The sequence below is a fragment of the Psychrobacter sp. M13 genome (genome assembly GCF_030718935.1).
GTDB lineage: Bacteria > Pseudomonadota > Gammaproteobacteria > Pseudomonadales > Moraxellaceae > Psychrobacter > Psychrobacter immobilis_G.
Genome location: NZ_CP132194.1, coordinates 1498531 through 1556201, shown reverse-complemented (window position 1 = coordinate 1556201; position 57671 = coordinate 1498531). Strand labels below are relative to the sequence as shown.

At 42.2% G+C, this 57671-nt stretch carries 40 protein-coding genes (2 of these 40 only partly in view); 27 read left to right on the top strand and 13 right to left on the bottom strand.

The window, feature by feature from the left end; all coding sequences use genetic code 11:
- Window positions 1–1052, bottom strand: partial view of a WG repeat-containing protein gene (locus tag Q9G97_RS06555; protein ID WP_305900215.1) — the 5' portion only. Its footprint begins 187 nt before the window's first position; the window shows 1052 of its 1239 coding nt (coding positions 1–1052); the start codon lies at window positions 1050–1052; the stop codon falls past the left edge of the window.
- 212 nt (window positions 1053–1264) lie between these two features.
- Here Q9G97_RS06555 and Q9G97_RS06550 point away from each other — a divergent pair, with 212 nt between their 5' ends.
- From Q9G97_RS06550 to Q9G97_RS06525, 6 genes are all read left to right on the top strand, one after another.
- Window positions 1265–2557, top strand: coding sequence for an iron-containing alcohol dehydrogenase (locus Q9G97_RS06550; protein ID WP_305900214.1), 1293 nt, complete (start codon window positions 1265–1267; stop codon window positions 2555–2557).
- A gap of 258 nt (window positions 2558–2815) precedes the next feature.
- Window positions 2816–4492 carry a uroporphyrinogen-III C-methyltransferase gene (gene cobA, locus Q9G97_RS06545; RefSeq protein ID WP_305900213.1) on the top strand — a complete coding sequence of 559 codons (1677 nt, stop codon included), beginning with the start codon at window positions 2816–2818 and terminating at the stop codon, window positions 4490–4492.
- A gap of 109 nt (window positions 4493–4601) precedes the next feature.
- The gene (locus tag Q9G97_RS06540; RefSeq protein ID WP_305900212.1) at window positions 4602–6197 is read left to right on the top strand and encodes an exonuclease SbcCD subunit D C-terminal domain-containing protein; all 1596 of its coding nucleotides are present in this window, start codon (window positions 4602–4604) and stop codon (window positions 6195–6197) included.
- 2 nt (window positions 6198–6199) lie between these two features.
- Window positions 6200–6607 (top strand): leucine-rich repeat domain-containing protein, encoded by a 408-nt coding sequence (locus Q9G97_RS06535; protein WP_305900211.1) that lies wholly within the window; start codon window positions 6200–6202, stop codon window positions 6605–6607.
- The gene (locus Q9G97_RS06530) at window positions 6582–7403 is read left to right on the top strand and encodes a leucine-rich repeat domain-containing protein (RefSeq protein WP_305900210.1); all 822 of its coding nucleotides are present in this window, start codon (window positions 6582–6584) and stop codon (window positions 7401–7403) included. Before Q9G97_RS06535 ends, Q9G97_RS06530 begins: the two co-directional genes overlap by 26 nt.
- Window positions 7404–7423: 20 nt before the next feature.
- Window positions 7424–11368 (top strand): SbcC/MukB-like Walker B domain-containing protein, encoded by a 3945-nt coding sequence (locus tag Q9G97_RS06525; RefSeq protein ID WP_305900209.1) that lies wholly within the window; start codon window positions 7424–7426, stop codon window positions 11366–11368.
- 304 nt (window positions 11369–11672) lie between these two features.
- On the opposite strand, the gene Q9G97_RS06520 is transcribed toward Q9G97_RS06525, so the two are convergent.
- The gene (locus Q9G97_RS06520; protein WP_305900208.1) at window positions 11673–16532 is read right to left on the bottom strand and encodes an NAD-glutamate dehydrogenase; all 4860 of its coding nucleotides are present in this window, start codon (window positions 16530–16532) and stop codon (window positions 11673–11675) included.
- A 469-nt stretch (window positions 16533–17001) separates the two neighbouring features.
- Between Q9G97_RS06520 and purD the strand changes: the two genes are divergently transcribed.
- Window positions 17002–18360 carry a phosphoribosylamine--glycine ligase gene (gene purD, locus Q9G97_RS06515; RefSeq protein WP_305900291.1) on the top strand — a complete coding sequence of 453 codons (1359 nt, stop codon included), beginning with the start codon at window positions 17002–17004 and terminating at the stop codon, window positions 18358–18360.
- Window positions 18361–18598: 238 nt separating this feature from the next.
- A complete protein-coding gene (locus Q9G97_RS06510) occupies window positions 18599–19990 on the top strand; it encodes an AarF/ABC1/UbiB kinase family protein (RefSeq protein WP_305900207.1) in 1392 nt (463 codons plus the stop codon).
- Window positions 19991–20177: 187 nt separating this feature from the next.
- Here the strand turns inward: Q9G97_RS06510 and Q9G97_RS06505 are convergent, their stop codons facing one another.
- Window positions 20178–20849: a DUF938 domain-containing protein gene (locus Q9G97_RS06505; protein WP_305900206.1), complete on the bottom strand. Its 672-nt coding sequence runs from the start codon at window positions 20847–20849 to the stop codon at window positions 20178–20180.
- Window positions 20850–21126: 277 nt separating this feature from the next.
- Between Q9G97_RS06505 and Q9G97_RS06500 the strand changes: the two genes are divergently transcribed.
- Window positions 21127–21321 carry a DNA gyrase inhibitor YacG gene (locus tag Q9G97_RS06500; RefSeq protein ID WP_201573345.1) on the top strand — a complete coding sequence of 65 codons (195 nt, stop codon included), beginning with the start codon at window positions 21127–21129 and terminating at the stop codon, window positions 21319–21321.
- 82 nt (window positions 21322–21403) lie between these two features.
- Complete coding sequence (locus tag Q9G97_RS06495; protein ID WP_305900205.1) at window positions 21404–22585, top strand: aspartate aminotransferase family protein; 1182 nt, start codon at window positions 21404–21406, stop codon at window positions 22583–22585.
- A 115-nt stretch (window positions 22586–22700) separates the two neighbouring features.
- On the opposite strand, the gene Q9G97_RS06490 is transcribed toward Q9G97_RS06495, so the two are convergent.
- The 5 genes from Q9G97_RS06490 to Q9G97_RS06470 form a co-directional block, all read right to left on the bottom strand.
- Entirely contained in the window at window positions 22701–23600 is a 900-nt protein-coding gene (locus Q9G97_RS06490) for a LysR family transcriptional regulator (RefSeq protein ID WP_305900204.1), read from the bottom strand.
- Window positions 23601–23833: 233 nt separating this feature from the next.
- A complete protein-coding gene (gene dnaX / locus Q9G97_RS06485; RefSeq protein ID WP_305900203.1) occupies window positions 23834–26143 on the bottom strand; it encodes a DNA polymerase III subunit gamma/tau in 2310 nt (769 codons plus the stop codon).
- Between the two features lie 166 nt (window positions 26144–26309).
- A complete protein-coding gene (gene lysS / locus Q9G97_RS06480) occupies window positions 26310–27848 on the bottom strand; it encodes a lysine--tRNA ligase (protein ID WP_305900202.1) in 1539 nt (512 codons plus the stop codon).
- Window positions 27849–27933: 85 nt separating this feature from the next.
- Window positions 27934–29022, bottom strand: coding sequence for a peptide chain release factor 1 (prfA, locus tag Q9G97_RS06475; RefSeq protein ID WP_201573340.1), 1089 nt, complete (start codon window positions 29020–29022; stop codon window positions 27934–27936).
- 223 nt (window positions 29023–29245) lie between these two features.
- Window positions 29246–30391: a beta-ketoacyl-ACP synthase III gene (locus Q9G97_RS06470; protein WP_201573339.1), complete on the bottom strand. Its 1146-nt coding sequence runs from the start codon at window positions 30389–30391 to the stop codon at window positions 29246–29248.
- Between the two features lie 282 nt (window positions 30392–30673).
- Between Q9G97_RS06470 and pnuC the strand changes: the two genes are divergently transcribed.
- The 7 genes from pnuC (at window position 30674) to Q9G97_RS06435 (ending at window position 36678) form a co-directional block, all read left to right on the top strand.
- Window positions 30674–31363, top strand: coding sequence for a nicotinamide riboside transporter PnuC (gene pnuC, locus Q9G97_RS06465; protein ID WP_305900201.1), 690 nt, complete (start codon window positions 30674–30676; stop codon window positions 31361–31363).
- Window positions 31314–31901 carry an ATP-binding protein gene (locus Q9G97_RS06460; protein WP_305900200.1) on the top strand — a complete coding sequence of 196 codons (588 nt, stop codon included), beginning with the start codon at window positions 31314–31316 and terminating at the stop codon, window positions 31899–31901. Before pnuC ends, Q9G97_RS06460 begins: the two co-directional genes overlap by 50 nt.
- A gap of 38 nt (window positions 31902–31939) precedes the next feature.
- On the top strand, window positions 31940–32551 hold the full coding sequence (locus tag Q9G97_RS06455; RefSeq protein WP_305900199.1) for a hypothetical protein: 612 nt from the start codon (window positions 31940–31942) through the stop codon (window positions 32549–32551).
- Between the two features lies 1 nt (window position 32552).
- Window positions 32553–33149, top strand: a complete 597-nt coding sequence (locus Q9G97_RS06450; protein WP_305900198.1) for a hypothetical protein — start codon at window positions 32553–32555, stop codon at window positions 33147–33149.
- A gap of 218 nt (window positions 33150–33367) precedes the next feature.
- Window positions 33368–34945 (top strand): cell envelope integrity protein CreD, encoded by a 1578-nt coding sequence (gene creD / locus Q9G97_RS06445; protein ID WP_305900197.1) that lies wholly within the window; start codon window positions 33368–33370, stop codon window positions 34943–34945.
- Between the two features lie 174 nt (window positions 34946–35119).
- The gene (locus Q9G97_RS06440) at window positions 35120–36034 is read left to right on the top strand and encodes a DMT family transporter (protein WP_305900196.1); all 915 of its coding nucleotides are present in this window, start codon (window positions 35120–35122) and stop codon (window positions 36032–36034) included.
- 146 nt (window positions 36035–36180) lie between these two features.
- Window positions 36181–36678, top strand: coding sequence for a DUF302 domain-containing protein (locus Q9G97_RS06435; RefSeq protein ID WP_305900195.1), 498 nt, complete (start codon window positions 36181–36183; stop codon window positions 36676–36678).
- Between the two features lie 121 nt (window positions 36679–36799).
- Here the strand turns inward: Q9G97_RS06435 and Q9G97_RS06430 are convergent, their stop codons facing one another.
- A complete protein-coding gene (locus tag Q9G97_RS06430) occupies window positions 36800–37399 on the bottom strand; it encodes a bifunctional 2-polyprenyl-6-hydroxyphenol methylase/3-demethylubiquinol 3-O-methyltransferase UbiG (protein WP_305900194.1) in 600 nt (199 codons plus the stop codon).
- Between the two features lie 69 nt (window positions 37400–37468).
- Window positions 37469–38329 (bottom strand): universal stress protein, encoded by an 861-nt coding sequence (locus Q9G97_RS06425; RefSeq protein ID WP_305900193.1) that lies wholly within the window; start codon window positions 38327–38329, stop codon window positions 37469–37471.
- Between the two features lie 473 nt (window positions 38330–38802).
- Between Q9G97_RS06425 and Q9G97_RS06420 the strand changes: the two genes are divergently transcribed.
- Window positions 38803–39456 carry a hypothetical protein gene (locus Q9G97_RS06420; RefSeq protein ID WP_305900192.1) on the top strand — a complete coding sequence of 218 codons (654 nt, stop codon included), beginning with the start codon at window positions 38803–38805 and terminating at the stop codon, window positions 39454–39456.
- Between the two features lie 65 nt (window positions 39457–39521).
- Here Q9G97_RS06420 and Q9G97_RS06415 read toward each other — a convergent pair whose 3' ends face one another.
- Together Q9G97_RS06415 and Q9G97_RS06410 are read right to left on the bottom strand one after the other, a co-directional pair.
- Entirely contained in the window at window positions 39522–41420 is a 1899-nt protein-coding gene (locus Q9G97_RS06415) for a hypothetical protein (RefSeq protein ID WP_305900191.1), read from the bottom strand.
- A 58-nt stretch (window positions 41421–41478) separates the two neighbouring features.
- Complete coding sequence (locus Q9G97_RS06410) at window positions 41479–43491, bottom strand: hypothetical protein (protein ID WP_305900190.1); 2013 nt, start codon at window positions 43489–43491, stop codon at window positions 41479–41481.
- 380 nt (window positions 43492–43871) lie between these two features.
- Here Q9G97_RS06410 and ggt point away from each other — a divergent pair, with 380 nt between their 5' ends.
- The gene (gene ggt, locus Q9G97_RS06405) at window positions 43872–45788 is read left to right on the top strand and encodes a gamma-glutamyltransferase (RefSeq protein ID WP_305900189.1); all 1917 of its coding nucleotides are present in this window, start codon (window positions 43872–43874) and stop codon (window positions 45786–45788) included.
- A 194-nt stretch (window positions 45789–45982) separates the two neighbouring features.
- Here ggt and Q9G97_RS06400 read toward each other — a convergent pair whose 3' ends face one another.
- Window positions 45983–46798, bottom strand: coding sequence for an AraC family transcriptional regulator (locus tag Q9G97_RS06400; RefSeq protein ID WP_305900188.1), 816 nt, complete (start codon window positions 46796–46798; stop codon window positions 45983–45985).
- A gap of 344 nt (window positions 46799–47142) precedes the next feature.
- On the opposite strand from Q9G97_RS06400, the gene Q9G97_RS06395 reads away from it, so the two are divergent.
- The 8 genes from Q9G97_RS06395 to dnaE all read left to right on the top strand — a co-directional run.
- Window positions 47143–48129, top strand: a complete 987-nt coding sequence (locus tag Q9G97_RS06395; protein WP_305900187.1) for a proline racemase family protein — start codon at window positions 47143–47145, stop codon at window positions 48127–48129.
- 67 nt (window positions 48130–48196) lie between these two features.
- Entirely contained in the window at window positions 48197–49444 is a 1248-nt protein-coding gene (locus Q9G97_RS06390) for an FAD-binding oxidoreductase (protein WP_305900186.1), read from the top strand.
- Between the two features lie 92 nt (window positions 49445–49536).
- Window positions 49537–50418 (top strand): 4-hydroxy-tetrahydrodipicolinate synthase, encoded by an 882-nt coding sequence (gene dapA, locus Q9G97_RS06385; RefSeq protein WP_305900185.1) that lies wholly within the window; start codon window positions 49537–49539, stop codon window positions 50416–50418.
- A 99-nt stretch (window positions 50419–50517) separates the two neighbouring features.
- Complete coding sequence (locus Q9G97_RS06380) at window positions 50518–52017, top strand: aldehyde dehydrogenase (RefSeq protein WP_305900184.1); 1500 nt, start codon at window positions 50518–50520, stop codon at window positions 52015–52017.
- Window positions 52018–52123: 106 nt separating this feature from the next.
- Window positions 52124–53572 (top strand): sodium:alanine symporter family protein, encoded by a 1449-nt coding sequence (locus tag Q9G97_RS06375; RefSeq protein WP_305900183.1) that lies wholly within the window; start codon window positions 52124–52126, stop codon window positions 53570–53572.
- 335 nt (window positions 53573–53907) lie between these two features.
- Window positions 53908–54213, top strand: coding sequence for an FAD-dependent oxidoreductase (locus Q9G97_RS06370; protein ID WP_305900182.1), 306 nt, complete (start codon window positions 53908–53910; stop codon window positions 54211–54213).
- Complete coding sequence (locus Q9G97_RS06365; RefSeq protein WP_305900290.1) at window positions 54203–55165, top strand: FAD-binding oxidoreductase; 963 nt, start codon at window positions 54203–54205, stop codon at window positions 55163–55165. Before Q9G97_RS06370 ends, Q9G97_RS06365 begins: the two co-directional genes overlap by 11 nt.
- A 483-nt stretch (window positions 55166–55648) precedes the next feature.
- A protein-coding gene (gene dnaE, locus Q9G97_RS06360) for a DNA polymerase III subunit alpha (protein WP_305900181.1) crosses the window boundary here: on the top strand, window positions 55649–57671 show its 5' portion. It continues 1649 nt past the right edge of the window; only the first 2023 of its 3672 coding nucleotides appear in the window; the start codon lies at window positions 55649–55651; its stop codon lies off the right edge, out of view.

Below are 57671 nucleotides of genomic sequence, written 5' to 3'. Positions count from 1 at the left end.
TTAACAAAAGGGAAAGCCATTCCGTAATCAAGATTTAATACAATTTTATTCTCTTTATTTATAAAATAAAAATTTCCATCACCCTTTTGTTTTGTAATTAGAAACGGATTGTCATCTCCTTCTTTATCTACTAATGATAATCCATTAGAAAAAGATTGTGCTTTATTATATTTGATAGGAATAACAACATTGTTCAACGCATCAATGAATCCGTAATAATCATCTTTTTTCACAAGAGCAAGTCCTTCAGAAAAATCAAATGCCTTATCATAAGTATAGGGAATTACCAGCTCATTTCTCTTGTTAATATAACCGTATTTGCTCCCCTTTTTTACGACAGAAAAGCCTTCAGAAAAACCTGACAAATCCTCGTACTGAAAAGGAATAACAATCTTACCCTCATTATCAATGACACCTTTATTGTTAGACTTAGAAACTACAGCTAAGCCATCTTTAAAAGCAGATAAATGAGGTTGAAATTCTGATTGAATATAGGCATCAAACTTAAGAGGAATAACTATTTTTCCATTGACATTCACGTACCCTGAATGACTTCCTTTGATTACCATAGCTAGCTTTTCATGAAATAAATCTACATTATCATAGTTAAATGGAACGACTACTTCATTGTTAAAGTTTATAACACCATACTGATCATTCTTTCTAGCTTTGATAAATTTATTATCATATATAGCAATATATTGATAATTTATAGGTATAACGATTTCATTGTCTTTATTTATAATACCGTCTTTGTAATCTTTAGTGACTATCGACATACCATCTTCAAAGGCAGAAACACTGTCATATTCGAAAGGAATAATAATTTGACCTGTTCTATTTATAGCTCCCCACATATTGTTTTTATCAAAAGCATTTGCTAAACCTTCTATAAAACGACAGCCTGCATCAAAATTGATCCCCTCTGGCAACTCATAACCCTCTTCTAATTGACATTCTGCTAGTGCTTGCCCACTTAACAGCAAACCACACGCCACTCCAAAAATAGCGCCTAACTTCTTTAATGTTTTAAAATGGTTGCTTAGTTTCATAGATACTGTCTTATGATTGCTATTTTTAATTCAGACTAGAATTATGTCTTATTTCAAGCCATACCGCATCAGCTATTTGTTTAGAGCTTATAACTATATTTATAAGAACACATCAGTATGCATTAATATCAGCTTTACGAATGTATAAATGGCACAATAAGGAATAAGTAAAACTAACCGTTATTCATCGTTTAATTAACAAGGATGCCTCTATGCCAAGCCAAAGCCCTATCGCCAAAATTATGCATAATGACACTTTGCAGCACGCCAGCTACTTAGCCGTTGCTAAAACGCGAGCCAAAGTACTCAAAGTATTTTCAATGGTAATTCCTATGCCACGACCGCTACTATTCGTCGGTGAGCAGTCCTGTCATGAGCTGTGCGACATGATGATTAATGAAGGCGCGAGCAAAGTATTTATCGTCACCGATGAAGTGCTCAATAAATTGGGCATACCTGCCAAAGTCACCGACTATCTAGCAGCGAATAATATTGACTATCATATCTATGATGGTATCACCCCTGATCCAACTTTTACGGTAGTAGAAGAAGGGTTGCGCCAGTCTAAAGACGCTAATTGCGATGCGGTACTGGCTATCGGTGGCGGCTCGGTGATTGATGCCGCGAAGATGATCGCTATGAGCCAAGGTAACAACACCACTCCGCAAAAACTGATTGGACTGTTCAAAGCTCGCAAGCTAGGCACACCGCTATACTGTATTCCAACGACGGCTGGTACTGGTTCAGAGGCGACTATTGGCGCAGTAGTATCAAATGATAAAACCCATCAAAAAGAGATCGCTATTGATCCCAAAATGGTCTCATTAGCTGCGGCTATCGACCCCACTATTATGCAAGGTATGCCACCTCATATCACCGCAGATACTGGTATCGATGTGTTGACTCATGCGCTTGAGGCTTGGATGAGTGTTAACGCTGGCGCGGAGACCGACTACTATGCCGCTTCTGCCACTAAAGGCGTCATGGAGAATTTACCGACCGCGTTTAAGGATGGTAAAGATATCAAAGCCCGTGAGCAAATGGGTATCGCAGCGCACTATGGCGGCATTGCTTTTAATAAAGCAGGTTTAGGCTACGTTCATGCTATCGCCCATCAATTAGGCGCTTATTATCATATTCCTCACGGTCGTGCCAACGCTATCGTCTTGCCTTATGTGTTAGATTTGAATCGTAAATCTAGTGAAAAAAGACTGGCTAAATTAGCTAAAAAGATTGGTCTGGTAGAAAAAGGTCAAGTCAATAATAGCGATGGCGAAATAGCCGATCATCTCATCGCTAAGGTACGTGAGCTACTCACTACGGTCAATATTGATCCTACCGTTAAAGGTATGCAAGAGAGTGATTTTGATGCTATCGCCAAAGCGGCTGCCAAAGAAGTTAGCGATACTTATGCCGTGCCAACTTATATGCCAGCGTCAGGTATTAAAGAGATCTTAACTAAGATTAAGGCTGCTAGTGACGAAAAAGCAGCTAGTGCAGCTTAAGTTTATCTAGATTTTTTACAATAATTTTAAGTTAAAAAATAAAAAGAGCATATTACCACTCGCGTAATATGCTCTTTTTTATACACCCTATTTAATAATAGGAGATACTTACTTTAAACCTTACCTATTCTCTTTTTATTCAAAAACCATCTTTGTTATCTCAAAAGCGACTATGCTAATGCCAATTCATTAGGTGAGCCTATGCTTAGGATGTTCCATAATAGCGCCATAAATTAAATTGATTAGATTACAAATACTATGAATACTTTTCCCTTATTTTTTAAATTAGAAGGCCGCAAAGTGCTTATCGTTGGTGGCGGCGATGTGGCATTACGCAAAGCCGATTTGCTCAGCCGTGCTGGCGCGAGTATTACTGTCGTGGCGCCACATATTTTCGATGAGCTGCAAGCTTTATTGCAAGATGACAAGCATCAGCTTATCTATGAGCAATATAATAAAAAGTATATGGCAGGCGCGCGCATTATCATTGCTGGCACCGATGATGAGGCACTTAATCATCAAGTGCATGCTGATGCTACTGAATTAAATATTCCTGTGAATGTGGTTGATACTCCGCCGCTATGTGACTTTATTTTCCCTGCTATCGTTGATCGCAATCCTATCGTTATTGGTATCTCATCCAACGGCAAAGCGCCAGTGCTGGCTCGGCTTTTACGAGCAAGATTAGAGACCTTGATTCCGCAAGGCTATGGCAAGTTAGCTAAGCTAGCGGGTGACTTTCGTGCAGAGGTAAAGACTAAAATACCAACGCTTACAGGACGTCGGCAGTTTTGGGAGCGCGCTTTTGAAGGTAAAGTCAGTGAGCTGATGTTTGCTGGGAATGAGAGTCAAGCGGCGGCGCAATTACAAGCGGATTTAGATAGTACCGCAGCTCAAATTGCTAATAAAGACGCACCAACTCACCAGCATTCTGCTACGCAAAAAACGCACACCGATTCACTGACTGCGCCTGTGCTTAGCAATGAGTCAGCCGCTAGTGATAGTGAGACAGTAGCTCAGTCTACTCCGCCAGTCGGTGAAGTCTATATCGTTGGTGCAGGCCCTGGTGATCCTGAGCTATTAACTTTTAAAGCGTTACGCCTGATGCAGCAAGCCGATATCGTGTTTTATGATGCGCTTGTCTCTCCGCAAGTGCTAGATTTGTGTCGCCGTGACGCGGACAAAGTATTCGTCGGTAAAAAACGCAGCAATCATGCGGTTGCGCAATTAGGCATCAATGAGTTATTGGTTAATGAGGCCAAAAAAGGTCGCCGTGTTGTCCGTTTAAAAGGTGGCGATCCGTTTATATTTGGACGTGGTGGTGAAGAGATCGAGAGCCTGCGCGCCCATAATATTCCTTATCAAGTGGTGCCTGGTATTACCGCTGCCAATGCGGCTGCCAGTTATGCAGGCATTCCTTTGACCCACCGTGATCATTCGCAATCGGTACGCTTTGTCACTGGTTTTTTAAAGGCAGGCGCACCGAATAATAACTTTGGCAGCTTTTTAAATACCGATGAGACCGTCATATTTTATATGGGTCTGCATTCGCTGGCACGTTTGACCGAGGGCTTAATTGAAGCAGGACGTAATAGCGAGACGCCAATCGCTATCGTATCCAACGCCAGTATGCCTAATCAGCAAGTATTAACAGGGACGCTTGCGACTATCAATGAGCTGCAAGAGCAAAACCAACTGCCGACCCCTGCACTATTAATTGTGGGCGATGTGGTTGCGCTGCATGATGATTTAGCTTGGTATAATCTGCATAGTCATCATGAAAAAGCTGATAATTGGCTACGCGGTGGTACGGCTTCAACACCAAAAGATCAACTGACTGAGAACCCATCTAGCCAGCAAGCCCATGCGCTATCAATGATTACTAACTTAGCTGAACAACAGAGCGATAGTTTAGAGCAGTTGGTTATTAGCTAGCATTATATAAATGATAGCCATAAAAATCCACGCTAATGAATGTTAGCGTGGTTTTTTTATGCTTTATGCTAAACTGAAGCCTTTAAACTAATTATAAATTTATATCGCTATGTCTGCACCTTCAACCAAATATTCGACTGTATCTGCACTCACTGATAGCAAGTCTTTAACCATTCTACACACCTCAGATTGGCATTTAGGGCGGCGGCTGTATGGGCGACTGCGTTATGAAGAATTTGAAGCATTTTTAAACTGGCTACAAGAGACTATTAGCGCGCGCCAAGTCGATGTCTTGATTGTCGCAGGCGATATATTTGATACCATGACCCCAAGTAATCGCGCTCAGGCGTTGTACTATGAATTTTTGGGTAAAGTTTCCACTCTTTGCTGTCAGCATATCGTCATTGTCGCAGGTAATCATGACTCGCCCACCTTTTTAGACGCGCCCAGCCAAGTACTCAAATTCTTAAATGTCCATATCATCGGCACGGCTTGTGACGACTTAAACGATGAAGTACTGATGTTAGATGATAACAATGGCGAGCCGCTGTGCGTTATTGCTGCTGTGCCCTACCTGCGTGACCGTGATGTGCGAGGTAGTCAAGCTGGCGAGTCAGCCGATAGCAAAGACGCTAACGTTATAGCAGGTATTCGCAGCCATTATGATAGCGTCGCTCAAATTGCGAAAGATAATCAACGACAGCTAAGTAAAGTTCATAAACGCCATATCCCTATAATCGCGACAGGTCATTTATTTGCCGCTGGTAGTAAAACCACCGAAGATGATGGTGTACGTGAGCTGTATGTCGGTAATTTAGGTAAAATCTCTGCTGAGATGTTTGATGAATGCTTTGATTATGTGGCGCTTGGTCATTTGCACGTACCGCAACGTGTCGGAGGCTGTGAGCATATCCGCTATTCAGGCTCGCCTATCGCCATGGGTTTTGGCGAGGCTCGTCAACAAAAGCAGGTGTTGCTTATCCAGTTTGGAACTGTGGAAAATACTTTTGCCAACGCTTTTACTGATAAAAGTTTAGTCGAAAATGTAGTTGATGAAGTGATTGAAATTGCTAACGTAAAAGTAGATAAAACGGTTAAAAAAGTTTTCAACAAATCCAACGATTTGATAGATGATTTGTTTGGCTTTGATGAGGTTGAAGATTTTGACGCTAGTATTAAAGAAGTTTCTGACCCTGATCCATTGGTTGATGAAGTAAAAAATAACACTACACTTTATAATTCCTCTACTACTGTCGAAACCCTTCATTCTAATAACGACACTGGCATGCAAGTCGCCACGCTTGCTATTCCTTGCTTTCAACAATTAGCGCAAGTCTCAGGTGATCTGCAAACTATTGCGACAACTATTCTAGCTATGGCTAGCAATGATATAAATAGTGACGAATCTATCTGGCTTGAGATTATCTATAATGGTGATGAAATCGTCAGTGAGCTGCGTGAAGAAGTTAGCGCAATGGTAGAAGGTTTACCGTTTGAAGTATTAAAGATTAAAAACACCCGTACTTATAATAAAGTACTCAATCAAGAGCAAACTTCTGAGGCGCTGCAAGATCTCAATGAGCTTGAAGTATTTGAGCGCTGCTTGACGACTCATGAAATAGCCGAAACTCAAAGAGAATCGTTACGGGATGCTTATCAGCAGATATTGCATAGTATTTATCATGATGATAGTCAGGCTGAGTGATTATGGGTTTAGAAAATCAGGATAAGCTACAAGCTATTATTGATTGGGCTATTGAAAATGAGATTGATGAGGATGTCATTCCAAGAGATGTAGAAGCGCTTAGTAATCTAACAATGCTTGAGCTTAAAAATTATAATATTTCAGAGTTTCCAGAAAGTTTTGACTCACTTACTAACCTTAACGCTTTAAGCATTATAAAGTGCCCTCTTATAAATTTTCCAGCATGTATTCTTAATCTAAAAAATCTGTATTTTCTTAGTCTTGAAGAATGTCAAATCAATAAATTGCCAAATCAAATTGACAAGCTTCAGCACTTAAGAACATTAGATCTAGGAGGTAATGCACTTATTGATTTTCCAGACAGTGTTGGAAACTTATTGAGACTTGAAAGAATTTCATTATCAAATTGACAAGCTTCAGCACTTAAGAACATTAGATCTAGGAGGTAATGCACTTATTGATTTTCCAGACAGTGTTGGAAACTTATTGAGACTTGAAAGAATTTCATTATCAGGTAATGAACTAAAACAACTACCAAATACTCTGAGTCATCTATCACAACTGACTCAACTAGATATTAGCGGTAATTTTTTCAAGCAATTCCCTGACGTGATAAAAAATATTGTACTCCTTGATCAGCTCAATTTATCTTGGAATGCTATGACTGAGTTGCCTAGTGATTTAAGCACTCTGAAAAATCTGACAGAGATTGACCTCAGTTTTAATAGATTTGAACAGTTTCCAAAGGGTTTATGTACCATAACGTCACTCGAAGATATCATTTTCTCTCATAACGGGCTATCAGAAATAACGTCTATTATAGGAACAATGACTCAGCTAGTGTCACTTCATTTATTTGCTAATAAAATTGCTACGTTACCTGATACTATTTGCAATTTACATCAATTAACCTTACTTGACTTATCAGATAATCAACTTAAAAATCTGCCAAAATGTATAGGAAAATTGCTTAGCCTAGAGATACTTACCGTTGACGAAAATCAAATTACCAGTCTGCCTGATAGTTTAGGTTATTTAAAAAACTTAAAAATTTTAAAAATTGATAACAATAAGATTACAGGCCTACCAGATAGTTTTGAAAATCTAACAAGTTTAGAAGCAATAAACCTTGATAAAGATAAGATTGAAAATATCCAAAAATTAAAAAAACTCCCAAACCTTACTAATTACAATGCATTTTATTAAACAAACATAAAGATACCACCATGCGCCTAATCGAACTACGACTAAAAAACCTCAACTCCTTAAAAGGCGAATGGCATATCGATTTTAGCGATAGCGCTTTTATTAATGAGGGTATCTTTGCCATCACTGGGCAAACGGGCGCTGGCAAGACCACTATTTTGGATGCCATCTGCTTAGCCTTGTATGGCGAGACGCCGCGTATTGCTAGCATTAGCAAAAGCAGTAATGAGGTCATGACCCGCCAAACTGCCGAGTGTTTTGCCGAAGTAGTGATTGATTTAAACGGTAGACAATACCGCTGCCGTTGGGGTCAGCGCCGCGCTTATGGTAAGTCTGATGGCAACTTGCAAGATGCCACTCATGAGATTGCCAAGTTAAATAGTGATCCCTCAAAAGAAGCTGAAATTTTAGAGAGTAAGTTATCGCGCACCCGAGATAAAATCATTGAGCTGACACGGATGGACTTTCAGCAGTTCACCCGCTCGATACTACTGGCTCAAGGCAGTTTTTCAGCGTTTTTAAAAGCCAAATCTGACGAGCGTGCCGATATCTTAGAGAAGATAACCGGTACCGATATTTATGCGACTATCTCCGAGCACGTCCATGAGAAAAAACGCTCTGAGGAAGAGACACTCAGCAAACTACAATTCGGTCTCGATGAATTAACGTTATTAGATAGCGAGCAAGAAGCTGAGCTTAAGCAAACCTTAAAAATCCAGCAGACGGCGCAGAGCGAGCAGCAACAAGCGCTTAACCAGTTGTATGAGCAAATAAGTTGGCTGGATGCCGTGAGCGAGTTGCAGCAAAAGCTTACGATTTATGATAATGAGCTAATAGCCGCTAAGCAGTCACAGCAAAACTTTATTCCAGATGCAGCACGCCTTTCAGCCGCGAATAAAGCACTAGAGTTAGATAGTCAATACAGTCAACTCACTTATCATCGAGATACGGTTAAAAGCCTGACCGATGAACAGCAAGCACTGAGTGATAATATACTGACCAAACAAGCAGACTTCGAACAAGCCGCTATCAAACTAGATACAGCTAATAAGCTTAGCGAGCACTCTAATAACGCGCTACAAGTTACCTTGCCTATATTAGCTCAAGTACGCGCCTTAGACGCTGATATAAATCAACAAACCCATAGCCTAACTGATAACACTCTACGTAAGGATAATCTCGCTACTAACATCGGGCGACTAACGCAAGAGATTAATAGCCATCACGTATTACAGACCACCAGTAAAGAGCAGCTGGTAAGTATTGATACTTTTTTGAATATGCACCATGAGCTTAATGATCTTGATACCGATATCGCGACTTTTAATAATAATTGCAGTCGTCTAAAGGCGTTACTACAAAACAATACAAGCTTAGCAACTGACAGAATGAGCGCTAGGCAACAAGCCAATCAATTACAAGCGGCGCTTGAGAAGTTCAATGAGCAGCAAGCTGCTGATAAAGCAGCCATGAGTGACACGCGCACTCAATTAGAGACGCTACAGCAGCAGCGAGCACAATTAATCGCCGACAAGCCGTTGAATCAGATGCGAGTGGAACAAGAGCAAATTGATCAGATCAACAGTACTATCGAGCACGTGAGCTCTAAAGTGCAGCGAGTTGCTGAACTTGATCAAGAAAGCCGTCAAATAGAAACAGCGTTACCTATAATCAATAAAGAGATGGCTGCTAGTCGTCTTTTGATTACGGAAAATGAGACGCTAATAGCAGAGACCAAAGATAAACGGCAAGACAAGCAACAGCAGCTATATTTACTACAAAAAGTCGCAAAGCTTGAGGACTATATTGTTGAGCTACAAGACAATCACCCCTGCCCGCTTTGCGGTGCAACCGAGCATCCTTATGGTCAGCATCATCCTATTTTGGAGCAAAGCAAAAATAGCGCCAATGCTAGCAATGATGAGCAGTCCGTCACTTCTCAAACCCAGCAGCAGATCAAAGAATTAGATCAGCAACTTGATACCTTGCAGCAGAATTTATCAGTGCAGCAGATTGAGCGTGCTACTAAGCAAAACCGTATTGATCAGCAACAGCAGCAATTGGCATCGATACATACTCAAATAAAAACCGTAACGGCTGAGATACGAAATATCATAGCGTCTTTGCTTGACCTATCGATGTCTGATAATAAGCAAAATACTGATACCGATACTATTAGCGCTATTATCGAACCTTTAAAAAATATTATTACTAACGCTAATAACGCTGACTTTATTAATAATATCCAGTCTGTCTTAAGCACTATTCGAGAGCAATTGACTCAGAAAAAACAGCAGCTGAAATCGATAGTATCTCAATATGAGGCACTGACTGAGTCGCAAGCTATTGTTAGCAACGCCATCGAAAACGCGGAGCAGCAACGCTTTACTCAGGCCAGTGCCATTAGTGAGATTGAAACCAGCATCAAGCTCAACCAACAACAGCTGGCAAGTTTTGAGAAAACGATCAGTAATAATTTTTCTGAGTTGCAAACGCTTGGTGCTGGCCTGCATGCATCAGTAGATAAATATCCCGCTACTAACTATACAAATTATATTGATGAGGTATTAGATATCTCTGAGCAATTACAGGCTTTAAAGAACAGCATTGATACGCAGAGTATATTTAGTGACGTAAGGATTGAGCAACATCTGCACTCTTTGCGTCAGCAGCGCGGGTTTTTGTTGCAGTTAAAGACAGTGTTCCATGAGAAAAAAGATCAGCAGCAAACCTTAAAAACTATGCTAGGTAATCTACATGCTCAGATTGAAACCAAACAAGCCCAACTGAATAATGAAAAAAATGAGCGGCTTAAGCTTAGTCAGATAGTCAGTGATAAAGAAATTGCACTGAAGCAATCACAGCAACAGCGCGATGAGAAGTTGAAGAATATCGAAAACAAAAATCCTGATGTCGAGGAGGAGCGCCTACGTGACTTGTTAGAGCAGGCAAAAAATGAGCAGACAACTGCGCAACGCTCGCACGATAATACTGCGCAACGACTCGCCCAATTACAAGACAGCCAGCAAAAGCTTGCAGTGCAAATACAATCTGCTACTACGACCCTACATGCTCAACAAAGCGACTTTACCTCAGCGCTGGCAAGCTCGCAATTTGCTACCGAGCACAGTTTTGTAGCAGCACGCCTGCCACTAGATGAGCGTAATTCTTTAAATGTACAGCAACAGCACATCGATAACGCTCTACAACAAGCGAGCGCTGCACTACAGCAGACCCAGCAAATATTAGCAGAAAAACAAGCCAACCCTTTGACGGCTGATAATAGAGAAATGCTTATTGATAAACAGCAACTGGTTCAGGTAGATAATAATCGCCTGCTTGAGACTATAGGTGCAATGAGTCAACAGCTTAAAGACAATAGTGAGAAGAAGAATAGTCAGCAAGAAAAACGAGAGGCTATCGATGTGCAAAAAGAAAAGCTGCAAGTTTGGCGACAACTTAATGAATTGATTGGTTCCGCTAGCGGTAAAAAGTATCGCACCTTCGCGCAGGGTTTAACCTTCGATATTATGGTCAGTCATGCCAATGCAAAATTGCATAAAATGAGCGATCGCTACCTACTAATACGCGATGATAACAATGCGTTGGAGCTCAACGTTATCGATAACTATCAAGGTGGCGAGATTCGCAGTACTAAGAACTTATCAGGCGGTGAAGGTTTTATTATTAGTCTAGCACTAGCGCTCGGACTGTCACAGATGGCCAGTCATAATATTCGCGTCGATTCATTGTTTTTAGATGAAGGTTTTGGTACTTTAGATGAAGAGTCGCTTGATATTGCCCTTGATACCCTGACCAGCTTGCAACAAGAAGGTAAATTGATTGGTGTTATCTCTCACGTAGCGGCTTTGAAAGAGCGCATTTTAACGCAAATTCAGGTTACCAAACTTTCAGGTGGCTTTAGTCATATTAGTGGTCAAGGTTGCCAGAAAATTGCTAGTTAACAGTACAATACAGGTATTAGTGCTATGGTCATAAAAGTATGGTTAAAAGATGGTGAGATGACTGGTTTTATAAAAGCACTGATAGCCTTTTTCTATAGCAATATTTTACCTATTGCGGTATTTTGTTTCGCCGTAATAGCCTCGATGCTTATTGCCAGCTCCGTATAGGACACTACTAATTTCACAGACTGTTTATTTGATAGTTATTGTGTTTGCATTTACAAAAGCCAACAACCAACGTAAAAAACCACCCTTAAATTCTTAAGAGTGGTTTTTTGTATTATGACTTTCAATTTCCAATTAACTATTTGCTAGCAATGCCACTCAGCTCACTCATCAATACTGATAAAGTCGACAGACTGATGATGCTATCATTATTACTGTCTAGTTTTTTCATCTCACCTGTGACTGACTGTAGATGAGCGCTATGACGAGACTTCCAGTCGCTAAAGGCCTGTTTGGCATCTGGCTGTGATAGTATCGCATCCATCAATAAGCGTAGGCTACGCGATAGCTCATTGACCAAGGCATGACGAGCGCGGCGATCCCAATAGTCTTGCTGCGGCAATGTGGCGATATTCTCCATCATCCAATCTAACTGCAAGACCTGATACGCCTCAAAGTATAACGAGGCAATATCATCGACAGAGCGCTCATACTGTTCAGCAAGCAATGCGGCATCAAGGGCATCGACACGATAAGGTAGAATAGCAAAGAACATAGCATCACTATCTGACAGACCATCGGTATTCAACGCTGCGGTATCTTCTTGTAGATAATCAGCAAACTGCTGCTCGATAAAGCCGCCGCCTTTGGTCAATTGCTCGACACTACCAGAGAAGCGCTCAATCATATCGGCAACTTGCAGATCTTGCCCAAAGGCATTAATGAACCAAACCACACCACGCTCGAGTGAGTCACGTAGACTCAGCTCTAGCTTTAGCAACACTTTAGCATCAACTTTATTGTCTAGAGACTCAAGCAGATTCCATACTTTGGACACTTGAAACACTTCACGGGTGATGGCATAAGCACGGATGATAGTCGCAAGCGACTGATCAGTTTCTTCATAAAGACGGAACAGCGCTTCGATACCTAAGCGGTTGACTACGCTATTGGTCAAGTAAGTACTAATAATCTCACGATGCAAGCGATGTTCTGTCATCTCATCAAAGAAGCGTGACGCCAACTCCTCTGGGAAGTATTTACGTAGCTCGTTAATGAAATATGGCGCATCAGGCAGGTCAGATAATAGCAGGTTATCATAGACCCACATTTTGCCATAAGCCATGACCACTGCTAGCTCAGGATTGGTCAAGCCAGTATCTGCTTTTTGGCGACGAGCAATCTCATCATCCGAGGGCAAATACTCAATGGCACGATCTAAGCGCTGCTCAGATTCTAGCTGTTGAATAAAGCGCTGATGATCACTTAAGTTTGCGGCAGCACGGATATGACTTAGCTCGATTGCTTGCGGTTGTAGATAGTTTTGACGCAATACTAACTGCGCAACCGTATCGGTCATACTCTCAAGCAACTCATTACGCTGCTTGAGAGTCATGTCGCCTTGCTCGACCACTTTACCCAGTAAAATCTTGATATTGACTTCATGATCCGAGCAGTTGACGCCACCTGAATTATCGATAGCATCAGTATAAATACGTCCTCCTGTCTGTGCGTATTCAATACGCCCTTGTTGAGTAAACCCTAAGTTACCGCCCTCACCGATAATGGCAGTACGCAACTCATGACCGTCGACACGCACCGCATCATTAGCACGGTCACCGACATCAGCATGAGTCTCATTACTGCTCTTCACATAAGTACCAATACCACCATTCCACAACAGATCGACTGGCGCGCGCAATAGTGCACTAATAAAGTCATTAGGCGCTAGGCTATCGGCACTGATATCGAACAGCGCTTTCATCTCACTACTGATAGCAACGGTCTTATCGGTGCGGGAGAATACACCGCCGCCTTGACTGATCAGAGATTGCTCATAATCACTCCAGCTTGAGCGTGGGATATTGAACAGGCGCTCACGCTCAATATATGACGCTTCAGGGTCCGGGTTTGGATCAATGAATATATGCATGTGGTTAAAGGCAGCGACCAGCTTGGTATGTCGTGATTGCAGCATACCGTTGCCGAATACATCACCACTCATATCACCGATGCCGACGACGGTGAAGTCATCGCGCCCTTGAATATCCATTCCACGCATACGGAAATGACGCTTGACCGACTCCCAGCCACCACGAGCAGTAATACCCATAGCTTTATGGTCATACCCTACTGAGCCACCAGAGGCAAAGGCATCATCGAGCCAAAAGTTATATTCAGTAGAGATAGCGTTAGCGATATCAGAGAAGCTTGCTGTGCCTTTATCAGCGGCGACAACTAAATACGGATCATCTTCATCATGACGGACGGTATTGGCTGGCGGGACGATATTCCCATCAACGATATTATCTGTCACATCGAGCATGCCGCGTAAGAATGTCTGATAACAAGCGATCCCTTCTGCCTGAAACACATCACGCCCATCCGCCATGCTTTTGGTCTTAACGATAAAGCCACCTTTAGAGCCTACTGGCACAATGACGGCGTTTTTGACCATTTGTGCTTTCACCAGACCGAGCACCTCAGTACGGAAGTCCTCCATTCGATCTGACCAGCGCAGGCCACCACGTGCCGCTTTTCCGCCACGCATATGTACCGCTTCAACGCGAGGAGAGTACACAAATATCTCAAACATTGGCTTTGGCTTAGGTAAGTTTGGAATTTTTGCAGCTAAGAATTTAAAAGAAAGTCTATCTTTACGCTCATTGTTCTCATCGCGCTGATAAAAGTTAGTACGCACCATAGCGTTGATCAAATCTAGATACCAACGTAGGATACGATCTTCATCTAGGCTATCAACCTTGACCAATGCCGTAGTAATGTGTTCTTGCAGCTCTACTGTTTTTGCTAAGCGCGTTACTTCATCATGCTGAGGATTCATGCGTGCATGAAAAAGCTCAACTAATGAGATACTAATAGCACTGTTTTTGACGACCGCTTGGGTGATATAAGTACTAGAAAAAGGGGCACGGGCTTGTAACATATAACGTGACAATGCTCGTAGCACGACCACATCGAAAGTATCTAGCTTAGTGATTAACACCAGCTCGTTAAAGGCATCGCTCTCCACGCGTCCTGCCCAAATCTGCTTGAGACTATCTTCGAATTGACCTCGAACCACTTGCATATCGACTTTATCGACATGCTCTAAGGTGAGCTCATATTCCTGCATCCAAATAGTCTGCTCGGGTAAGTCAAACTCGTAAGTCTGAGCTGAGAATACCGCCACACCAAAGTTCTCAAGTACAGGTAATATTTTGGATAAGATAATAGGTTGCTGGCGACCGTATAGCTTGAGATGTAACTGATTACCCGCATCTCCTGTTGACTGATACAAGTGCCAAATCATTGGTTGACTATCTGATAGTCGAGATAAGCGCTTGATGTCTTCTACCGCAGTACGACCATCAAAACGCTCTTGATAGGCGGCAGGAATATAACCTAGAAACCGCTGATTAAGAGCGTTTGCTTGCTGTTCACCGACATTATCCAGCAGCATCTCTTCATAGTGATCGCTCCATGACTGCATCAGCGCTGACAACTCAGCCTCAAGCTCACTAGTATTGACGTCATTGACTTGACCTGGCGTGGTACGAACATGCACATGAACGCGGGCATGTTCAGACTCATCAAACTCAGTGGTAAAGCCAGACGAAGCCCCACCATAAGCTTCTTTGAGCATGTGCTGTACTTTGATACGCAGCTCGGTGTTGAACTTGTCACGTGGAATATAGACCAAGCAAGACACAAAGCGCTGATAGTGATCGATACGGCTAAATAAGCGTAAGCTTTTTTTATCTTGTAGTTGAGTTATGCCTGAAACAATAGGAAATAGCTCTTCTACATTGCCTTGGAATAAATCATCGCGTGGTAATGAGTTGATGACATGCATCATCTTGTAGTGTGCATGTCCATCACGAGGTAGCTTCGCCATAGCCATGATCTGATTGGCTTTCTCACGTAATAATGGGATGTGCTGTACGCTCAACTGGTAGGCTTGCGAGGTCAATAGTCCAATAAAACGGTACTCACCTACTAATTTGCCATTATCGTCGAACTTATGAATACCCAAAAAGTCCATATAGACGGGGCGATGTATCGGCGATACACGGCTTGACTTAGACAGCATTAGCACTCTAGGCTCAGTCAATAGTCGCTTCAACTCTTTAGGGAGTTTGCTGAAGCTTTCTGATATAGCGTCTTGTTTATCACTGCGCAATAATCCAAGACCACTTTTAGCAACAGTGAATAAATCTAAATCAGCACTGCTATCTTTGGCATCATTTTTTGACGATTCATTAACCTCAATATAACGACCCCCTTCTGTGCGATACTCGCGGTATCCCAAGAAAATAAAATGATCGTTCAATATCCACTCCAAAAAATCTTGAATTTCTTGATGCGGATAAAAGGATTCAGGTAGTGGTTTTTTTGCAATCTCTTGCTTTATATCCACTAGACGTTCGCGCATCTGTTTCCAGTCGCCAACCACGATATCAAGGGTGTCTACTTTGTCGAACAATATCTTCTGTAGTTCAGCGAGCTTGTCATTATTTTGGTAAGCGATCTCACAATGAATCAATGATAAATGATTAGTAGCACTTTCCTCAGCATTTTCAACGTGCGTGATAGTACCGTCATCATCACGTTGCACATTGACAATGGTGTTGTAAGTTCGATGGACGTCGACCCCATGCTCTTCAAGACCCATAAGTAAGGTATCTACCAAAAATGGTCGATCATAAGCGACCATCTGAATAATAGTATGCGAGCTGTGAAAGTGTTGCTCTTCAGCCGATGGATTGATAATTGCGAGCTGTGGCTGCTTGCCGTTATAGGCTTTGAGCAAAGTGAAATGATGCAGAACCATACCCGCAAGATCGGCATCACTCGTAGCATCAGCGGTATCACGATGCAGCTGTTGGTAATAGGTGCGCACAAAGTGATCGAGTAGCGATTTATCCTTTTGCACATAACTGGTGGCAATGTCGCTTATTTGTTCGATGCGTTCTGTTGTAATATTGAGAGAGTTAAGCATGGATTAAATCCTTTTAATAAGTTTGATTTTTGAATTGACTGTTATTTTAACTTTTGATCATATTATTGGCAGTATCTTTATCAAGCATCTATTAGTGATGACAAGTAAATTTTACGTATCGATCTTTTTTTAACCTTGACCTTACACATTCCTTATTATTGAACAGCGTAATTATTTAACATCTTATTAGTATCGTTCTACAACGACTATATCAAAGTGTAACGCATCCACAAGCATAGCTAAAGCACAAAACATGGCTAAAGCACAAAACACGATTTTATCAATGTAATCGCTAGTGTTTTTTTGCTAGAATGCAGCTGGACAATGTATGGTGAAGTCTCTAACCAATCTATGCTCAGTAATGAGCATAAGCATACAGATGATGATTCGTCACCCTTGGTACTATTTAGCTTACGATGCGACTTTTTCGCTCACAATACGACTTTAGACATAAAAGGCACGGCATATGATAAATATTTTGGTATTAGGTGCAGGTGGACGCGAACACGCTTTGGCATGGCAGTGTGCCAAAGATAGCAAGGTACAACAAGTCTATGTCGCGCCTGGTAATGCAGGCACTGCTCTTGAACCAAAATGCAAAAACGTAGTCCTAAAAACGACTAGTGAAACGGCTGGCGAGCATAGCGCTGTTATTGATTTTTGTCAAAATAATAATATTGATATGGTGATTGTTGGGCCAGAAGCGCCATTAGTCACTGGTATAGTCGATGCTTGTCGTGATGCAGGAATAAAAGCTTGGGGTCCAACAGCTTATTGCGCGCAATTGGAGGGTTCTAAGACTTTTGCTAAAGAGTTTATGGCGACCAATAATATCCCAACCGCCGCTTATGAAGGCTTTACGGATGCTGCGTTAGCTAAGAATTATATTGATGAGCAAGGCGCGCCTATTGTGATAAAAGCGGATGGCCTCGCTGCTGGCAAGGGTGTCATCGTCGCCGAAACGATAGAACAAGCACATGCTGCTATAGACGATATGCTGGCTAGCAACAAGTTCGGTGAGGCTGGTAGCCGAGTGGTCATTGAGCAGTTCTTATCGGGTGAAGAGGCCAGCTTTATCTGTATGATTGATGGCGATAATATTTTGCCAATGGCGACCAGCCAAGATCATAAACGTGCTTTTGAAGGTGATATGGGACCGAATACAGGCGGTATGGGAGCTTATTCTCCAGCGCCAGTCGTTACCGACAGTGTTTATGAAAAAACTATGGCGCAAGTGATTCAGCCTGTGGTTGATGCCATGAAATCAGCGGGTCATCCTTATACTGGATTTTTATATGCAGGCCTTATGATTGATGAGTCTGGTAACCCTTCGGTCATTGAATTCAATTGCCGTTTAGGTGATCCTGAGACCCAGCCTATTCTTATGCGGTTGCAGTCTTCAATGGTGGATTTAGTGGCTCAAGGGCTGGCGGGAAATTTGCCTAGTCAAGCGGATTGGGATGATCGAGTTGCCCTTGGTATCGTAGTTGCTTCAAAAGGCTATCCTGAGAGCTCATCAAAAGGTGATGTAATATCAGGATTGCCAGCACTGACAACAGATATAAATACAGCAGTAAAAGTATTTCATGCCGGTACAACTTTTGCTAAGTCTAACGATAGTGATAGCGCTGATGACTATACCAATAATACAAATAGTGAAAAAGAAGTGGTTACCGATGGCGGGCGCGTGTTATGTGTCACTGCCCTTGCTAACACGATATCAAATGCGCAGCAAGCGGCGCTGATGGTCACAGGTGCTATTAGCTTTGAAGGTGCTCATTATCGTCGTGATATTGGCCATCATGCTATCAGTCGCGAAATGCTCTGACCATTTATTGATAATAATATCGGACCTTTATAGTTTAAAAGTGCTGTCTTAGCAATCGGACAGCGTTTTTATTTATTAAGAACTACCATGATTACTTTAACGTGTGCTCAGCAGACGTTATCTGCTACCAATCAATAGCGTTTAGTATGATACAATTTTGTATATTGGTGGCAACACTCACTTGTATTATGAGGCTTGAACCCACAAATCATAACTACTCTGGCAAACACCTATACTTATGGCAAATGATACGACTAGACCTAATAACAAGCAATCCATCGATAATCTGAAAACCTCAGGCTTTGAGCGTCGTATGTCGATTGCAAAAACTTCTTTAAACATCGGTCGACGCTGGGCAGGTAACAGCGTGTCTGGTATGTTCTTGGATAAAAAAGCTCGCTCTGCGCGCAACCAAGTCTTTATGGAGGCTCAAGCAAATTATGTCGCCGAAGAGCTCGGTAAACTTAAGGGCTCAGTAGTCAAGATCGGTCAGATGCTAGCGATGTATGGCGAGCATGTACTGCCTCCTGAGATTACTCGTGCTCTGCAAACGCTCAACGATGATACCGCTACCCTTGCTTGGCCAAAAATCGAGCAAACACTACGTCGTACTTTGGGTGACAAGTTAGATGAGCTTGAGGTTAACCCTGTCCCTATCGGTACGGCCTCCCTAGCCCAAGTTCATCGCGCTACTATTATAGCTACTGGTGAAGATGTGGTATTAAAGATCCAATACCCAGGTGTGGCTGATGCTATTGATTCAGATCTAGCTCTTTTCAAGCGTCTCTTAAAGGTGAGCAATGCGGTACCGCAAACGCGCGCGCTAGATACTTGGTTTGAAGAGATTCGCGACTTGTTGCATGTCGAGGTTGACTATACTATTGAGGCGGCGACCACTGAGCGTTTTTATCAGCGTCTGCAAGATGATGCCCGTTATGTCGTGCCAAAGATTAACCGCAACTACTCTAGCAAATATCTGTTATGTATGAGCTATGAGTCAGGTGTATCGATCACCTCGGAATCATTGCAGGTATTGTCTCATGAGCGCCGTAATGCGATTGGTCAAGCGGCCATTGAGATCATGATGCAAGAGATTTTTGTATGGGGCGAGATGCAAACCGATCCAAACTTTGGTAACTATCTCATTCGTATTGCTGATACTGAGGATCAACAAGATAAGCTAGTATTGCTAGACTTTGGGGCAATTCGTCAGTTTGATAATCATCTGTTAACGATAGCACATGGCCTACTTCGTGCAGGCTATCACCATGATCATGAAGCTATGAAACAGGCTATGACGGGCTATGACTTCTTCTATAGCATGAGCGAAAAGGTTAACTCAGATATCGCGGCTTTATTTTTATTAGCCACTGAGCCTTTTAGTGATCCTGCTACTAACCCTGATATCCCTACTAATTGCTTGGATGAGAATCAGCGTTACGTTTGGGCTAATAGTAAACTGCATTCACGTATTTCAGCGACGGCTCAACGCGCCATGCAATCACTTGAGTTTAATTTACCACCAAAAGAGTTTATGTTCATCAGTCGTAAGTTCATAGGAGCTTATACCTTTTTAACAGTGCTAGATGCTCATACCAATTCAGATAAATTAGTAAAACCTTTTTTGTAAGTTCTATTTTATCTTTGATCGAATAAGCCATAAAATTTGACCGCCCTTTAGTGGCGGTTTTTAATTTCATTAGTTTTTTTACTTAGGCTATTTTATGTTTCTAGATCAAGTAATAAACTTTAATAATCCTGTCTTGCCTACTGAGTGTTGTAGCTTCTCTATGAGCTAGTCATCATGGTTACTTAGGCTATTTCTTATGTGCTGTTACCCAATTATCAAATCTAGTCCTATAGCCTTTAGGCTTAGTCATCGTTAGCTGCCAGCAGGTTTCGTTACGTGCTAAGTACTTGACTTCAAAGTGAGTACGTTGACTATCAGCAGGGACTTTTTCACATAGTGTGGGTAGACACCATATAGACTTAGCTTGCTGCTGAGCATTACCCATATAGCTTTCGATATTAGTTGCTAATATCACCTCCCCGCCCTCGCTCAAGCGCGATAATAAAAATTCAAAAAAGGGCATGTTTAACCACTGCTGATTGGGGTTATGCTGTTCAGGATTAGGATATAGAATATAAATACAGGCAATGCTCTTAGGCTTTATAGCATGAACGATCCAAGCGATAGCATCGGCATGGACTGGGGTTAGGTTAGTCAGATTATGCTCTGTGGCAAGCTTAGAAAACGCCTCAAACTTGTTACGAGTACGCTCAATAGCTATTAGCTGCTTGTTTGGGTTTTGACTGGCAAATAGCAAAGCATGTTTGCCCTTCCCTGCACCAATCTCTAAAACTAAAGGTTGATTAATTTTTTTGGTACTCGCTAAAGCTTCAGGGATAGTGAAATCGCGCGGTGGTGATAACTTATCTGCCTGAAAGGCTCTTGACTGTTTATGCGACATTTTTTGCTGATCGAGCATTTATACCTCTTCATTTTATATAGTATTAGTTATAATAATTTACTTAGGCTATTTATCACTATTAATAATTTGGTTGATGTCTTAAACAAGCTACCTTAACGCCGGCTTTGCTAAGATGGTTGATAGCCGCGTTCAGACTATAAGTTAGCAGCCTACATCTTCTTAGTTACTGTTTTAAATTCAGCTATATTTGTCTTTTTATAAGCGCATGCTATTATAACCATTCTTCTTCATTGATGACACTTTCTATCACTATTACGAGTACATCTTCAGCCTTATGACAACATCATCAAAAACCGAAACGCTACCCAAAACTTACCCTTGCCCGCGTTGCGGCACTAAAACACCATGGCAAGATAATAAATCAAAGCCATTTTGTAGTGAGCGCTGTAAGCTTATGGATTTAGGGGCTTGGGCAAGTGAAGAGTATACTTTACCCGCAGAGTCGACGCCATTCTCCGATGAGCTATAGCTTAGTGATCTTTACTTAGTTACTTAGCGCTTGCTCTAAACTCTTTTTATTATCTAATACTTTACTATTATAGGATACTTGTATGTCAGCGACTTATCTGATGCCCACTTATAACCGTCAGCCGATCAGCTTTACCCGAGGCGCTGGCAGCTGGCTCTATACTCAGAACGACACTCCTTATTTAGATGCGCTTACAGGTATTGCGGTTTGTGGTTTAGGACATTGTCATCCTCAAGTCACTGAGGCTATTCAGGAGCAGGCGGCAACCCTTATTCACACTAGCAATCTATTCGGTATCGATTGGCAAGAGCGCGCGGGTGAGTCCCTATGCAAGGCGGCACAGATGGACAGTGTATTCTTTGCTAATAGTGGCGCTGAGGCTAATGAAGCGGCGCTCAAAATGGCACGGTTATATGCGTACAACCGAGGCTTTAAGCGCCCAAAAGTCATCGTCATGGAGCAATCATTTCATGGTCGCACCTTACTATCACTGTCAGCTACGGCCAATCCAAAAGCTCGTGAAGGATTTTTTACTTTAGATGACGATTTTATTCGCGTACCCTTTGGTGATATGGTGGCGATTGAGCAAGCCGCTATAGATCATAGTGATATTTGCGCTATCTTTGTAGAGCCTATCCAAGGTGAAGGTGGTCTTAATACCGCAGTCAATGGTTTCGCCTATTTAGAAGATCTACAAGCCGCTTGTGATAAACACAACTGGCTATTTATGATAGACGAGGTGCAGACAGGTAATGGTCGTACTGGTAAATACTTTGCTTATCAGCATAGTAATGCGCGTCCTGATGTATTAACGACTGCAAAAGGCTTGGGCAATGGCTTTCCTGTTGGCGCATGTATGGTGCGAGGCCGAGCCAATGGTCTGTTCGGTGCAGGCAGTCATGGCTCTACTTATGGTGGTACTCCTCTTGCCAGCCGTGTGGTTCATAGCGTCTACGATGTGCTAAAAAATACCGATATTATGGACAATTCAGTAGTTGAAGGTCAGTTTATCCGTGATAGCCTTACCGATGAATTAAAACAACAGGGTGTGAGTAGTCGCGGTGCTGGCACTATGATCGGTATCGTGCTGCCTGAAACCATGGACTGTAGTCAACTGGTAGATCTAGCTCGTGATGAGCAGCAATTGATTATGAACGTCACTGGTGGCCATGTCATACGCCTATTGCCACCACTAAATATTAATCGTAACGAAAGCGAACAAGTGGTTGATCGTCTGCTTAGGCTATTACGCCCCTTACTATAAATTGTAAGCTAAGTTATAAGCTAGGTTTTATTTAATTTATTATTGGTGCAAAAAAGCCTGTAGACAATACTGTATCTACAGGCTTTTTATATTTAAACTCTTTGCTATCTAAATATTAACTGGCATGGAAGTATTTTTTTAGTACTTCTAAGCAACGGGTAATCTTGGCAGGCTGCTGTTCGCGATTGAGCGTAACCGCATAAAGTACAAAGCTTGGTAACTTATAACCTGTCAAAACCTCAACCAGCTCGCCACTGTCGAGCTCTTTTTTGATATCCATCTCCATCATTCGCACTAAGCCATGACCTTCTTTGGCTAAAGTCGTGGCCATAAAGACGTTATTGGTGTGGATACGCGAATTCATTTTTATTCGAGATTTTTTACCTGTTTCAGCCTGCGTTAAATCAACTTGATTGGTATCTTTCATGATATCAATACAGATCAGCTGATGCTCATTAAGATCCTTTGTACTCTCAATCTTATCGTGATGACGCAAATACTGCGGGGAGGCAACCAATAGCTGACGTACGGTAGTTAGCGGATGACTGCTCAAGGTGGAATCATTAATGCTAGGACTCATACGAACCGCAATATCAATACGCTCATCAATCATGTCAATATAATGATTATCCGCCAAATAGGTGATGCTGAGATCGTCGTGAGCGGCCATCCAAGTTGATAAAGCTGGCAAAATATGATTGACGCCAAGCTCAGGCGTCGTAGCGATACGCAAGCTACCTGCCAGCTCATCACGTAGCTGATTGACTTTTATTCGCCCTTGTTCAGCAGCACTGACGACATCCTTGGCCGCTTCATAAAAACTCTCGCCCGCCTCTGTTAAGCTCAGCTTACGAGTTGATCGGTGTAGTAATACCACTCCGAGCTCGTTTTCTAATGAGCGAATTTGCTGGCTGACGGCACTGGTCGTAATACCAAGCTCACGAGCTGAGCCACTAAAAGAGCCGTGTCCGACTACGCTTGCGAACACGGCCATACCGCGTAAATTATCTATCATATTTCCATCCAACCTGACTTTTAATTTTTAATATAACTTAACCATTATATCTGAATTTTATTCTATATATCTGTCTTAAATATATCTATAACGTACAATTAATAAGTTTGAATAATCAAAAGTTTATAAAAATCAGCAGACTAGCGTTTGACTAAAAAATTTCGCTTTTTAACGCTAGAATTATAGTAAGTTAGATAATCAATAAAGCTATTTTGAATAATATCATTGACTATTTAAGTCAGCTTAACCTTCCCCATTTTGCCCTCATTACGATGCGACAAGTACTGCATCACTGGTGACTCTAATAATAATGTCTGTGCGACCAAAGTCGCTTGCTCTAAGCGCATTTTTTGACGACTCTCAGGGGTTTTATCTTTATTTTCGCTAACTTTTTTATCTATTTGCAGACTTATTTCAGCTTGGGTGAATTGCTGTTGCAGCTTTGCGGATAGCTGCTCAAAAGTTGCTTGCAGATGCTTACTGTCTACGTTAGTGATAAAGGTCGATTCACCGTTACAAAGTCCTGTCATCATGCCTTGGCGAGCTAGAGCGCGCTCATCTTCTGCTAGGCTGTTCTCTTCACGAGCCGTTTGTAGCCAATAGTCCCATTTCTCTGGCGTCCATTCGCCTGTTAATACTTGCTCAGGACAACGTAGCAAAGTACGCGGATCGACTGTGGCAATCTCATTATCAACATCACTTTCGTCATGTGCAGCTACCTTTTGAAGATCATCTTCTACTTTAGCTTTAGTAGCTGATATATCGTTAACAACAGAGTCACTACTTATAACTGCAATATCCATTTTGGAATTAACAGTAGGGTCAGAATGGACATCTGAATAAGAGAGACTTGTTTCCTCAACTTCAGGCTCAGTGATTAAATCAGAGTTAGCCTCATCTTTAACGGCTGGCATGAAACTTAGGCTAGCACCGATTGATTTAGTATTTTCGATAGCGCTACTTGAGTCATTACTTTCATCATTTTCGTTAATGACATTATCATTAGTAACATTAACAGCATTTACATCAGAATCACTAACCGAATTAGCCTCTATTTCTTTATTAAGATCGGCATTTAAAGCAGGCTCACTATCAATAGTAACAGCGATTGCCTCGTCTTGATTATCAGTAATATCTTCTAACTCAGTACTATTTTCTAACGTAGTGCTTTGATTTACTTCGGTACTAGCTTTTAAATCATAGTTATTATAGCTATCACTATGAGCTTCAGTACCTAAATCATCATCAATTACATCAGAGTTAGCATCGATTAAATCAGTTCCATTTAAACCAGCCTCATTTGAGTCAATACTATTGTCTTTTTCGATAATAGGATCATTTGCTTGATAATCAATATCATAAGCTAGCATTTTAGATGCTGAACTGACCTGATCTATAGTCTTCAAGTTTGAACTATCGTTAAATACTGGAGCGATTATCTCATCGACAGGCAAAGGTCTAAAAGCCAACAGACGCAAAATACACATCTCAAGTGCTTGCATAGGCGTACTTGCCAGCTTTATACCTTCACGCGCTTGCACCACAATCTCATAATAGAGTTGCAACACATCAGGGCTGATATGCTGGGCTAAAGTCGTGATAGTCTCAGCTTGCGCTTCATTGACGTTTAATGCCACCTCTGGTAGCAATTGCGTCAATGCCAGCTGATGTAATAGCTCAGCTAAACCATCAAACATACTGGACGCGTCGACCATTTGCGCACGCATCTGCTCGATATGTGCCGCGACCAACGACTTATCATGATTATAGATATCGGTAATTAGGCGCACCAAATCAGCGGCATCTATCAAGCCGAGCATCGCATTGACGGTTGCATCATCAAGCGAACCCTGACCAAAGGCAATGGCTTGATCGGTCAAAGATAACGCATCGCGCACTGAGCCTTTAGCTGCACTTGCTAATTGCCATAGTGCTGGCTGCGTATAGTCAACCTTTTCTAAGGTCAAGATATTAGCGAGATGTTCGCTCAGTAACGTCTGCGCTAGTGGACGCAATACAAACTGCAAACAGCGCGAGATAATAGTAATCGGTAGCTTTTGTGGATCAGTGGTCGCTAATAAAAACTTCACATGCTCAGGCGGCTCTTCTAACGTTTTGAGCAGCGCGTTAAAGCTATGCGTTGACAGCATATGCACTTCATCAATTAGGTAGACTTTATAGCGACCTTGACTTGGTGCATAAGGCACATTATCGAGTAGCTCTCGCGTGTCCTCAACCTTGGTACGTGAGGCAGCATCAATCTCAATCAGATCAATAAAACGTCCTTGATCTATCGCCACGCAATTATCACAAACCCCGCATGGCGTACTAGTCACGCCCAAGTCACAGTTCAAGCATTTAGCTAGAATACGCGCGATAGTCGTTTTACCCACACCGCGTGTACCCGTAAACAAGTAAGCGTGATGCAGCCGATTATAATCAATGGCATTAATCAGCGCTTGTGAGACATGGGTCTGCCCAATCAATTCATGAAAGTTCTTGGGCCGATATTTACGAGCTAAGACTTGATATTGCTGGGTCATATCTATCCATTTTACTAATTATTATATTTAAATCAGGCAATTTGCGTACTATTTTAAGCGCTCTTATTATAGCAAAAAGCCAGCACTGACGTCTGACTTGTTGGGTTTAGCGTTTAGATTTTATTAGCTTTTAAACAGTACTAAGTAAAAGCTATCAAACAGATGACTAATCCGCTTTACGGCGCATATGTGGGAACAAGATCACATCGCGGATGCTAGCCGAATCCGTAAATAGCATGACTAAGCGATCGATACCGATACCCTCGCCTGCCGTTGGTGCAAGGCCATAAGATAAGGCTTCGATATAATCCTCATCAAAATGCATCGCTTCATCATCGCCAGCGTCCTTTTCTGCCACTTGACCACGGAAGCGCTCAGCTTGATCGGCAGGATCATTTAATTCACTGAAGCCATTAGCTAATTCACGCCCGCCAATAAACAACTCAAAACGATCGGTAATCTCAGGATTATCATCGCTACGACGCGCCAGTGGCGAGGTTTCAGCAGGGTATTCAGTGATAAAAGTAGGCTGACGCAATTGATGCTCAGCGGTTTCTTCAAACACTATAGTCATAAGCTTGCCAACCCCGAACACATCATTAACAGGCTGGTGTAAAGTATTGGCAACATAATCAGCTAGATAATCACGATTATTAATTTGCGCCATATCAAAGCCTTCAGCATACTGCGCAATAGCATCTGACATTGATAAACGAGCAAATGGTGCTTTTAGGCTAATCGCCTCTTCTTGATAAGTAATCTCAGTGCTACCCAAAATATCATTGGCTAATTTTGCAAACATACGCTCAGTCAAATCCATCAAATCATGGTAGTCTGCATAGGCTTGATAAAATTCAATCATGGTAAATTCAGGGTTATGGCGCGTTGACACCCCTTCATTACGAAAGCTGCGATTGATCTCAAATACTTTTTCAAAGCCACCAATTACTAAACGTTTTAGATATAATTCAGGCGCAATACGTAAATAAAGTGGCATATCTAGCGCATTATGATGAGTCTCAAAGGGACGCGCGACTGCACCACCTGGTATCGGATGCATCATCGGCGTCTCGACTTCCATAAAGCGCTCGTCCAGCATAAATTGACGGATACCACTAATCACTTGGCTACGGATCATAAAGGTATCGCGTGTGGTCTCATTAGTCATCAAGTCAAGATGACGGTTGCGATAACGTGCTTCAACATCCGCTAGACCATGGAACTTATTCGGCATTGGACGTAGCGATTTAGTCAATAGCGTAAAGTCTTCAATATGGACATACAGATCGCCTTTACCTGAGCGACCGATGTAGCCTGATACACCGACGATATCGCCCAAATCTAGCGATTTAATACTAGCCAGCGTTTCTGGATCTAACTCTTTACGAGCGACATAGAGTTGAATACGACCACTCATGTCTTGAATGACGATAAATGAGCCACGGTTCAGCATCACTCGACCTGCAACATTGACCTGAATCTTGTCACCGTTAGCCGCTTTTTCTTCGATCTCTTGCTTGTCTATACCTTCAAAAGCAGTTTGCAAGTCTGCCGCATAGTCAGTACGTTTAAATTGATTAGGGTAAGGTTGCTTGCCAGACGCGGTAATCTCGTCTAACTTGGCTTGCAGCTGAGCAATAAGCTCATTAGCTTCTTCTAAGGTTGGTGTTTGTTCTTCTTGATTATTTGTATTCTGCTTTGACATAAATCTCTCAAAATTGTTTAATAAATTTAAATAAAAAGTGCATTAGTTATTATAGGGTTTGTTGAATAGATAATAACCGTTACGCTTATTCACCACCGATACTCGCCATCAGATCGGCTTGGTGCTCACGCATCAAAGCGTCAAGCAACTCGTCTAAATCACCTTCCATGATTGAGTCCAGCTTATAAAGCGTCAAATTGATGCGATGATCAGTCATGCGTCCTTGTGGGAAGTTATAAGTACGAATACGTTCACTACGGTCGCCACTACCGACTAGATCACGACGGATTTCATCTGCCGTATCAACCTGCGCTTGCACCTTAGCTTGCTGAATACGTGATATCAGCATTTGCATGGCTTTGGCGCGGTTTTTATGTTGACTACGCTCTTGCTGACACTCTGCTACTACCCCTGTTGGGATATGCGTTAGGCGCACCGCTGAGTCCGTGGTGTTGACGTGCTGACCACCTGCGCCACTTGAGCGATAGGTATCCATCTTAATATCAGCAGGATTAAGATCGACCGTATCATCGATCTCAACGACTGGCATAACCGCGACAGTACAGGCTGAGGTATGCACGCGGCCTTGGCTCTCAGTCTCAGGAACCCGTTGCACTCGATGCGCACCTGACTCAAACTTTAGCCGACCGTATACGCTATTACCAGAGACGCGGCTGATGATCTCTTTGTAGCCGCCATGATCGCCTTCATTGGCTGATAACACCTCAAGCGTCCAGCCTTGGGTTTGGGCATATTTTTGATACATGCGAAACAGATCGCCTGAGAATATCGCCGCTTCATCGCCGCCTGTGCCCGCTCGTATCTCTAAGAATGCTGGAACTTTATCGTTAGGATCTTTTGGTAGCATCATGACGTTGAGCGCTTCTTCCATCTCTACAATAGTATCGCGCGCGCTATCGATCTCATCTTGCATCATCTCTTTCATATCAGGATCAGATGCGTCCTCAAGCATAGCCTCAGCATCCGCTTGATCTTTTTCTGCGCTACCATAATTGAGCCATAGCGTGGTGATATCCATTAAGTCGCTATGTTCGACAGACAGCTCACGGAATTTATTATTATCGCTAATGATTTCAGGATCAGATAGCAGTGCAGTAACCTCTTCATAGCGGTCTACCATCTGGTCTAAACGTAGGCGTAAGGATTCTTTCATAACGTAACTTTTTAAATAATTATAATAAGAGAGCGATTATAGCAAATTTTTGCCACAACATTAGAATCACTACGTAAACTTGCGGTTTATATAACGTTTAGATTAAAAATGAGTATAAATATCAGTGTTGAGAGCAAATCTAAAGTAAAAAATAGCTAAGATTGCTCTCAGCTATTTTTTAATACTATTTTCAACCATGAATAATATATAGTAAAAGCGCTATCTAAACCTTTTTAACCAGTACTGAGCCAATGGAATAACCCGCACCAAAGGAGCAGATGACGCCCAAATCACCTGATTGTAGCTCGTCTTTGTAGCGATGAAAAACAATCATCGGACTGGCTGAGCTGGTATTAGCAAATTCAGCGATCACGCTTGGCACAATTGATTTATCAGCTTCTTTACCCATTACGGTGCGCAAGATAAGATCTAGCATATTGGCATTGGCCTGATGTAGCCACATCATTTTGATATCAGAAGTTGGTATTTCATTATCTTGCAAATGCTCTAAGATCACTTGTGATACTTTTGGGCAGACCTCTTTAAATACTTTGCGACCATTTTGTAAAAATAGTTTATCGGTTACAGGTTCGCGTATATCAGGATACATCTGCGTCTGGGCTGCCAAGAACTCTGAGCGATCCATAAAGCCATATTCGTTTTTGATATTGGTTGAAAACTGAGTAAATAGCTTCGCATTCACGATCTCATAGCCTTTTGGCGTCTCTAAATTCTCTACGATACATGCCGTTGCCACATCGCCAAAGATAAAGTGACTGTCACGATTACGCCAGTTCAGATGCGCTGAGGTAATTTCAACGTTAACGACTGCAACGCGGCGGGCTAAGCCTGATACGATAGAGCCGTGCGCTTGTGACAGACCAAAAGTCGCCGCACTACAAGCCACATTCATATCATAAGCAAAGCCGCCAATCATGCCGATTTCATTTTGAATCTCGATAGCGATAGCAGGATATGTGCGCTGAAAGTTTGAGCAAGCAAGGATGATACCGTCCAAATCATTGGCCTCTAACCCTGCGTCCGCTAGCGCGTCTTTGAGCGCTGCTGCGCCCATTTCTGCCATGACTGACAGCTCTTCACCAAGATGACGATAAGGTATCACAGGTGCCATAATGTCAGTATTTAAGATACCGTCTTTTTCCATCACATAGCGTGACTTAATGCCTGATACCTTTTCGATAAACTCAGCAGAGGATGGCTGCAAGGCGGGTATAGTCTCGTTCGCTATCTCCTCGGCGTGCTCTTGGTTGTAATTTTCAACATAGTGATTAAAGGATTCGACCAGCTCTTCGTTGCTGATACTATAGGGAGGGATGAACAGGCCAGTGCCAGTGATACAAGTGGTCATAATTAGGCTTCCTTATTTATTACTGATAATGCTTATAGTGTTTACAAATTAGCTCAAAAGGTGAGAGTACATTCAGTAAGTAGCGGTAAATGAGAATCAACGTCTTTATTATGCCTGAATAAGTTTATTATTCTAATAGTTTGTTACAAATAACCAATTTAGATAGATATTGAAGCAAAGCATCATTTTGTCTGCAAAAAGTTGCGTTATAATCAGTGCTATTTAAACGTTTTTGATAACTAGGTCGAATGTTTAACACGCCCTAATAAATTTGGAATAATAATGATAGAGATTCTTAACGGGCTGTTTGGTCAGTATGCTGATTATCCTACGCTTTTTATTGGTCTAGAACTAATTGCTGTAATCTTTGGCATAGCAAGCGTATTACTTGCCAGCAAGCTCAATGTGCTAGTGTTCCCTATTGGCATTATTAGCACTGCCATATTTGTCTACTTACTTTGGCAGTGGCAGCTATTTGGTGATCTTTTTATTAATGCTTATTATACAGCGATGGGTATTTATGGCTGGTTTAACTGGTCAAAAAACAAAGCCAATGATGCTCAAAACGATATCAGTATCGAGCATATTCAAGCCCGTGATATTCCAACTTTAGCGCTGCTAGCGAGTGCCACTGTCGCTTTTGTAGCGCTGATATACTATCTTCGTCCCGTCATCACGAATAACTTTAGCTTTGATGGCGTAGTGCTCGGTATGCATTTATTTACTTGGGTGGATTACACCGACATGCTGACAACCGCGCTGTTCTTAATGGCTATGTGGCTGATGGCCAATCGCAAGATCGAACACTGGCTACTATGGATAGTTGCTGATGCGATATCAGTGCCGCTATACTTTTATAAAGGTCTTACCTTCACCGCGCTACAGTATGTAGTGTTTACCGCAATTGCAATCTGGGCTTATTATGAATGGCAACAGCGCTACCGCATACAGTCTGATGCAGCATACGCCTGATACTGTCTTTAAGGTCGCCATATTAGGTGCTGAGAGTACCGGCAAAACGACGCTTTGCCGCGATTTGGCAGCGCATTTTGAGTGCCCATGGGTGCCTGAGTATATGCGTATTTATTTGCAAGAGAAATGGGATAAAGATGGGCAGACTTGTACTTGGGAGGACTTACTGCCTATTGCACAAGGTCAAATCGAACTAGAGAACAAGCTGGCACTAGAGTCGGCACAATCTGAAAATAAATACTTATTCTGCGACACTAGTCTGTTTGAGCTGATGGTATACGCCAATTGGTATTATAGTGACTGCCCTACTGAATTAACTCAAGCTGCTCTGACTCATCATTACGATTTGATTCTACTGACTAAGGTCGATACTCCTTGGGTCGCTGATGATCTGCGGGACAGTCCCAATGCTCGAGATGCTATAAGTACACGCTTTGAAGAACAGCTTAATCACTACAACAAGGCGTTCCAAAGTATTGGCGGTGATAGAGAGCAGCGTGTTCATCAAGTTGTAGAATGCTTGAAAGATTTTACTTAATTTTGCTTAGACTGTTTTATTTGATAAATGAGAATTTTATGAGAAATATGGTATTAACTTTGGTAGCTAGTGTTTTACTAAGTGCTTGTACCACTAATCCCAAGCTAAACGCCCAAAATATTATGGATTGTACTGGTCTGGGAGTTATAGAGATAAATGGCTTTGATAAGAGCAGTAATCTTTTTAAAAAAAACGATCCTTATTATATTAGAAGATATGAGCCTCATACTGCCTTTGAAGAAGTTAAAATCGTTGGCTGTACTAAGGTATCCAGTGGAGAGAAACTAGTTAGACTATATACGTCAGCTTATGGAGAGGATATAAAGTATGGCTCTTATTATAAAAATCAGAACCAGCAGCAAATCTTTCCACTATTCATTAGCTCAACCGCTTCCTCTTCTCTAATGACTCAGACAAACCTTCAAGCGCTAAACCAAAAGCTTGCTTATCTAAAATCTGAGTATTCGACCGTACCAAAAAAGCAACCCGATTGGTATGTGCAGATTGAACAATCCTCAAAGCAGCCTGTTTTAGTTTCTAATGCTAGAGATAGCGCTATGCGCGGCTTGATGGCTAATAGAACGATGGCACTAACCAGGGATGACGTCTTAGAAATTAACACTTTAATGACTGACTACTGGGAGCGATAACATGCAGAAACTATTACTTTTACTTTCATTGCCATTATTACTTACTGCCTGTATATCAGACGCAGGCATCAGAGCATCAAATTTAATGCATAAACAGCAAAATACACATACCGCTGTTGCCTTTGGTGAATTACGAGTAAATGAAGAAAAATTAGGAAGTTATATAACTTTTTTGGGAGAGTATAAAGTCGAGGAGTCTTGGGATAATACTCTGTTTAATATAGATAAGGTGGTTATCGAAGAGATGAATAATAAAATTATTGTTTTCTCTTATCCAAAAGGGTGGCAAATACCCAATCAAAAAACTGAGTTCACAGGCTGTCAAGTCATCAATAATAGTGGGCACTCAGACTATGGCTTTAATCATACCGAGCAAACCCTTATATGCGTAAGTACCACTGGTAACGTATATAAGGGTTACAGCTCTATGCAAGTTGTGAAAACGAGTGACAACACTATTGGCAAAGTTAAAAGACCCGGTGTAATTTTGAATGCTTTAATGCCACAGTACGATGTAAAGATTAACACGCCTTATGGCATAGAATTAAATCTTTGGGATGAAAGTCAGCCTGTATTAGCGGTTAGAAAGGATAAATAGTGAGGTAGGTTTTATCTAATTTTTAAGCATCATGCTTCGGCGTTCTAAATCAAACAGGCCTAATGAAGCATAATTAGATTAAAACCTATAACTAAAGGCTAATTTCCACAAACTCTCCATCTTCTCTACATTATTTTTCATTATTTTTCCCCTATGATTATTTTAAAACCATCGGCTGTATCAGCAGTTCGGTATTAAAACTAATATAGGGAGCTATCATGCAAAAGACACTGGCTATCAAAATATTTATTATCGCAGGCTTATGCGTAATCTTCGGTATAGGTCTAAACATATTTAGCTCTGTTATTTATGAGCGACAAAGCTATGCAGATTCAGTCGTTAGAGAAATTGCAGAGCAGCATGTGAATCCGCAGGAGATTATTACCCCATTTATTGCAATCCCTACTACTGTAACCCCAAAGTGTGCCATTGTTGCCACCGAAAAAGCCTCAGAATGTGCAGCACCCTATAACAAAGTTGAAACTATTTTTGCCGCGCAAACTCAGTCCAAGCAAGATTTAGAAGTGAGTACAGATACTTATCAGCGCGGTATTTATCACGCAACTAGCTACAATGGCGATATAAAATTTGATCAAAATTATTTATTACCAGATCAGGAAAATGGGCTGTCTCTAAACACGTCAAATCAAGACTTAGCAGTAGTAACTACACCAGCGCTAACTAATAATGCAAGCAGGGTCACTCCCGAGCAAACAATCACTCACTGGGATAGAGCAAGATTAATTATTCCCGTATCAGACTTACGTGGTGTGGCGACTTTGCCGACAGTGACCATTAATGAACAAGCTATTAAAGCCACTTATCCAGAGACACCAATGGTTCGTGGTTTGACTTATGTCGAAGTCGCTTTGCCTCAGCAAGTGTTAGCTCAGTTAAGCACTCAATCTTTACAGGTCAACAGTAGCGTAAACTCTAATGCCTTAGCTATCGAGGAAAACAAAAACAGACAGCCTATCAAGATTGCTATTGATCTGCCTCTAGCAGGTATTAGTAGCTTGAACACGGTGCCGACTGGACAGAACTTTGAAATGGCTATGCGTAGTAACTGGCATGCGCCAAACTTTATCGGTAAAGCCCTGCCGAATACCAAAGACTTTAGTGCGGATGGTTTTGAGGCAAATTGGCAAAATCAGTATTTGACTGTCGCTAACACCCAATACCTGACCCAATGCCTAGCGACTCCTAACAATCAGTGCACGGTCATAAGTAAAGCTACTTTTGACACCAATAGTTATGACTATGCTGACCAAGCAGCAGCTATGGCGGTTGAAGAAGCAAACGGCACTGTCAGCACTAATGTACAGCTAAATAGCTTTGGCGTGAGCTTTGCTGAGCCTAATGACGTCTACCTACAAACTGAACGCACTATGAAATATGCATTGCTATTAATACTGGTATCATTTGCCACTTTCTTTTTGTTTGAAATCGTAAAATCCAGTCGTATCCACCCGATTCAATATTTGCTGGTCGGTTGTGCGCTGTTAGTATTCTATGTGCTGTTGCTTCCTCTTGCTGAGCAGATTGCTTTTTGGCAAGCTTATGCTATTGCTGCCAGTGCCTGTGTCGGACTGATTGGCTGGTACACTTATTATGTACTTAATGGGTTAAAACGAGCGGCTATTTTTACCACCATATTAGCTGGATTATATGGCGCGTTTTATGGCATCTTGACCACAAAGGATATGAATTTATTACTTGGTGCCGTATTCTGCTTTGTACTACTCGCCTGCGTAATGGTGATGACCCGTAAGATTGACTGGTATAAAGTGGCTTGATATAAATACTGCATCTCATTACTTAATTCTGGTACTGAAACTAGGGTCTGTTGATGATTAATGGGCAATTTATTTTAACAATAGATTGTCCTTTTGTAGTAAAGTGCGCCAAGTCATTTATCATAAAATATAAAACAATTATTTTGTTTAATATTTCTAATTTTAGGAATGCTTTTGAAAGCTGCGCTCTATACGATTATCGCCTTGATTGCCTTTGCTGCAAACTCACTTTTTTGTAGAATGGCCTTAGCAGAAGGTTACATCGATGCTTGGAGCTTTACGATCATTCGGCTGTTAGGTGGCGCTATTTGCCTTAGTATTATTATGGTAGTACATGCACGCCGTCTCACCCGCCAGAGTATGGCCGATACTAGCATTGATACCGATATCAGCATTAATAATAACGCTATTTTAAACGATAAAGGCAGCTGGCTAAGTAGTATAAGCCTAGTAGTTTATGCGCTATGCTTTTCGTTGGCTTATGTAGAGCTAGATACAGGTACTGGTGCGCTTATCTTATTTGCAGCGGTACAACTGACGATGATTGGCTGGGGTATCTATAAAAAGGAGCAACTAAGCGCGCTGCAATGGATCGCTTTTATGGTAGCTGTGGCTGGTTTTATTTATCTAATGCTGCCCTCAGCTGCTGTGCCCTCACTATCTGGTGCTGCGATTATGGCGATTAGCGGGGTCGCATGGGGCGTGTATAGCATCCGTGGACAATCCTGTATTTCACCGCTACGAGCTACTGGATTTAACTTTATAAGAAGCCTAGCTGCTATTCCTATTATAGGTTTGATGGCAATTGGCTATCTAAGTGATATTCAGTCTGAAGGCATCGTGTTAGCCTTTATCTCAGGCGCGATTACCTCAGGTCTTGGTTACAGTATCTGGTATACAGCGATGCCGCTATTAAAAAGTACCCAAGCAGCGGTTGTCCAGTTTTGTGTTCCTGTGCTTGCCGCTGCTGCTGGTGTACTGTTTTTATCTGAACAGTTAACGATGCGTTTTATAGTCGCAAGTAGCATTATTTTAGGCGCGGTGTTGGTGTTTATTTTGAATAAAAAGGCGGCAAAGTTAGCTTCTTAAGAGGAGTATTTTTTTAATAGAATTAGCATTAAAACATCGTATTCTGCATACAGAAGAATTCAATAAATAGGTATGTATGACGAAGAGGTTGATGCTATATTTAACGCATTATTCTTGATGTTCAAAACCAACTAATAGGAAATACTATGCTAAAACTTATACCCGCTATCGCCTGCGTCCTAGCCTTATCCTCTTGCGCTAGTTTGCAATCTAACTCTAATGCCAACAGTCACCAACAAAGCACTATGCAAAACAATGGTTTGATCAGTATGCAAAGCAATCACTCAGTCAAGCAGACGGCTGATCGATTTGAGTCTATTGCTAAAGATAAAGGCTTAACCCTATTCACTAGAATTGACCATCAACAAAACGCTATGAATGCAGATTTAACCTTGAAACCTACTGAAGTTATCATCTTTGGTAATCCTAAAGCAGGAACGCCTTTGATGAATTGCGCCCCAAGCGTCGCGATTGATTTACCACAAAAAGTACTCATTAGCGAAGATGCCGGAGGTCTAGTTGCGCTCACTTATAATGATCCCAGCTACCTAAAAGCGCGTCACAATATTAAAGGCTGCGACAAAGTTATCAGCAACATATCTATGCTGCTTAATAATCTAGCAGCTGCTGCAACCGCAAAGTAAAATGCTCATATGGTTAACGCAAACATAGTTAAGCCGCTTTGAAATTTTTCTTTAAAAAAGGGTAGATTATAGAGCCAAGAGCTAGCTCTATAATCTACCCTTTTACAATTTCTCAAATCAGCTATTCTTTGTACGCTATAAACTGCACTACAGCGCTAATTCCTTGGTGACGTGTCCCTTCTGAAACCATACGCTGTGTCTCTACCCCAACGACTTCTTTGAGTTCTGCAAGCTCGTACTGCAAAGTGGCTAATGAGCCAAATCGATCCTTTTGAGTCGCTGGTGGCCCACCAACCGCATCCATCTCGAGCTGCTGCTGGGTATAAGCCTCTAAAATAAGCACGCCAGCAGGCTTTAACGCTGCTGCAATCTGAGCATGGATATGCTGACGAAGCGGCGTTGGCAGATGTACCCACATAACGACAATACCGTCCCACTGCTGCTCACCAAACTCGTAATCAGCAAGATCTACTACTTGAGTCGTGATAGTGACACCTTTATCATTAGCCAGTTGTTGTGCTTTATCTAAGCCTACCTTAGAGGAGTCCATACCCGTAACTTGATAGCCGTTTTGAGCCAAGAATACAGCATTCCTACCCTCACCTTCAGCCAGACACAGTACGCGTCCGCCTGCTGGTATACGGCCAAACTCATCTCTCAAAAAATCATTAGGCTCAGTCCCAAAAGCAAACCCTGCCTCGCTATAACGCTCATCCCACATTTTACTTCTCCTTGTATTCATACGTCCGATGACAAATTATGAGTACGCTACGATAATGATAAGAATGATCTAACGTACCAAAATAACAGGAGAGGTCGTCTTAGCGATCACTTTGGTCGTCGTACTGCCTAAGAATAACTGCTGAAATTTAGAGCGACCATAAGCACCGATGACGATAATATCAACATCGTTTTTCACTTGAAACGCGAGCAGTCCATCAACCGCATTAGACTCAGGTAAGTGATGGGTATCGACCAAATATCCTGCCGATTTTAGCTGCTCTGAGGCGGCGACTAAGCTCTGTCTTGAAGAGTCATCATGATTGCCTATCATGACAATATGACCTTTCAAGCTTTTTAATACCGGGCTTTTGGTGATTAAGCCAACTGCTTTGACAGCAGTATCACTGGCATCAAAAGCTATCATATATGAGCTTGGCGTCTTAAAGTCTTCAGAACAAATTAAGATAGGGACACTTGATGAGCGAGCGATGGTTTCAATTTGACTACCGATATTAATATGATCATTTTTATGATCTTCTCCGCGTCGTCCCATGACGATGGCGCGACTACTATCTTTATAGAACTCAATTACGGATAACAGCTTGCCACGGCGGCGAAAAACATTAACCTCAACGTCAGACTTCCCATTAATATAACTTTTGGTGTCTTCAACTAGCGCTTTACTATAATCATTAGCTATTTGTGATCTTTGCTCGTCTATCTTAGTCAATTGCTCTAATAGATTTTGGCGGCTGTTCATCCCTATCGAGCCTGCTAAACTACGCCTTGTTGATGCTGGAACATCGATAGCGTTGAGCAGGGCTACTGGTAGATTTAATTTATTGGCATACCAAATGGCATAATCGCAAACCGACTCCGTCACCGCTGATCCATCAACACATGCTAAAATATTCAATTGAGTAGTCATAACTTCTCCTTAATTAGGGTCTGTTGACAGTAGTTGCTAAGAGAGTCGATTGAAAGTACTAAGTCTATTACCTGATACTATAAAAAGGGTTAATTAGACAAATCTTTAATCTGCTCATAATAAGCACTGATACATAAATCAAGCTATAAACAGCTGAAATAGATTTATAATTGTTAGGGCCTGTTGGACATTCATAAACGTTAGCTCGTTTTTATCATTAATAGTTTAGCTACTAGGGCGTGGCTCAATTTAAAAATGGTGATAAAAATGAGCAAAATTGCAGCAGGGCTAGAATAATAGCGCTATTAATATCGATATATTGATGAGCTATTTGACACTGCTCTGCCAATATTTAGCCTTTTTTAGTCCATTTAGTCTCGGACGTTCAGATTAGAGACATGCCCTAACTATAACAACGAAATAATTTGATGTTGAATTAGCTTGAGTTTAGAATCTTAAAACTAGGTATTACTATGAAAAATAGCTTATTGATAATAATTGTTGGCACTGTGGTTTGCTTACCTACTTATGCCGCTAACTATAACAGTTTTATTGCGCCAAGCTCCTTAGGTAAGGATGTCAATACTTTAAATAAGCAGTACAAGCTGGGGCTAAGTAAACAAGACTGGAATGGCTATAGCAATAGCGATTCAGACGCTTGTAAGCTGGATGTAGGAGTCACTAAAAGCGGTAAAATAAATTTCATTACTATAATGAACACTGAGAACTGTCAGTATAGCACCCAATCAAATGTCACTTATAATAGTAAAAACACTGAGACTAGGAATTTACTTAGCCAAGTTGATATAGAAAATGTACAGTTTATTCCAGGCTGCTTTAATTGCCCATCACGGATAGAGATTACCGACGAGCTGCTGATCAATCGCGCTGAGGATAGTTATTATACCAAGTTTGAAATACAGGGCTACAATAAAGCCTATATAGATTATATCGCCAAAAAGCTTTTTGGGAGTACCTTAGATGATTATTATTCTATGATGGATATGCTAGAGCTTAGAGCTGCGCAAGATGAAAACTTTTATGATCGCAACGCCTTTAAGCTACAGGCTATTAAGACGTATAACTTACAAGATAAACCGCTAAGCTATACGATCGCTCTAAAATAGTTTTATAGAGCATATTTAAAAGGGCTACTCTTATAAGGGTAGCCTTCCTAGTAAACAAATCTATGCTATTCCGCTTCCTCAACGACAATATCCATAGCCTCTTCTTCTAACTCATAGGCCTCTTCAGTAGCTAACGCCTCTGTTTGCATTTTGAATACAGATAACATATTGAATAACATTTTACCCATAAATGTGCCATTACCCGCGCGATAATACTCAGCCAGCTCTTTACTATAGGCTCTTATATCTACACTATTACTGGCATTAGGTATTTGCACATCGCTTGGTAAGTTAGGAAAGATAATGTCTTGACGTTGTAGTGGCAGATATTGCTGTAGTACATCAATGGTCTTTTGCGACTTAGCGGTATCATTAGCACTAGTGTCAAACGAGGTCTCACCACGTTCATGATACCACTGTAGTTGGCCTCTGTTATCAAAGCCATATAATTGCTGTGCTATCGACTCAATTTTGTTAGCTGATAGATCAGAACTGTCCAATTTTTCTAAACCGTCTGTACTAGCAACGACATCCATATTGTCGATATCGGCTACATCCTCATCGGCAGTGATTATTTTATTAATCATTGCTAGTCCTTTTTTGACAATGTTATTACTACTAAGCGAGCCTGTTGCAAAAATCGCGCTTGGGGTTTCTACATCGATGTCATTGTCTATAAGCTCAGGATACTGTACGCTTATTTTCTCATAAAAATAACGCAGGTAGTCCATTTGCATTTGCTCAGAGCTAGTACTAGTTTGTAATCGACGAATAATTTGTGGGCTTTGCATCATAGGCGCAAGCTGCTGCTCGGGTAGCTTAGGAGTTAAGGTAAGTAAGCTATTAGGCGCAATAAAATCAAACTGGCTGACATCTGCTTGCTCATAGATATAGTCTATCGCCTCAAAGTGTGTTTTTATGACCGCACTACCAAAACCTTTCGGTAAAGTGCCATCGTCAATCGCTAAGCGCAGCCATTTATTTTGCCACTTAACACCAAGCTTATTGTCTAATAATTCTGAATTAAACATCGCAAAATTATCTGCCCAAAGGTAAATATTACCTGACTTTAGATCGACATAAACAGGCTGATTAATACTGCTCGTATTATTGCGAGACTGATATTGAGCGCTACCGAGCATAGTGAATCGACCTGCCAGCGGCTGATAAACTCCTTGGGCATTAATAGATAAAGGCTTTAGTAGATAGGCGTCTAGCAATTTTGCTTTTTTGATATCTAATACGCTGGTTTTGTCATCAAAGCTATCAAATAGTTGCTGATAATAAGGGGATATAGCTTCTTTATTATTATTTTCGCTCTTACTATTATCAGTAGCGTTGGATTTAATATGGCTGGTTTCAACAATAGTTGCGCCCTCCTGCCCTACTTCCTCAGACTCTACAACAACAATTTCATCATCTTCGCTATAGGCTGATTCATCGTAATCGTATGGGTCAGACTCTTCGTAATATCCATTATCATAATCATAATCGTCATAACCTTGCTGAGCGCTCCATGCCTCATAAGCCTGATTACAGTCTAGATAGCTTTGTTTTATAGCGCCGCGCTGGGTTTCAAAGGCCGTATCTGTTACCTCTGCGTCTAGCGCCTCGGCCTGCGTTATCAAGTCTGCATACGCTTGATCATGAGTATCCACGCAATAACTATCGACATCATCGGTAGCGACCAGCTGCGTGCTGTCAATATTGCTAAACTGCTGCTCATTACTGATCTGCATATCACTATGGTAGCTAAAAGACTGGCGGCGCTGCTTTTGAAGTGCTTGAGCCAAAATCGTTTTAGCTGCTGTAGACGTGTTGTTAGCAGCGCTGGAGACATTGACAGGTGTAGTCTGACAGCCTACGAGTAACAAACCGCTAAAGACAAAGGCGCTCGATAACAAGGTGGTAACATTACTTTTTAACGGCAATTTATTTATTTTAGCTTGAAATATGGTTTTCATTATTTATCCTTAAATGCGTTACTCTGATATATTGACTTTTGAATGACTCTTATCATCTTTAATCGTTATCAGTGTCACTTTCATAAGCATCAGCAACGTCTTCAGTGACATCATTATAAGAGTCATAGTCACTATCGTCATAACTATAGCGAGCATAACGCGCTTGCGAGAGTCTCTCTTTTTGAAAACGCTGATCGTCAAGCCAAGCATTGCCATCTATTGCAGGCGCAGCATTCACACCAAAAGACTGCGTTAATAATGGTGTTAGTGTATGCTGATTAAACTGGGCTTTATCGTAGCGTACTTGATTGAGCATAGCCGTCTGTTGACCGAACAGATCGCCACCTATATTGAGGCGTTGTTGCTTGGCGAGCAGGCGATCTGAGCTGTCCAGATAATAGTAATTGACTTGGTTAAATGACAGAGGGCCGATCGCCTCTATCAGCTGCATCAGCGACCCTATATCGGCGCTTTGGTAGCCTTTATTATAGAGCTGGATTTTGGCAATAGCACGGCTGAGCACAGCATCATCAGGATACTTATCAGGATTGGCCTGTACATAGCTATCTAGTGACTGGCTGAAGTGTTTAAGGACTTTACCGAGCAACTCACCGCTTTGCTTACTGCCAAAATAGACCTTTACTGCGCGCGTGGCCCCTACCTCTTTTGCAAAGGCATCACCTTTGATATCTATAGCACTGAAGTTGTCCTCAGGCAGCTCCGCCATACCCTCTTGTACCGCACTGATGAGCGCATCATATATCACCTCAAAAGGCAGCTGCGAGGTTATACTCTCAGGCAGACCAAAATCTACCGTATGTGCTGTCATCTCGTTGGGTAGCGGCGTATGTTCAGGATTGAGCAAAGCCGCTAGCGGCATCAATGCCGAGGGATCAAGAGTGATACGGCTGTCTTTAAAATCCAGTGCTAGCGGTATTTGTATCGATGAGCTAAGCGTTGGCGTTAGGTAGTCGTAGCTATAGACACTCTGCAGTTGTTTTTGCTCAGGCTTATAGTGACTCACACTATTGAAGGTTAAGTTTTTGTATTGATAAGCATTCATCGCTTGAACTTGCTCAGGGGTACGATCCAGCATACCCAACATGCTGCCAAGCATACCTGTCAAAGGCTCATTTGCAGTGACACTATCTTTGTTAGTGCTCGCTTGCTGCTTTTGAATTTGCATCGCCTCATAGCTCTTTAATAACCCTTTTGGGTTTAATTTATCAAGCTTATCCTTTATGCCGCTATCTTCATAATCGTCGTCCGAGCTATAGCCATAGTCACCATCTTGATCATAACCGTATTCATCATAGCCTTCATAATCGTAGCCGTTTATATCATAGCCATAATAATCATAACCATCATAGTCATAGCCATCTCTATCGTAGCCATCGTAGTCATAACCATACTCATCATAACCCTCAGCATCATATTCAAGCGCGGCGTCATAGTCATCAGCGTCGGGCTCTACAACGACCACCTCGTCTGCTGCGTCCACTCGGCTATCACTTTCTAACTCATCCTCTTCGTAGACGCTTTCTTCATAATAACTATCGTCTTCTGCATCATCATAATCGCTATAGCTTTGATTTTCAGCATTATAAGCATAGAGTTCAATAACTGTCTTGAGTAGACTAGTAGATCCTGCGTCAATGCTATCGGACTTAATAAAAGGCGTTGAATAATAACGCGCTTGCGCTACGGCAACTTGCTCTGTCGCTAAATGCTGGCGTATGGCTTTTATTAATCGAGTTTTGGCTTGGGTTTCTGTACTAGGAAATTGGCTTTGATCAAATAGCTGCTCATAACGCTCATCATTAGCATTAAGTGCCGTATTAAAGCTCTGCGCTTGGGCTTGATTTTGACGGCTATCGGCGACACTGAAATCAATCATAGCTTTGCCACTGTTTTTGATTGGTGTAGGATTGGATTGACAGCCTACTAACACAGTGCTACCAAGCATCACGGCACAGACTGCTAGTGAAAGGGTTTTATGCTTATTGTTTTTAATAGGTTCAAGGTGGGATGCTTGTTTTTTAACCAAAGAGTGCTGAATAGGCAATGACATAAAAACCCTTATGTTTATCGAATAATAGATATTTTAGTTATGCTAATAACACTTTTATTTATAACACATAAGATTACATTTTAGTAATTAAAAAGTAAGGTATATTCATCTCGTATTGATAAAAATTCTTTAACAGTAAAAGCAGCACATCCTTAAGCCACGCTAAAGACGATCGTAAATCATGAAGAGATAATAAGTAGCCACTGCTGAAAGATATACTATGCATTTTATATCAGATCATTCACAACAAAGGCTTAACCTTATTTAATTTCTAGCCGTTACGCTTTTATACTGCTACTCTGAACCTGTCATTAAACGAATGATACCAAGTATTAATAGTAAATTAGTCACTCTCTTCTCATCCGTAAAAGGATTTTGCGATGCATAAATCAACCCTAAAAATTAAGCAAAACCGAACGACTATTAAAGCCGCTATTGTTATTATTAGTAGTGCGGTTTTAGTTCACCTACCTGCTCATGCCGCTCAACCTACTCAAGACACTATCAATACCACTTCGATAAATACTAGCGCCATAAATCTAGCGATCATGACTGACGCACCAACGATACTTTCTGAAACTCAGCGCATTACTGTTGCAGCGCCTGATAGTCTAAAGAAAATACCCAACACAACGGCTAAAACGGATCAAGCCATCTACTCTGCGGATGCGATTCATCATCCCGTTTGGGCAAAGAATGGCATGGTTGCCACGCAAGAAGCGCTCGCTTCAGATATTGGCTTAAAGATTTTGAAAGAGGGCGGTAATGCGGTCGATGCAGGCGTCGCAGTTGGCTTTGCCTTAGCTGTCACTCTGCCCCGTGCTGGTAATATCGGCGGTGGTGGTTTTATGATGATTTATGATGCCAAGCAAGACAAAACCGTGGCACTCGATTACCGTGAAAAAGCGCCCAGTAGCGCCACTCGTGATATGTATCTCGATGAGGAAGGCAACGCCGTCAGTGACTTATCTCGCTATCATGGCTTAGCCGTTGGCGTGCCCGGCACTGTCGCAGGACTGCTCAAAGCGTTAGATGATCACGGCACGATGAGCCGCGGAAAAGTCATGGCACCAGCGATTGCGTTAGCAGAAGATGGCATTGAAGTGACTGCAGGACTGTCTGAATCATTAGAAGCCTTAAGTGACCGTTTACAAAAATGGCCCAGCACTAAGAAGGTGTTTTTTAAAGCCGATGGCAGCGCCTATCAACCCGGAGAGCGCTTAAAGCAGCCAGAGCTTGCCCGCTCGCTAAAGCTGATAGCCGCGCAAGGCGCCGATGGATTCTACAAGGGAGAAACCGCTCAAAAATTGGTCAAAGCAGTCAACGAAGCAGGCGGCCTGATGAGCTTGCAGGATTTGAGCGATTATAAAGCAATCGCCCGCGAGCCAGTCAAAGGCAATTATCGTGGCTACGAGATTGTCTCGATGCCACCGCCTTCTTCTGGTGGTATTCATATCATCCAGATTTTGAATATTTTAGAAGGCTATCCGCTCAAAGACTATGGACAAAACAGCGCCCAGACCATCCACTTAATGGCTGAGGCGATGCAATTGGCTTATGCAGATCGAGCGGAGTACTTAGGTGACTCAGACTTTGTCGACGTACCTGCCAGCGGTCTCACCTCTCAAGCTTATGCAGACAAACTGCGCACCTTAATTGATCCAAATAAAGCCACGCCAGCCGCGACGATTAAAGCCAACAACCCTCTGCCTTATGAAAGTGACCAAACCACGCATTTCTCTATCGTGGATAAAGATGGCAATGCGATAGCCAATACTTATACGTTGAACTTCTCTTATGGCACTGGATTAGTCGCTGAAGGAACAGGAATTTTATTGAATAATGAAATGGATGATTTCTCTGCTAAGCCGGGCGTGCCTAATGGTTATGGGTTACTTGGCGGTGAAGCCAATGCGGTCGAAGGCGATAAGCGCCCCTTGTCTTCTATGAGCCCTACTTTAGTGTTCAAAGACAGCAAGCCTTATATCGTCACAGGTAGCCCAGGTGGTAGTCGTATCATCACCACCGTCACCCAAATCCTATCAAACGTCATCGACCATGATATGAATATCGCTGAGGCCACTCATGCACCTCGCATTCACGACCAATGGTTGCCAGATGAGATTCGCATCGAAAAAGCGTTAAATATCGACACCGTCAAAAAGCTTGAATCAATGGGCCATACGATCAGTCCAAAAGCTGCCATGGGCTCGACTCAGTCGATTATGATAACGCCAAACGGTGTCTACGGCTCATCTGACCCACGTATCGTCGATGCGGCTGTGGTTGGGTATTAGTAAATGTCCCTAACTTGAATGTAGAGGACTAAATATTGCTAAGAATAGGCACTTATGCTGTTGACTGAATTACTAGACACGCAGTAGTACTAATTACGATTATATTAGCCCTCGTTTATGTAACAGTATCGAGGGCTTTTTTATGGGTAGTATTAACCTTGAGTATGTCACTATCTGGACGTCCTAATCAATATTCAGCGTATTATCGATAGATGTACTTGACGAAACTGCGTAGGCGACATTCCTGTAAACTGTTTGAACTGGCGGCTGAAAGCACTATGATCACTATAGCCACAGTTTAATGATATTTGAGTCACTGACATCTCAGGCATCGCTAACAATTTAATCGCGTACTCTAAGCGGATCTTTTGGACAAACTGTAATGGTGACATGTTCAGTACTGCTTTGAACGTCCGCTCTAATTGCGATAAGCTGAGATTGGCTAACTCCGCCAACTGCGAGATATGTATTTTCTGATCAAGGTGATTACGCACAAACTGGGCCACCGCAGCCAAACGCGCATGCTTGCGTAAAATGCGCTCGTTATCTTCATCAATATCAACTGATATGCCTACCATTGCGATAATCTGTTGCTTCTTATCATAAATAGGCAGTTTATTGGTGATACACCAACCGAGTTTTCCTGATGCATAGCTATGGAGCTCTAAGTTATCAACTATCACCTTGCCTTCTTGTAACACCTTTTTATCTTGCAAAATATAATCTTTACTTTGTTGGTGAGAGAACATCTGTTCTGAGGTAAAACCAATAATTTCCTCATGCTTATGCAATTTACAGCGTTTCAACAAGGTCTTATTCGCAAGTTGATACCGTGCCTGCTCGTCCTTTACAAAAAAAACTACGTTGGAAAGCGTATCGAACAAAGGCAGCAAAAGCGAAACACTACCAGTGAATACCTCGCTACTGTCTGGATTGTAATCTGCCATGCTCTGTGACAATGACACTGGAAGCCTGGTAAGCGCTGAACTTTCTACAGAATGACTACTCATACCTACTCCTTGTCGTATCAATGGCATTAGTAAAACAGTTTTTTATTAACGAATGATACTACTGCTATATAGCCATCATATAAGACCAGCTATCGCTACACCACTTTTAATAAACAATTGTTCATTTAATTTCAGTCAAAACCTCTTCTAGTGTACACCGACCCACTATGCAGAAGTACGCATTTTTTCATCAAAAAACAGCAAGACGATACATTTAAAAAAGTCCATTCTATTGATAGACCTCAATCATAAGTCACTTGTTATTCCCTATAAAAAAGTGACGATCAGGTCTAAGGAACAATAATGGAATGCAATTTTTTCACGGATGAATTAGGACGTCGGTCATGGTCTCTACACTATTTAATTTCAAAATCATTGACTCACATACTGGCGGTGAGCCTACGCGTATGGTTTATGATGGTTTCCCTGATCTCATCGGCAGCACTATTCAAGACAAGCTGCAATACTTCAAACAAAACTTTGATCATTTGCGTCAAAGTATCATTCTAGAGCCACGCGGTAATGATGTGCTTGTTGGCGCCCTGCTGTTCCCTGCAATAAATCCTAAAGCGGTAGCTAGTGTTATTTTCTTCAATAACTCTGGATATTTGGGTATGTGCGGCCATGGCACTATTGGCGTTATCGTCTCCTTAGCATATCAAAAAAAAATAACTGCTGGCGTGCATTGGCTTGAGACTCCTGTGGGTTTAGTCCAAGCCACGCTCCATGAAGATAGCAGCTGTAGCGTTCAAAACGTCCCCTCTTATCGTTATAAAAAACAAGTAACAGTAGACGTTCCTGAGCTGGGACTCATCCAAGGTGATATCGCATGGGGTGGCAATTGGTTCTTTTTAGTCAGTGAGCATGGGCAAGATATTAAAGCCTGCAATGTCAAACAACTCACTCAAATAACTATGCAAATTAAGCAAGCATTGATCGCTGCCAACATCACGGGCGAAAACGGTAGCGAGATTGACCACATTGAGTTGTTCGCAGATAGCGAAGATACGCAAGTCGACAGTAGAAACTTTGTCTTGTGCCCAGGCGCTGCTTATGACCGCTCCCCTTGTGGTACTGGTACTAGCGCCAAACTTGCCTGTCTAGCTGCTGACAACAAACTTGCTCCCGAGCAGTTATGGCAGCAACAAGGTGTCATTGGGAGCGTATTTACTGGTAGCTACCAGTATGTGGCAAACCTCAAAAACGCATCTGGTATGACTTACCCTGACAATACTATTTTACCAACGATTTGTGGTCATGCTTATGTTTGTGCTGAGACGACACTTATCGTACAAAAAGACGACCCTTATAAATGGGGTATACAACCTTAATAAATTGACTTCAATAAGCCAGAAACTATAAGCGCGTAGCACCATTTAAGTAATATTGAGAATATTTATGACTACCCTAGACTTCGACTTACATATTATTGGTGGTGGCATTATTGGCCTAACTACTGCGGTAAAGTTGCAAGCACGAGGTGTGAAGGTAACATTGCTTGAAGCAAATGAGATAGGACAAGGCGCGTCCTGTGGTAATGCTGGGCACATTGCAACGGAGCAAGTATTCCCGATTGCTGATGCTAGCATGCTACGCCATATTCCAGCTATGTTATTCAATCCAGCAGGACCGCTGCGACTAGACTGGCGTTACCTCCCACGCTTGATGCCATGGGCAATGCAGCTATTACTGAATATGCGTGCAGAGCCATTTGAGCGTATTCATCAAGCCTTGTCGAGCTTAAACCAAAACAGCCTACAAGCATGGCAAGATTTTGCAAATCAGTGGCAACTTAAGGATTGGGTAAAGGGGCAAGGCTCACTATTGACCATTGAAAACCCTAACAGCGTCAATCCTTTAATCGCCCATGGCAAACGTCTTAATGATATTGGCGTAACTAATGAATGGTTGACCAAAGAAGCCTTATTAGAACGTGAGCCCGCCTTACAAGACAATCAGCTTAATGCATTATTTTTCCCTGATACCGGACATATTACCAACTTAACAGCTGTCATCAACCAGTTGACCGTCACCTTTAGACAGCTGGGTGGACATATCGTTGAGCACTGCCGAGTTCTTGATGCGACACACAGCGTGGACGGTATCCACTTGAAGACCAGTCAAGGCGCTATGATCGCCTCCAAGGTCATGCTATCAGCAGGTGCGCACTCTAAAATGCTTGCCAAGCAGCTCACGGGCATAAATGTGCCTTTAGATACCGAGCGTGGTTATCATTTAATGCTACCGCATGAAAGCGCACGTTTACAGATACCAGTGTCAAGTATGGATAGACGATTTATCATGACGCCAATGCAAGAAGGCTTGCGTTTGGCTGGCACGGTGGAATACGCAGGACTTGAGGCACCTGCCAACATGGAACGTGCTCAGGTGCTATTAAGCCTAGCGCAGCCAATGCTTAACAGCCCATTAAATGCTACTGACAGCAAGCCTTGGATGGGGTTTCGGCCATCGACTGCAGACTCCTTACCGGTTATCGACAAAATCGAGCGCGTACTTTTGAGCTTTGGTCATCAGCATTTAGGCTTAACGCAAGCTGTCGTTAGTGCGCAAATGATTGCCGAATACTATTTTGATGAAGAACATACTATCGATCCAAAACCGTATCAACTTGCTCGCTTTAAATAAGCTGCTTACCAAACGGTTATGAACCAAGCAAAAACCAACCGATTCATTATTGAATCATTACCCATCAGATCAACACCAATAAGGATAGTCTCATGAATATAAATGGAATTTTAGTCCCAATCGTTACCCCTTTCGACAATAACGGCGACGTTGATGCGCAAAAATTAACGACACTGGTCGAAGCTTTTATCGACAAGGGCGTAGCCGGTATCGTCGCTTGCGGTACCACAGGGGAATACTATACCTTTTCGGCAGCAGAGCGCGAGCTGGTGTTGACTACTATCGCCGAGGCTGCCAAAGAAAAAGGTGCTGAAAATAAAGTCACTCTGATTGCAGGTATCAATAGCTTATCGACTAACCACTCTATTGAACTTGCTGCACAAGCCAAAGCCTTAGGTTATGACGGCCTTATGCTCTCTGCTACGCCTTATAGCTTGCCTGAGCAAGATGGCATCATCGCTCACTTTGAAAAAGTCGCGGACGCCAGCGAGCTGCCAATCATCATGTATAACTTCCCTGATCGTGTCGGCGTTGCTATTGAGTTTGATACCGTTGCCCATTTAGCCAAACACCCTAACATCGTTGGTGTAAAAGAAAGTAGCGGTGACTTTAGTCATGCCCTACGTATGTTGCAGGCTAATTTTGAAAACTTTGAAGTGGTGTGCGGCTGTGATGATCAGCCGGTTGATTTCTTCTTTTGGGGCGCCAAGAGCTGGATAGCTGGCGCAGCAAATGTGTTTCCAGAAGAACAAGTAGCGCTTTTCAATGCAACTCAACAAGGTGATTGGGACAAAGCTAAGCAAATTATGAGTGAGATTTATCCTGCTATTCATTCTATGGAATCAGGTAATTATAACCAAAAAGCTAAAGCAGGCTGCTTAAAAGGTAGCGTTGATGTGGGCTCAGTACGGGTGCCATTAACTAACATGCCAGAAGATGAAAAAGCAGAGTTTTTAGCGCTGCTTTCTGAATAGTCCTCAGCTTCATAAAAACAATATCAAGAATAGCTAACGCTACATTTGATGCCGTATTGCGATCTACGGTATCAAATGTAGTCAACAAGGAGTGTAAAAATGACGTTCTCAAAAAAACAAATCTCTAAAGAGCAAGTGTTCGAACAAGCCAAACAGCAAAAGCTATGGGCAGGCCATCTGATTGATCATAAGAATTTATCAACTGCCACCTTAGACAATATTACCCCAATTGATAATAGCATCATCGGTCAAATTGCCTCTGGTACTAGCGATGATGTCGATATTGCCGTACAAATCGCACGCGATAGTTTTGAGAATGGTGAATGGCGTCGTCTAGCCCCTGCTGAACGTAAGGCTATTATGCAGCGCTGGTGTGCACTCATGCATGAACACTTTGAAGAGCTAGCAGCATTAGATTGCGTTGATGCGGGCAAACCGATTACTGAATGCTTAAACACTGACATGCCAGCGACTATCGAGACTTTTGAGTGGTATGCCGAAGCGGCTGACAAAGTATTTGGCAAAGTCGCTCCGACAGGTAGCGCAGCTTTAGGGCTCATCGTCCAAGAGCCAATCGGTGTCGTTGGTGCAGTATTGCCTTGGAACTTCCCAGCACAAATGTATGCATGGAAGGTCGCTCCTGCTCTCATCATGGGTAACTCGGTCATCGTCAAACCCGCTGAACTGACCTCTTTATCTGCCTACCGTTTAACGGAACTTGCCTATGAAGCAGGTGTGCCAAAATCTGCCTTGCAGATGGTTTGTGGTCTTGGTGAAAATGTCGGTGCAGCGCTCGGTCAACATAGGGATGTTGATATGGTGTCATTCACTGGCTCAACAGAGGTCGGACGTCTATTCCTACAATATTCTGCACAAAGCAACTTAAAAGAGATTGTCTTAGAGTGCGGTGGCAAAAGTCCGCAAATCGTCTTTGATGATGCTGTACTTGATGATGCCGCTATTAACGATATCTTATCGGCCGCCTTTTGGAACATGAGCGAGAACTGTAGCTGTGGTTCACGTTTATTAGTCCACAGCAGCCAAAAAGAAAGCCTTCTTGATAAATTAAAAGATGGTCTAAAAGAATGGAAAGTCGGCTCACCTTATGATGTCGATACTGCGATTGGCCCGATGATTGAAAAGGCTCATTTCGATAAAGTTTGCCATTACTTACAGACGGCTAAAGACGAAGGTGCAACCCTTGTTGCAGGCGGCTCTATTCGCGAAGATTTAGGCAGTGGCTGGTATGTTGAGCCTACTATTTTTGATAACGTCAGCGCTGACATGACCTTATTTAAAGAAGAAGTCTTTGGCCCATTATTAGCCGTTACTAGCTTTGAGTCCGAAGATGAAGCCGTAAAATTAGCGAACGAAACCAATTTTGGTCTAGCGGCATCTTTTTATACTCAAAACATTAAGCGTGCTTACCGAGTTGCTTCAGCCATTAAAGCTGGAACCGTTTCGATCAATGGTTTTTCAGAGGGTGATATCACCACCCCGTTCGGTGGCTACAAGCAATCTGGATTTGGCGGTCGTGATAATGGGCTAGAAGCCTTATCACAATATACACAAACCAAAACCGTTTGGTTGGTCAACTAGTCAATATAGCTTGCCTGTCATGTCACCTGATGTAGTGATATGACAGCATTTCGTATTATTAAAATAATCTAAAACTTTAGTCAAACACTTACAAGGAAGTAGGGCCATGGAAGCGATTATTAATACTATCGTCGGTTATATATGGAGCGACGCATTAGTTTATTTGGCACTCGGTGTCGGTATTTATTTTACCGTGATGACTCGCGGTGTACAGTTCCGCTATCTCAAAGAGATGGTTAAACTATTATTTGACAAACAAACCTCAACCCAAGGTATTAGCTCCTTTCAAGCCTTTAGTATGGCCTTATCAGGCCGAATCGGTGTCGGTAACATTGCCGGGGTTGCCACTGCAATCGCAGCTGGTGGACCTGGTGCAGTATTTTGGATGATCGTTATGGGTCTGCTTGGTGGTGCCAGCGCCTTTATCGAGTCAACACTTGCACAGGTATATAAGCATACCGTTGATGATCAATATCGTGGCGGTACACCTTTTTATATTGAGCGGGGGCTTAAAATGAAGCCTTTTGCCATTGTCGTTGCGGCTGTTACCTGCCTATCATATGGTGTTTTGGTACCAGGCGTACAGGCCAATACCATTGCTGATTCTTTTAATACCGCTTTTAATATCCCACCTGTTGCAACTGGTTTCATTATCGTTGCGTTGTTAGCATTTATCATATTCGGTGGCATAAAACGTATTGCAAACTTCGCTGGCAAAGTCGTGCCTATTATGGCGGTCGGCTACGTATTGATGATGGTCATCGTATTATTATTTAATGCATCCAATATACCAGCTATGTTCGCTCTTATTTTTAAAAGTGCGTTTGGCATGGATGCTGTCTTCGGTGGTATTGTTGGTCTAGCAATCTCTTGGGGCGTACGCCGTGCCGTATTCTCAAACGTTGCAGGCGCAGGCGAAGCAACTTTCAGTTCAGCAGCAGCAGAAGTCTCACACCCCGCCAAGCAAGGTTTAGTGCAAAGTTTCTCTATCTATATTGATACCGTACTCGTTTGTACTGCTACCGCATTGATGATTTTATCGACAGGCATGTACAATGTCATTCCCGCAGAAGGCTTGGTACTGGTCGAGAATATGCCAGGTGTCGCAGCTGGAACCGCATTTACTCAAGCCGCAGTCTCAACCGTATTTAGCCAATATGGTAGTGGCTTCGTGGCTATTGCCATCTTCTTATTTGCCTTTACCTGCTTGATTGCTTATTACTATATTGCTGAAACAACGATGGTATATCTAGACAGCAAGATGCGCTATCCTATTTTAAAACCATTACTAAAAATTGTATTTCTAATCGTTTGCTTTAGCGGTAGTATACAGTCAGTAGGTATGATGTGGGCGCTAGGCGATATCGGCTTCGGCAGTATGTGTTACCTTAACTTTATTGCTATCGTTTTATTGAGTAAAACAGCTCTTAAAGTATTAAAAGACTACGACGAGCAAATGAAGCTGGGACTCAACCCTGTCTTTGACCCTAGAAAAGCGGGTGTTGAAAATGCAGACTTCTGGATAGCATATAGCGATAAACATGATAAACGCTAAACATTAATGACATTACTGCTAATACCTTATGAATGTAAACTCTCGATGTTACAGTAACAGCGAGAGTTTTTTAATTTTAAAACACATCATTGAGCTGCAGATTCGTATATGTTTTATGTGAGCTAAGATATTAGCTTTCTGACTCAAGCTTTTGAATCAGAAAGCTAGCATGGTTACTATTTTAGGATTTCTGTATAACATACTGCTACTTTTGTTAAAAAACACTATCGATATCTTTATAGCAAGTAACAAACGATACGTTAGCTTTTAAGGTCTATTGGAACATACTAACGAAACTTACTACCGTCATTCCTACTAGCCCATTGAGAGCGCTTATGAATACTCAAGACTTTGACATACATATTATTGGTGGCGGCATTATTGGTCTAACGACGGCGGTGACGCTACAGGCCCGCGGAGTAAAAGTAGCTTTGCTCGAAGCTGATGAGATATGTAAGGGCACCTCATCAGGTAACGCAGGGCACTTGGCTACTGAGCAAGTGTTTCCTGTGGCTGATGCCAGTATGCTCCGCCATATCCAGCGATGCTGCTCAATCCTACTGGACCGCTACGGTGGACTGGCGCTATCTTCCACGGCTTATGCCATGGGCGGTGCAGCTTTTGTTAAATATGCGTTCTGAACCGTTTGAGCGTATTCATAAATCAACATTGAACCTTAACCAAAATAGCTTGGCGGCATGGCAAAACTTCGCTACTCAGTTTGAGCTGAGTCAATGGGTGCATACCAGCGGCTCATTATTGACGATCGAACATCCTACAAAACTCGCGACTTTAACCGATTATGGCAAACGCCTTAACGATGTTGGCGTGACCAATCATCTGCTAACCAAAGATGAGATCGCTGAGCATGAACCCGCTTTAAAGAATGATAATCTTGATGCGCTATATTTCTCAAAAACGGGGCATTTTACTAACCTGCAAGCTATTCATGATAGCCTTGCCGCCACTTTTCGGCAGCTTGGCGGTCATATAATTGAGCAGTGCAAAGTTCTCGAAGCTATTTTAGGTGAAGACAGCATTCACTTAAAAACGAACCAAGGCGATATGATAGCTAATAAAGTAGTACTGTCGGCAGGAGCATACTCAAAGTCGCTAGCTAAGCAGCTGACAGGGGTAAAAGTACCTTTAGATACCGAACGCGGCTATCACTTGATGCTCCCGCATGAAAGTAAGCGCTTAAATACATCAGTATCAAGCTTGGATCGACATTTTATTATGACGCCGATGGAAGGCGGTTTACGCTTAGCGGGTACAGTAGAATATGCAGGACTTGACGCGCCTCCCAATATGCAGCGAGCGCACAAGCTATTGCAGCATGCCAATCCTATGCTAAAAGAGCTGTTAAATACCGATGATAGCGTGCCATGGATGGGCTTTCGACCAACGACTGTAGACTTTTTACCCGTCATTGATAATATCGGACGAGTATTTTTAAACTTTGGTCATCATCATTTAGGCTTAACGCAATCAGTCGTGAGTGCGCGTATAATTACCGAATATTATTTTAATGAGCCGGATACTATTGATCCAACAGCTTATAAACTGAGCCGCTTCGGTAAAGCTCGTCAATGATGTCTACTAATATTCCTAAAAAAACCTTTTCTATTGTTACGATCTAAAGAGTTTTTGAAGCTAATATCAAACACTTTCACTCATTCAAATATTCAATATTCTGCTATCTTTATAGCAAGGTTTTCCTACTTATCTGAACAGCAATATTGGAATATGACAGCACTTGCTTTCATATTCCAATATGTTTAGATCAAGCTTGTTGTTTAGAGCCAGTTGAATACAATTCTGTCAATACCGCTAATCATCCCTCAAACTTCATTATGATTATTTTTGAAGCTGATTTTATAGCTGTTCGCGTCAAATAATGCTACTATTGTTAGCCAGATTGATATCGAGAAATACAAAATTAAATCTCTATTTTTTTAGAAATATTAGTTTTAAAATCACTGTAAAACGTTGTTATTTATAATTATTTTACCTGAATAAATCTCTAATTGCAGTTATGTTCGAAATAGCTTTTAAACCTATAACTAAGAGTTCTTTATGGCATTTGTACACCTTGGCATTCACAGTGAGTATTCAATCACTGACTCAATTGTACGTATCAAGCCACTAATAAAAGCGGCAGCGGCGGACAATCAGCGGGCCTTAGCGTTGACTGACCTCTCAAATCTTTATGCTACGGTGAAGTTCTATCGTGCCTGTCTAGGTGCTGGCATTAAGCCGATCATCGGTAGCGAAGTCATCATGGAAAATGAAGACTCGCGCCTTGTATTATTAGCGATGGATAATGAGGGTTATCAAAATATCACTCGTATTGTCTCGCTTGGCTTTACCGAAGGGCGTGCTGACGATGCCAATCATGGCGTGCCTGTTATCAAGCGCAGCCATATTCTTGAGCATGCCGCAGGCGTGATCGTACTGTTTACTGAAAAGTCAGATGTCGGACAAGCGTTAGTCGGCTCAATGCCAGAGCGCGCTGATGAGCTGTTATTAGAATGGCAAGCGGCGTTTGCTGATCGCTTATACTTTGCTATAAAGCGTACCAATCGCACTGGCGAAGACGCTTTTATACAGGCAGCTATTCATGCAGGCGCAAAACATAATATTCCAATTATTGCCCATAATGATGTGCGATTTTTGCAGCAAGATGACTTTGATGCGCATGAAGCACGCGTCTGTATTGCAGGCTCGTATGTACTCGCTGATGCCAATCGTCCGCAAAACTATTCCGATCAGCAGTACCTAAAGACGCAGGAGCAGATGGAGCAGTTATTTGCTGATATTCCGCAGGTTATCAATAATACTCTAGCCTTAGCGACTCGTTGTAATGTGACTTTGATACTTGGCATTAATGTACTGCCTGATTTTCCTGTACCCGAGGGTGAGACCATTGAATCTTTCTTTCGCGCAGAGTCTATACGTGGTCTAAATAATCGCTTGGATAGGCTCTTTCCTGTTGAAGAACGTAGTGAACATTGGAATGATTTTCGCCAGAAGTATGACGAACGCCTAGAGTATGAGCTTGAAATCATCCTATCAATGGGGTTTCCAGGTTACTTCTTAATCGTTATGGACTTTATCCGCTGGGCAAAAGCCAATGGCGTACCTGTCGGTCCTGGACGCGGTTCAGGTGCAGGCTCTTTAGTGGCATATGCACTGAACATTACCGACCTTGACCCTATTCATTACGACTTACTTTTTGAGCGCTTCTTAAACCCTGAGCGGGTATCCATGCCCGATTTCGATATTGACTTCTGTATCGAAGGTCGTGATCGAGTCATTGATTATGTCGCACAAACTTATGGCCGTGAAGCAGTCTCGCAGATTATCACTTTTGGTACTATGGCGGCTAAAGCTGTGGTACGAGATGTGGCGCGCGCGCAAAGTAAATCTTACTTTCTCGCCAGCAAAATGTCTAAGCTCATACCTAAGACCCCAGGTATCACTTTAAGCCAAGCCCTAGAGCAAGAGCCACAGCTCAAAGATCTCATCTCCAATCCTGACAATATGGATTACGAAGATGCTATTGAGATTTGGGAGATGGCAATCAAGCTTGAGGGCGTGTGTCGTAACGTGGGTAAACACGCAGGTGGTGTATTGATTGCACCAAATCGAATTACTGACTTTAGCGCGATATACTGTGACGATGATGGTTCACGGGTGAGTCAGTTTGACAAAGACGATGTCGAGGCCGTAGGTCTTGTCAAGTTTGACTTTTTAGGCTTACGTAACTTGACAGTCATTGATGCCGCCGTTAAAAATATCAATAAGCGCCGAGCTATCGAGGGTGTAGAGGAGCTGGTGTTAGAAGATTTGCCATTAGATGACAAAAAGGCTTATAAGCTACTGCAAGATGCTAAGACCACGGCTGTTTTTCAGTTAGAGAGCATGGGTATGAAAAAGTACCTTGCCAAATTGCAGCCGACTAACATTGAAGACGTTATCGCTATGTGCGCGCTCTATCGTCCCGGCCCCTTAGATGCGGGTATGGTTGAGATGTATATTGACCGTAAGCATGGGCGTGAGGAGGTCATCTACGATCACCCAAACCTTGAGCCTATTT

What these genes read in the sequence shown, in the direction of transcription:
- creD (WP_305900197.1), top strand. Translation starts at nt 33,368, where the DNA reads ATGCAAAAGACACTGGCTATCAAAATATTTATTATCGCAGGCTTATGC.
- Q9G97_RS06510 (WP_305900207.1), top strand. Translation starts at nt 18,599, where the DNA reads ATGGCAAATGATACGACTAGACCTAATAACAAGCAATCCATCGATAAT.
- ggt (WP_305900189.1), top strand. Translation starts at nt 43,872, where the DNA reads ATGCATAAATCAACCCTAAAAATTAAGCAAAACCGAACGACTATTAAA.
- dnaX (WP_305900203.1), bottom strand. Translation starts at nt 26,143, where the DNA reads ATGACCCAGCAATATCAAGTCTTAGCTCGTAAATATCGGCCCAAGAAC.
- lysS (WP_305900202.1), bottom strand. Translation starts at nt 27,848, where the DNA reads ATGTCAAAGCAGAATACAAATAATCAAGAAGAACAAACACCAACCTTA.
- Q9G97_RS06410 (WP_305900190.1), bottom strand. Translation starts at nt 43,491, where the DNA reads ATGTCATTGCCTATTCAGCACTCTTTGGTTAAAAAACAAGCATCCCAC.
- Q9G97_RS06525 (WP_305900209.1), top strand. Translation starts at nt 7,424, where the DNA reads ATGCGCCTAATCGAACTACGACTAAAAAACCTCAACTCCTTAAAAGGC.
- Q9G97_RS06425 (WP_305900193.1), bottom strand. Translation starts at nt 38,329, where the DNA reads ATGACTACTCAATTGAATATTTTAGCATGTGTTGATGGATCAGCGGTG.
- Q9G97_RS06550 (WP_305900214.1), top strand. Translation starts at nt 1,265, where the DNA reads ATGCCAAGCCAAAGCCCTATCGCCAAAATTATGCATAATGACACTTTG.
- Q9G97_RS06365 (WP_305900290.1), top strand. Translation starts at nt 54,203, where the DNA reads ATGCGTTCTGAACCGTTTGAGCGTATTCATAAATCAACATTGAACCTT.
- Q9G97_RS06435 (WP_305900195.1), top strand. Translation starts at nt 36,181, where the DNA reads ATGCTAAAACTTATACCCGCTATCGCCTGCGTCCTAGCCTTATCCTCT.
- Q9G97_RS06490 (WP_305900204.1), bottom strand. Translation starts at nt 23,600, where the DNA reads ATGATAGATAATTTACGCGGTATGGCCGTGTTCGCAAGCGTAGTCGGA.
- Q9G97_RS06455 (WP_305900199.1), top strand. Translation starts at nt 31,940, where the DNA reads ATGAGAAATATGGTATTAACTTTGGTAGCTAGTGTTTTACTAAGTGCT.
- Q9G97_RS06505 (WP_305900206.1), bottom strand. Translation starts at nt 20,849, where the DNA reads ATGCTCGATCAGCAAAAAATGTCGCATAAACAGTCAAGAGCCTTTCAG.
- Q9G97_RS06535 (WP_305900211.1), top strand. Translation starts at nt 6,200, where the DNA reads ATGGGTTTAGAAAATCAGGATAAGCTACAAGCTATTATTGATTGGGCT.
- Q9G97_RS06420 (WP_305900192.1), top strand. Translation starts at nt 38,803, where the DNA reads ATGAAAAATAGCTTATTGATAATAATTGTTGGCACTGTGGTTTGCTTA.
- Q9G97_RS06430 (WP_305900194.1), bottom strand. Translation starts at nt 37,399, where the DNA reads ATGTGGGATGAGCGTTATAGCGAGGCAGGGTTTGCTTTTGGGACTGAG.
- Q9G97_RS06390 (WP_305900186.1), top strand. Translation starts at nt 48,197, where the DNA reads ATGACTACCCTAGACTTCGACTTACATATTATTGGTGGTGGCATTATT.
- Q9G97_RS06500 (WP_201573345.1), top strand. Translation starts at nt 21,127, where the DNA reads ATGACAACATCATCAAAAACCGAAACGCTACCCAAAACTTACCCTTGC.
- Q9G97_RS06380 (WP_305900184.1), top strand. Translation starts at nt 50,518, where the DNA reads ATGACGTTCTCAAAAAAACAAATCTCTAAAGAGCAAGTGTTCGAACAA.
- prfA (WP_201573340.1), bottom strand. Translation starts at nt 29,022, where the DNA reads ATGAAAGAATCCTTACGCCTACGTTTAGACCAGATGGTAGACCGCTAT.
- Q9G97_RS06495 (WP_305900205.1), top strand. Translation starts at nt 21,404, where the DNA reads ATGTCAGCGACTTATCTGATGCCCACTTATAACCGTCAGCCGATCAGC.
- Q9G97_RS06540 (WP_305900212.1), top strand. Translation starts at nt 4,602, where the DNA reads ATGTCTGCACCTTCAACCAAATATTCGACTGTATCTGCACTCACTGAT.
- Q9G97_RS06370 (WP_305900182.1), top strand. Translation starts at nt 53,908, where the DNA reads ATGAATACTCAAGACTTTGACATACATATTATTGGTGGCGGCATTATT.
- Q9G97_RS06400 (WP_305900188.1), bottom strand. Translation starts at nt 46,798, where the DNA reads ATGAGTAGTCATTCTGTAGAAAGTTCAGCGCTTACCAGGCTTCCAGTG.
- dapA (WP_305900185.1), top strand. Translation starts at nt 49,537, where the DNA reads ATGAATATAAATGGAATTTTAGTCCCAATCGTTACCCCTTTCGACAAT.
- Q9G97_RS06450 (WP_305900198.1), top strand. Translation starts at nt 32,553, where the DNA reads ATGCAGAAACTATTACTTTTACTTTCATTGCCATTATTACTTACTGCC.
- Q9G97_RS06415 (WP_305900191.1), bottom strand. Translation starts at nt 41,420, where the DNA reads ATGAAAACCATATTTCAAGCTAAAATAAATAAATTGCCGTTAAAAAGT.
- Q9G97_RS06375 (WP_305900183.1), top strand. Translation starts at nt 52,124, where the DNA reads ATGGAAGCGATTATTAATACTATCGTCGGTTATATATGGAGCGACGCA.
- pnuC (WP_305900201.1), top strand. Translation starts at nt 30,674, where the DNA reads ATGATAGAGATTCTTAACGGGCTGTTTGGTCAGTATGCTGATTATCCT.
- Q9G97_RS06395 (WP_305900187.1), top strand. Translation starts at nt 47,143, where the DNA reads ATGGTCTCTACACTATTTAATTTCAAAATCATTGACTCACATACTGGC.
- Q9G97_RS06470 (WP_201573339.1), bottom strand. Translation starts at nt 30,391, where the DNA reads ATGACCACTTGTATCACTGGCACTGGCCTGTTCATCCCTCCCTATAGT.
- Q9G97_RS06520 (WP_305900208.1), bottom strand. Translation starts at nt 16,532, where the DNA reads ATGCTTAACTCTCTCAATATTACAACAGAACGCATCGAACAAATAAGC.
- cobA (WP_305900213.1), top strand. Translation starts at nt 2,816, where the DNA reads ATGAATACTTTTCCCTTATTTTTTAAATTAGAAGGCCGCAAAGTGCTT.
- Q9G97_RS06460 (WP_305900200.1), top strand. Translation starts at nt 31,314, where the DNA reads ATGAATGGCAACAGCGCTACCGCATACAGTCTGATGCAGCATACGCCT.